Raw genomic sequence first — 57,671 nt, 5'->3', positions numbered from 1 at the left:
CTTCCATGTGGTGAACGCCCAACGCCGGGATATCCCAGGCGAATGCCAGCGCCTGAGCGCACGAGGCGCCGACCAGCAATGCACCTACCAGACCCGGTCCGGCCGTGTAGGCAATGGCGTCGATGTCAGTGGCCACGCAGTCCGCCTCGGCCAGTGTCTGGCGAATCAGCGGCAGCATGCGCTTGACGTGATCGCGCGAAGCCAGCTCCGGCACCACACCGCCATAGGCACGATGCAGGTCGATCTGGCTGAATAATGCGTCCGCGAGCAGACCGCGTTCGCTGTCGTACAACGCGACACCGGTTTCGTCGCAGGAGGTTTCTAATCCCAGTACTAGCATGGGGTTGCGCCTTGTAGGGGGCAGATTTGAAGGCGCGCATAATAGTCGTCGACCGAGGTGCCGACCAGCGGTTTTCGATCAGAGGCTTTGCATTCCTCTCAATGAGGGGTTAACATCCGCAACCCTTAAAAACCGACGTACTTTTGTGCAGTGTTTGCACTAAGCGTTGACCCCGGTAATGAATGAAGGTAGCTCTGGATGCCAGCCGTCAAAGTTAAAGAGAACGAACCCTTCGACGTAGCTCTGCGTCGTTTCAAGCGCTCCTGCGAAAAAGCCGGTGTTCTGGCTGAAGTTCGTAGCCGCGAATTTTACGAGAAGCCGACTTCGGAGCGTAAGCGCAAGGCAGCAGCTGCTGTCAAACGCCACGCCAAGAAAGTCCAGCGCGAACAGCGCCGCGCCGTTCGTCTGTATTAATTTACAGACCTTCGTCGCAAGCTTCTGCCTTGCCCGGCCAACCAGCCGGGCTGTCGGCAGTTCCAGCTTCGCTTTTTTGCGTTAACTGGATTGCGCGTTAGCTAGATTGATTGACCTCGTCCAGGCCGCCGATGCGACTCAGACATTCAATCAAGCACGTCCAGCCTGTTCACAGGCTACATCGGCCATGCCCACTCGGGCAGCAGACCGGTCGATGATAAGACGAGTATGCCTTGATGACTTCGCAAGAAGCTCAGCCAAGGCAGCGTCTTCCGTGCACCCAGGCTTATGTATCCGGGTTTTGTCACCCTCAGGTGGACACCCAGCGTGAAGCCTTATGACCTGCCCGCAGGCTCAAGTTTATTCCCCTTTCAGGCCCACACCGCCCATCGGATGCAAAGACGTGCCCGTTGATTGCCCACGTCTTCAAAAAGACGGCTGACAGGCTGACGGAACGCTCGTAGAGTCTCCCGATACTTTTGCACCACGCTTGAATGATGAGAACGCCATGGCCGGGCTGATTCCCCAGAGCTTTATCGACGACCTTCTGAACCGCACCGACATTGTCGATATAGTCAGTTCGCGCGTGCAGCTCAAGAAAGCCGGGAAGAACTACACCGCCTGCTGCCCGTTCCACAAAGAGAAAACACCCTCTTTCAGCGTCAGCCCGGACAAACAGTTCTATTACTGCTTCGGTTGCGGCGCTGGCGGCAACGCGCTCGGCTTCATCATGGATCACGACAATCTGGATTTCCCCCAGGCTGTCGAAGACCTCGCCAAAGCAGCAGGCATGGAAGTGCCTCGCGAACAGGGCGTAAAAGGCCAGAAGCCCCGCCAGCCAACCGATTCCCCGCTCTACCCGCTGCTGACCGCCGCCGCCGAGTTCTATCGCCAGGCGTTGAAAAGCCATCCATCGCGCAAGGCAGCGGTGGATTACCTCAAAGGCCGCGGGCTGTCCGGTGAAATCGCCAGAGACTTTGGCCTGGGCTTTGCTCCGCCAGGCTGGGACAACCTGTACAAGCACCTGAGCAGCGACTCACTGCAGCAAAAGGTCATGATCGATGCCGGTCTGCTGATCGAGAACGCTGAAACCGGCAAACGCTATGATCGCTTCCGTGACCGGGTGATGTTTCCGATACGCGACTCGCGCGGACGCGTCATCGCCTTTGGCGGGCGCGTGCTGGGTGATGACAAGCCCAAGTACCTGAACTCGCCGGAAACACCGGTTTTCCACAAGGGCCAGGAGCTGTACGGGCTGTTCGAAGCCCGCAAATTCAATCGCAACCTCGATGAAATAATCGTGGTTGAAGGCTACATGGACGTCATCGCCCTGGCGCAGCAAGGTTTGCGCAATGCCGTGGCCACGCTGGGTACCGCGACCAGCGAAGAGCATTTGAAACGCCTGTTCCGGGTCGTGCCCAACGTGCTGTTCTGCTTCGACGGCGATCAGGCCGGGCGCAATGCCGCGTGGCGGGCACTGGAAGCCACCCTGTCGAACCTGCAGGACGGGCGTCGGGCGCGCTTTTTGTTTCTTCCCGAAGGCGAAGACCCGGACACGCTGGTGCGCTCCGAAGGCACCGACGCGTTCAAGGCGCGCATCAATCAGCACGCCCAGCCACTGGCCGATTATTTTTTCGAGCAACTGACCAAAGAGTCTGACCCACGCTCGCTGGAAGGCAAGGCGCACATGGCCACCCTCGCGGCGCCACTCATCGATAAAGTGCCTGGGGCGAACCTGCGCATTCTGATGCGCCAACGCCTGACCGAAATTACCGGGCTTACCGGCGAGGCCGTCAGTCAGTTGGTACAGAGCGCGCCGGTGGATGCGCCACCGAGCTACGACCCCTATGTCGATTACGACGCCATGCCTGACTTTGCCGATTACCAGCCTCAAGGCGGTTATGAGCCACAGCAGGAATGGACGCCAAAGAAAACCGGCGGTCAGAATCAAAAAAAATGGGACAACAAATCCTGGGGCAAAAAAGGCAAGCGTCAGGACTTCGAACCTCGAACGCCGCGTGTACCGACCGCTGTCGAGCCACCCATGCAGGCCGCACTGAGAACATTGCTGCATCACCCTGAACTGGCCGAAAAGGTCGAAAATGCCAGTCATTTCGCTGCAGAAGACCAATCTAACGCGCAACTGCTGGTCGCCCTTATCGAAGCCAGGCAAAAGAATCCCAACCTGCGGTCGTTACAGTTGATAGCGAGGTGGCACGGGACTGAACAGGGCCGTTTGTTGCGCGCTCTGGCAGAAAAGGAATGGCTGATTGAGGCCGACAACCTTGAACAACAGTTTTTCGACACTATAACTAGCTTATCCGCTCGCCAACGCGAGCGCAGTCTGGAACATCTGATCAGCAAGGCTCGTCAAACCGAGTTGAGCGCAGAAGAGAAAATTCAGCTTAGGGAACTGCTAAATCGCAATGTTCCCGCACAAACCCCGACCTCAACTGGCGCGTGAGGTCATAGCTCGGGTATAATCCTCGGCTTGTTTTTTGCCCGCCAAGACCTTCAGTGGATAGGGTGTTATGTCCGGAAAAGCGCAACAGCAATCTCGTATCAAAGAGTTGATCACCCTGGGTCGTGAGCAGAAGTATCTGACTTACGCAGAGGTCAACGACCACTTGCCTGAGGATATTTCAGATCCCGAGCAGGTGGAAGACATCATCCGCATGATCAACGACATGGGGATCCCGGTACACGAGAGTGCTCCGGATGCGGACGCCTTGATGCTGGCCGACGCCGATACCGACGAGGCAGCCGCAGAAGAAGCGGCTGCAGCGTTGGCAGCGGTCGAGACCGACATCGGGCGTACCACCGATCCCGTTCGTATGTACATGCGTGAAATGGGCACCGTTGAACTTCTGACCCGTGAAGGCGAAATCGAAATCGCCAAACGTATCGAAGAAGGCATCCGTGAAGTGATGGGCGCAATTGCGCACTTCCCTGGCACGGTTGACCATATTCTTTCCGAATACACACGTGTCACCAGTGAAGGCGGCCGCCTCTCCGATGTTCTGAGCGGCTATATCGACCCGGACGACGGCATTGCGCCGCCTGCCGAAGTACCTCCGCCTGTCGACCCCAAAGCCGTCAAGGCCGAAGGCACCGATGACGACGAGGAAGAATCGGCAGACGCCAGCGACGACGAAGACGAAGTCGAAAGCGGTCCCGATCCGGTCATCGCCCAGCAGCGCTTCGGTGCGGTTTCCGATCAAATGGAAATCACCCGCAAGGCGCTGAAGAAATTCGGTCGCGACGACAAGCACGCCATTGCCGAAATGGTTGCACTTGCCGAACTGTTCATGCCGATCAAACTGGTTCCAAAGCAGTTTGAAGGTCTGGTAGAGCGTGTGCGGGGTGCTCTTGAGCGTCTTCGTGCTCAGGAACGCGCCATCATGCAGCTGTGTGTACGTGATGCACGTATGCCACGCGCCGACTTCCTGCGCCAGTTCCCGGGCAACGAAGTTGACGAAAGCTGGACTGACGCACTGGCCAAGGGCAAGAGCAAATACGCCGAAGCCATTGGTCGTCTGCAGCCTGACATTCAGCGTTGCCAGCAGAAGCTGTCGGCACTGGAAGAAGAGACCGGCCTGAAAATAGCCGAGATCAAGGACATCAACCGTCGCATGTCGATCGGTGAGGCCAAGGCCCGACGCGCGAAGAAAGAGATGGTTGAAGCGAACTTGCGTCTCGTGATCTCCATCGCCAAGAAGTACACCAACCGTGGTCTGCAATTCCTCGATCTGATCCAGGAAGGCAACATCGGCTTGATGAAGGCTGTGGACAAGTTCGAATACCGTCGTGGCTACAAGTTCTCGACCTATGCCACCTGGTGGATCCGTCAGGCGATCACTCGCTCGATTGCCGACCAGGCCCGCACCATCCGTATTCCGGTGCACATGATCGAGACGATCAACAAGCTCAACCGTATTTCCCGGCAGATGCTGCAGGAAATGGGTCGCGAACCGACCCCGGAAGAGCTGGGCGAACGCATGGAAATGCCTGAGGATAAAATCCGTAAGGTATTGAAGATCGCAAAAGAGCCGATCTCCATGGAAACCCCGATCGGCGACGACGAAGATTCGCATCTGGGTGACTTCATCGAAGACTCGACCATGCAGTCGCCAATCGATGTCGCCACTGTTGAAAGCCTGAAAGAAGCGACACGCGAAGTGCTGTCGGGCCTTACCGCCCGTGAAGCAAAAGTTCTGCGCATGCGTTTCGGCATCGACATGAATACCGATCACACGCTTGAAGAGGTCGGTAAGCAGTTTGACGTTACCCGCGAGCGGATTCGTCAGATAGAAGCCAAGGCACTGCGCAAGCTGCGTCACCCGACAAGAAGCGAGCACCTGCGCTCGTTCCTCGACGAGTAATCGCACCAGCGAGTCAACAAAACCCCCGGCCTGCCGGGGGTTTTGCGTTTCCGGGAAAAAGAAATCCGGATTTGCAGGTCCAGTCGTCAATTGATCAAATCAAACAGAGGTCAGACGTCGGTCTAATTGCAGGCCATGGCGAATTGACCTACAACTATGTATCACACAGGACACTAGCGCTTGCCAGTCGAGCCTTGGACAGTGATTGTTACAAATTCACGCCACAACAATATCAGCGATAGTCAGACACGGACGTAAGCCGCATATGCGTGAAGTAATAATCGACACCAGCGACCGGGAAGCGTCGTGCCTGTCCGAGGGAAAATTCGCCTCGGTCTTCGCTCAGTGCCCGGATGCCATGATTATCGCAAGCCTTGCCGACGGGCATATCATGGATGCCAACGCGGCGTTCGTTGAACGGACCGGCCTCACCCTTGACGAAGTGATTGGGAAAACGCCCACCCAACTGGATTTGTGGGCAGTGCCAGGTATAGGCCCAAAAGTTTTGCAGCAACTGCAGACAGGCAACATTCATAACCTGGAGATACCCTTTCGGCGCAAGAACGGCGAAACCTTTTCCGGGCTCATGTCCGCTCAGCCTTTTGACCAGAGCTCGACGCCAGCCGTACTGGTGATAGTGCGTGATATCACCCAGCGCAAGCAGGCCCAGCAGCAACTTCAACTTTCCGAAGAAAAATTCGCCAAGGCGTTTCATGCCTCGCCTGACGGGCTGGCTATCACCCGCCAACAGGACGGAATGCTTTTAGAGGTGAACGAAGGTTTCTGCCGCATCACGGGGTATAGCGAAGCGTACTGCCTTGAACACTCGACATTCGACCTGGGTGTCTGGGTGGATCTGGGCGACCGCTCCAGGCTCATTGAGCAACTGAAGCGGCACGGCTCCGTCAGGGACTTCAGGGCCCGGCTTCGTAATGTTGATGGCAGTATCAAACTGTGCGAACTGTCCTCGCACCCGATCGTCATCGCAGGCGACGACTGCCTGCTGACGATTGCACGGGATATAACCGAAAGCAGACAAATGCAGGAAAAACTGCACTTGGCTGCAACGGTGTTCGAGAGCACAGCCGAGGGCGTGCTCATTACCGACACCAACCAGCGCATCAATGCAGTAAACCGTGCCTTCACTGAGATCACCGGCTACAGCGAGAGCGAAGCCATCGGCCAGACTCCTCGCCTGCTCGCCTCAGGCCAGCATGACAGCGCGTTCTATGCCTCAATGTGGCATCAACTTGCAGCCGATGGCCACTGGCAGGGCGAGATCAGCAACCGACGCAAGAACGGCGAGCTCTACCCAAGCTGGCTGACGATCAATGCAGTGCGCAACAAAGCCAACCTCACCACCCATTTCGTCGCCGTCTTCGCTGACATCTCCAGCCTCAAACACGCCCAGGCGCGCCTCGACTACCAGGCCCACCACGACCCACTCACCGGCCTGCCCAACCGAACCCTGTTCGAGAGTCGCCTTCAATCGGCATTACTGCACAGCGAAGAATCCGGCAGCCTTGGCGCAGTGCTGTTCCTAGATCTGGACCGCTTCAAACACATCAACGACAGCCTGGGCCACCCGGTCGGCGATCTGCTGCTCAAGGGCATCGCACACCGGCTCAAGGAGACCCTGCGCGATGTAGACACGGTCGCGCGCCTTGGTGGTGACGAGTTCATCGTTCTGTTACCTGGCCTGCTGCAGCCCAGCGACGCACAAGCCATCGCCAACAAACTGCTGGCCTGCTTCAACACGCCTTTTGAAGCTGGCGAACATGAGCTCTACATCAGCCCGAGCATTGGCAGCTGTGTTTTCCCGACTGACGGCACCGACGTAGCGACACTGGTCAAAAACGCAGACGCCGCCATGTACCGCTCCAAGGCCAAGGGCCGCAATCGGGTCGAAAGCTACACCTGCGACCTGACCACACAGGCCAGCGAACGTATTGCCCTTGAACAGGAATTGAGAAGAGCGCTGGACCGCAATCAGCTGTCCCTGGCCTACCAGCCCAAAATCAGCCTTCTGACCCACACGCTGATAGGCGCAGAAGCGCTGATCCGCTGGAACCACCCGACCTTCGGCGACGTGCCACCCGAACACTTCATACCGCTGGCCGAAGAAAACGGCATGATCCTGCAAATCGGCGAATGGGTGCTGGAGCAGGCCTGCCAACAGATGGGCAAATGGCGCAAAACCTGTCAGCCGTTCGGCCCAGTGTCAGTCAACCTTGCAGGCGCTCAACTACGCCAGACGAACCTTGTCGAACACATCGAACAACTACTGGCCGACAACGGCCTGGAGCCAGGCTGCCTGCAACTGGAAATCACCGAAAACTTCATCATGAGCCAGACCCAGGAAGCGCTGGCAGTGCTGCACAAACTGAAGAAACTCGGTGTGCAACTGGCCATCGACGACTTCGGTACCGGCTACTCCTCCCTGAGCTACCTCAAACGCCTGCCGCTGGACATCCTCAAGATCGACCAGTCCTTCGTTCGCGGCCTACCCGAAGACACCCACGACGCCGCCATCGTCCGCGCCATCATCGCCCTTGGGCGCAGCATGCAACTGACCGTGATAGCAGAAGGCGTGGAGACCAGTGAACAGCAGCAATTCCTGACCCGCGAGGGCTGCGAACAGATCCAGGGCTACATCATCAGCCTGCCCCTTCAACCCGAAGAATTCAGCGCGAGATTTCTTCTTATGAATCTTTCGGACGTTTCGGATAGCACAGCCGCGAAACCGCCGTTATAATCCGCGGCCTACTGAGGGCCCATAGCTCAGTTGGTTAGAGCAGAGGACTCATAATCCTTTGGTCCACGGTTCGAGTCCGTGTGGGCCCACCATATCCAAAGCCGCGCGTTGCGCGGCTTTTGTGTTTCTGGCGGAACACGTCAGATACAGTCTTATGGTCCAAAGGTACGCCTTCACCGCTCAGCTTCCGGACAATTCGAGAGAACCGACCTTTTCAACAGAATCGGCCAAAAGCTGCCGTTCAGATCGCAGCTCAATTCTTCGCAGGCGCTGGCGCAGGGGGAAGTTGTTGCACCTCTGTGCAGTCGACCATCGCAACAGGCGCAGCGGCTGGCGGTGCGATGTTCAGCCTCGTTGGCAGTGCAGGCGTATTCGTAGAGACGGCCATCCTGATGCTGTGTTGGCCGCGCTGCTGGTTGCGCTGCGTGTCCGGATGCCTTCTGTTCATGGCAGTACCCGGACCAGGTCAGCGATGCATCGTTGATAAGATGCCCCGAGGCGCCGCAGCCGCTGCACAAACGCAGATCTGGAGGGCTGTCGAACAAGGGGTGTTGTCGTAGAATGCCCACCCTTGAACAACCTCAAAGGAATGAAATCTATGCCCGGCGAAAAAACCAGGAAGACGCTTGTGTATTCGGCGTGGGGGTTACTGTTTTTGAGCGTGGTGGGGGTTCTGGTCATACAGGCTTTCCAAGAAAAACCCCAGCCGAGCAAACCCACCTTTCTCAGCGACCTCATCATTGTGACCGCGCGAACGACGGCCCAGAATCGAATAATCGACGAAGATATAACCTTCGTTCGGGCGCAAGCGGCCAACAGTCACGCGCTCAAGTTCTATTACACGTTGACCCGTTATGACACTCATCCCAATAACGTTGACTTGGGCGTGATGAAATCAAACATCCTCAAGGCTAATTGCGCCGCGCAAATGCGCAGCGACCAATCGATACTTTCCTTGGGCGGCACCCTCATTTACATTTTTGGCAGCAAAAATGTAAAAGAGGTTGGACAGTTCGAAATTAACAAGCAGAGTTGTGAGGGCTGAGGCTATCCCTGATGTCGCCTGCATGACAGGGGCAGGCCAGTTTTTGCGCTCTTCCCCTATTCCGGCCGTTCCAGGTCCGATTCAGGTTCAACCCCGCTTGGGCAACTTCCAGTTCGGCCGGATGAAGTGGCAGGTATACCCGTTCGGTATCCGTTCCAGATAATCCTGATGCTCCGGCTCCGCCTCCCAGAACTCGCTGGCGGGCTCGATTTGCGTGACCACACGCCCCGGCCACAGCTTGGAGGCGTCCACGTCAGCCGCAGTATCTTCGGCAATATCCCTTTGCTGTTCGCTCAGGTAGTAAATTGCCGAACGATAGCTTGGCCCAAGATCATTGCCCTGCCGGTTAGGCGTGCTCGGGTCATGGATCTGGAAAAAGAACTCAAGAATCTGCCGGTAGCTGATCACCGCCGGGTCAAACACGATCTCAATCGCTTCGGCATGGTTGCCGTGGTTGCGGTAGGTGGCGTTCGGTACTTCGCCACCGGTGTAGCCGACTCGCGTATGCAGCACGCCGGGGTAGCGTCGCAACAAATCTTGCATGCCCCAGAAGCAGCCGCCGGCAAGGATGGCGGTTTCGGTTGAGTTGGTCATAGTCTGTCCTTGCGGTTCATAGAGACAGGGATAGTTATGGGGTGATGTCGGGCAATACCAAGCCGGATGAAGTAAAAAACCGGATCGTGTTGCGGAACGAGTACACGTCCTACAGAAGCCTCGGTGCCTTGCTCCGTTGCCTACAGTTGCCTACAGTTGCGTCAGAATCCGCTGGCTTGAGCGCTTGAGTCAGCGTTTCCAAGATGGCTCGGTCGCTGACAACTCAATGATCGGGTTTAGTTGACCCACTACAAACCTGCCAACCAAACAGCTGTAAGCCCAGTCATCGACCCTCTCAATCACCCGATCAAAACATCCGATTAGCCATCCTCCGAAACATTCCGTAACGTTGTTTCCCCGTGCGACAGATGCGCGCACCGCTTGAGCTTCTGTTCCCCACGCTCAGCCCACGACCACGCACGAGCCCACCATGTCTCTGAACACCCCGCAGCAAATCGCTGAAATTGCCGTCGAAAGCGGCGTCAAGAAGGCCCACCTGGGCCTGTCGTCGTTGATGATCCTGGGCTTTCTGGCAGGGGCTTTCATTGCCCTCGGGTTTCTTCTCGATATTCATGTCAGCACCATGATCCCTCACGAGTGGGCGTCGCTGGGCAATCTGCTTGGCGCTGTGGTGTTTCCGGTCGGGCTGATTCTGGTGGTGCTGGCCGGTGGCGAGTTGCTGACCGGCAACATGATGAGCCTGCCCATGGCGCTGTTCGCCGGGCGTATCGGCCTGGGTAAGTTGGTGCGCAACTGGGTACTGGTGACGCTGGCCAACCTTATCGGCGCGCTGTTCGTCGCCTATTGTTTCGGCCATGTGGTGGGGCTGACTGAAGGCCCATTCATGGCCAAGACTGTGGCCATCGCCAATGCCAAGGTGGGGGCCAGCTTCGAACAGGCATTCATCTCGGGTATTGGCTGCAATTGGCTGGTGTGCCTGGCGGTGTGGCTCAGCTACGCAAGCAAGGACGTGATCGGTAAAGTGGTCGGCATGTGGTTTCCGGTGATGGCATTCGTCGCGATCGGCTTTCAGCACATCGTCGCCAATATGTTCGTCATTCCTGCAGCGATCTTTGCCGGTGCCTTGAGCTGGGCGCAGTTCGGCGACAACTTCGTTCCGGTATTTTTGGGTAACGCGGTGGGCGGTGCGGTGTTCGTAGGCCTGGCCTATCACCTGGCCTTCTTCAATGCGGCAGCCCGACCTGCTGAGCTGTCCAGGGCCAGCGGCGCGCAAGCACCGGAATAATCTGACGCCATACAGGCTCTGCGGTGAAAAGAGATGACGACCGCAGAGCAAACCAGCAAGTTGAAGAGCAAAACTCACCTCACAAGCAAATAGTCGAGTTGGCTCGACAAGAGCCTTTGAATGAAGCCGACTCCTCGCGTACCCACCGCCAATCCAGGCCGCACGCGCTCAGACACTGTCCATAAAACCGATCCACGCCGCCAGCAGCAATAAAACCGCCAGCACTCGATTCATCCACTGCACTCGCCAAGGCGATGTGAGCCAGCGGGACGAGCCTGCGCCCATCAGAGCCCAGCTGCCTACACAGGGCAAGGAAATCAGAAAAAACACCAGCGCCAGGTAAGACACCGGGCTGCGCTGGCTGAATACACTGACTACCGCCAGCGCCATGACCCAGGTCTTGGGATTTACTAATTGCAGTGCTGCGCCACCGATAAAGCCCATCGGCAGACTGTTTTGCCGCTCGATTGAGTCGGTCGGGCCGGTACCTATTTTCCAGGCCAGCCAGGTTAGCCACAGCACGCCGACCCATGCCATGACGCGCTGAGCATTGGGGATCGCGAGCAATGAGTGGCCGACACCCATGCCGACGAGCAACACCAACAGTGCAGCGCCGGTGCAGGCTCCCAGAATCAACGGTACGACGGCGCGCCAGCCGAAGCGGGCACTGTTGCTTAATACCAGGATGTTGGTGGGGCCGGGGGTAATCGAGGCGACGAAGGCGTACAGAATGAAAGGCAGCATGATCGGCAATCCAGGGCTGAAAAAGCCCATGCTGCGACATACCACAGGATCAGTCTGGAAGGTTTGAGCAGCGCAAGCGATAGGCCGCCGGGCTAAGTCCGTAGGCGCGCATGAACCAGCGGCCCAGATGGCTTTGGTCAGCAAAGCCCAGATCGCTGGCCACCTGAGCGGGCCAGATTCCGGCTGCCAGCATTCGACGGGCCTTGGCCAGGCGCAGCTGTACCAGATATGCATGAGGCGGCAGGCCGAAGGCGGCCTTGAACGCCCGAGTCAGGCGAAAGCGGTCAACGCCACAAACAGTTGCCAACTCGTTCATGCCCACGTCCTGATGCAGATGCGCGTGCAGATAATCCCTAGCCCGCAAGGCCACCTGCGGCAAGCGCGGATCGGGATCGGTCATGCGTCGCCATTGCACCCGATCAATGAGCTGCGCCAGTAATTCATCCAACGCGCTTTGACGAACGATGCGTAGTTCTTTTTGATGCAGCGCCGTGAAAGCGAACGTGACCGCGTGAGCCAGCCGTGATTCGGTTTGCAGGGTGTTGGCGAAAGAAGGCAGATGCTGGTCGGGAGCCTGTTCGAACAACCCACTGAGCTCCCGGCTCAGCCAATGCGGGTCCAGGTACAGCATCTGATAGGTGAACCCTTCGGCGCACGGGGCATTGCCATCATGAATTTCCCCCGGTTCCAGTGTGAACACCTGCCCGGGCGTGCTGGCATGGCGCTGACGGCGACAATTGAACTGCTGCACACCTTGCCGGGTAACGCCCACCAGATAGCTGTCATGCCAATGGGGATCATAGGCATGCCCCTGAAAGTGCGCGTGCAGCGTCTCGATGCCTGTATCGAGGTCGCGAGCGAGGTCTATCCAGTGTGTGGAAGGCATAAAACACCTGAATCGATGAAAGCGATTGGTTATCGCTGACGTCAGAAGGTGAGTCTAGAACATTCGTGCATTCATCTTCGATTGGCAGCAGCGCATCAATCAAGGTGCCGTGCGCCGCTCAGCCTGATTCATGTACTCCATCAAAACCTGACTCAACGCCACCGCTCCAACCATCCCCTCCGCCAATTCAACCTCAACCTCCACACCCTGCAACCCTCCCTGTGCTGTCCATTCATCGAGCGCCAATCCATGCAACTTCAAAAACGCTTCGCGCCTGCACCATGCCTTGGCAAAGGCAACCGCACGCATCGACTCGGGCATGCCTGACAGCACACTGGCAACCTCAGCCCCCAGATAATCCAGCGCGACCGCATGCCAGTCCGGCACCGCCTGAACCTGCATCAAGTCCACGCCCACTGCGCCTTGGAGATTGACGGCAGCAAGAGAGAACCCGGCTTCGTGGCTGATGGAAAACCCGGGCTCCGGCAGCCCGTCGATAAGCAATCGCGGCGCGACACCTGGGGCGCTGATGAACGTGATCGCCCCGGATGGCAATTCGAGCCACTGTTCCAAGGCGATACGCACGCAAGCCCGAATGCGGTTTCTGGCCTCATCTCTTGCACAGCCTGGCCTGGTGACGCAGCTGACCAGCAATACATTCTGCCGAGGGAAGGACTCTGGAGGGGCGAGCCGGCCATCTTCATCGAATGCCCAGCTCGCCCCGCACTTCATGCCCTGTCAGGTGACGCGGGACAACCAGCCCAACGGCTGCCGACAGGGATATGTTCGCCCTTCATGACCAGGGTCAGTGCGCCAAGGTGCGCATCGTTGCCGACTACGGCGCTGTACAGCACGGCGCTGCGTGGCCCCATGTACACGCGTTCGCCGATGATGACGTGATCAATCTTCATGACCCGGTCTTCGAACAGGTGTGTTTGCGGGCAGGCACCGGCATTCAGCTCACTATCTGCACCGATGCTGACGCAGTCGAATTCGGTGATGTCGGTTGTGTCCATGTAAACCCCTCGGCCAATCTTGCAGCCGAACAGGTTGAAGGCCAGCGGCAACCACGGAGTACCGCGCAGGTAGCGCATGAAGTTTGGTGCGGCCATGCCTTCATAAAGGCTGGTGATACCTTCCGAAAGCCATACGAATGGCGTCCACATAGGGTCTGCGCGTTTGCGATAGCGCCCCATGACCAGCCACTTCAAGGCTGCGATCAGCAGAAAGTTACCCACGCTGTACGCCATGCCGATGACGGCAAGGTAAGCCAGCACGGCACCCCAGCGCTCTTGGTCGGCGAGTGGCATCAGATCAAGCATCACGGTGTAGCCAACCGCAATCACCACCGCGTGCGGGGTGACAATGCGCACGCCTTCGACCAGACCTCGGGCCAGACGACGCAATGGCGAGGGCTTGAAGGTCAGAGATTCCGGAGCACCACTTACCTGCTCGCGGGCTGGCAGGTGGATTGGTGGTGAGCCCAGCCAGGTATCGCCATCGGCCATCTTGCTGTTATGCGGTGCACAGGAATGGACGCCGATCAGGACGTTTTCCGGCAGCACCGTGCCATCTGAAATGTAACCGCCGTTGCCGACAAAGCTGCGATTGGATACGACCGTGGGCTGCATGGTCATCCAGCCGCCGTCGATACGCTCATCACCGAGCATCACCGCATCCGCAATAAAGGTTTCATCGCCCAGGGTCAGCATGTCCGGGATGACGCCCTGTGCGCTGGAAATCTCGGCGTCGCGCCCTACTTTCGCACCCAACAGTCGATACCAGAAGGGCGAGTACACCGTGGCGTAGATACCGGATAGCACATTGAGGCTGGCCTCTTGAATCTGACTGATGAGCCACTTGGCGCAGTAAGTATTGCTGTGTACCGCGTAGCGACCCGGCTTGAGACGTGGAAAGACGATCCAGCGCAATGCGGCAGAGGCCAGAACAGTCGCGACAATCAGCACCGCACTGGCCGGGAACGCGAGCAGGAAATAGCGCGCCAGTTGTCCCAATGGTCCGCTGCCCTCGAACCATGGCAAGACGTTCTGCGTGTCGAACCAGTCGATCAGGAAAAAGGTCGGGAAGACCGGGATGAAGAACAGCGTCGCGACCAGCAGAACGCCGAACACGAAGAACAGTTTTTCTGCCCGCAAACGCGCAGGGCTGGTCACAGGCCGCGCAGGTTGGCCGAGCGTATCGAACGCGCCGACATCACGCGCAGGTGAGCCCTGCCAGATACGCCCCGCCGGAACCTCCCGGCCGTCGGCCATGGCCGATTGCGCCTCAAGATGCCCCCACGGACCGATAGCGGTATTGCCTTCCATGATCACGTAAGAACCGACACAGGCATTGTCCTGCAATGCGATACGTCCCAGATGCAGCTGACCCCGCTCGACGCGTGCGTTCTCGAAGCTCACGCCGTTGCCGACGCTGACCCCGTCACCGATCTCCAGCAGGTCGTGGGCCCGCACCGTGGCCCCGCCGATAATCACTTCCTCACCGATCTTTGCTCCCAGAGCGCGTAGCCACAGGGGATAAAGCGAAGAACCACTCAACAGGTAAGTCGGTGCCGACTCGACCATACGGTCGGCGGCCCACCAGCGAAAGTAAGTGACGCCCCACAATGGGTATATTCCAGGCTTCAGGCGACCAACGATCAGCCACTTGGCCGCCCATGCGATGAAAAACTGCAGAACGGTGGCAATCAGAAACACCGAGATAGAAGCCAGAGTCGCCAAAGCCACAGCGTCGTCAGGCGAACCGGTAAGCAAGTGGTAGGTAAAGAACGGCGCGAGCCACTGGGTCATGCGCAGGCTGACCATTACCGGCAATGCCAGAGCCTGAGCCACGCCGCAACGCCAGCGACGCCACGCGGAAGGAGGCGTCCAGTCGACCGGGGCAGCCATCTCTTGCGGTGCTTGATCCAGCACTTCGGCAATCGCGCCGATACGGCGCTGCTGGTAAATGTCGCGCACGGTGATTTGTGCAAAGCGAGGGTTCGCACGCAAGGCCGAGGCCAAACGTGCTGCAAAGAAGGAGTGCCCGCCCAGATCGGTGAAAAAGTCCGCATCGCGGCGGATCGGCATGCCAGGAAAGAGTGAGGCCAACGCAGCAAACAGTGCGATTTCGCCTTCAGTTTCAGCCACGTCGGACTCTGCGCCAGCACCCGCGGCATCAACCGTCAACGGACGGGCCTTGAGTGTTTTGCGGTCGATTTTTCCGGACGTGAGGCGCGGCATGCTGTCGAGTAGCTCGAAATGCCCCGGCACCATGTACGACGGCAACCGGGCCTGCAAGACCTTGCGCAGCTGGCTGGTGAATGTGGAGTCCGTTGATGTATCGCAAACCAGATAAGCAATCAGCTGATCAACGCCACCCTCGTTGCGCAACAGGACGGCAACAGTACCTACGCCGGGCTGTTGCGCCAACAGCGCTTCAATCTCGCCCAGCTCGACGCGAAAGCCACGAATTTTCACCTGATCATCGGCACGTCCCAGGCATTGTACTTGTCCTTCATCGTCGATCCGCGCAAGGTCGCCGGTGCGGTACAGGCGCGCATCGTGGTAGCCAGTGGACCACGGGTTAGGCAGGAATTTTTCCTGGGTCAGATCCGGTCTGCCCAGATAACCTTCAGCCAGACCGGGGCCGATGATGCACAGTTCGCCGACTTCGCCACGGGGCAGCAGGCTGGGTGCCAGGCTGCTGCCGACCGCTGGGTCATTGGCGATTACCAACAGACCATAATTGGGGAGCGGCGTACCAATCGAGACCGGGCGACCACGCGACAACCGCGCCAGACTCGCCGATACAGTGGCTTCGGTGGGCCCATAGGTGTTGAACATTTGCCGGTTCGGCGTAGCCCAGCGGTCGACCAGCGACTCAGGGCACATCTCGCCGCCCAGATTGATCACCCGCAGGCCGGGGACGTCTTCGCTGAACAGCGCCAGCAAAGTAGGCACCGCGTGCAAAACGCTGATGCGCTGCTCGTTCAGCAGACGTGGCAGGGTTTCGGGGTCTCCGCTGGTTTCCTTTGGGCCTATCCACAACGTTGCGCCTACCAGATAGGCAATCCAGATTTCCTCGAACGACATGTCGAATGCCACGGAAAAGCCCTGGTAGACCCGGTCGCTGGCGCAGATACCGAGTACCGCGTTTTCGCTGCGCAGGAAATGGCAGATGCTGCGCTGGGAAATCAGGATGCCCTTGGGCTTGCCGGTGGAGCCGGAGGTGTAGATCACGTACGCAGGATGATCGGGAAGCACACCACTGCGGCGCACCAACGCTGCGTCGGTCTGTGTCAGCAGCGATTCGGCAGTCCACACGTTCAGACCGCTACCAGCCAGCAACGGGCTCAGCGCGTTGCAGGACACCAGCCCCACGGCGCTGGCATCTTCCAGGCATATCTGCAGACGCTCCATCGGAGTGTCCTGATCCAGAGGCAACCAGGCGGCACCCGCCTTGGCGATACCGGCCTGCATCACCAGAAGCTCAATGCCTCGCGGCAGCCACAGACCAACGATGTGCCCAGGCCTTACGCCAGCCTTGATCAGCGCAGAAGCCACCTGATCAGCCTGCCGGTCGAGCTCCCCATAACTGATCCGGTGCTCGCCGAAGATCAGCGCCACTTGCTGCGGATTGCGCCGGGCGCTGGCTTCCAGCAAATCGGCCAGCACTTCCTCGCGCAGCAGTTCAGGTTGAATCGGACCGTAAATCACGTCCGCCGATTGTTCGTTCTGGCAGGTCTGCAGCAGGTTCAGGTTATTCATGGCAGCAAATATTCGCTCGTCTGAAGGAGATGCCTGAGATTTCTGGTTATGGGGTCAGAGCCGGTCCATCAGCGAGTGGCGTGCATTTTGTGGTGACAAGGTGTCCGCAATATTTCTGTTTTGATACATTTTGGCTGGAGCGCTGCAGCTCTCACCGCGGTGAAAGAACAGGCTGGCAAGGCGAATATGGCAAAGACTGGCTGTACGAATCTTGAACAACAAAACGAAGGTGGCGGATAGCCAACAAGGCATTTATGTATCGACCTTGCAGCTCGATGAGGAAAGCGCAGTTCGCTACAGTGGATTGCATCCATGACTTGGCATGGGTTAAAGCAGACGCCACAGGGTCTCACGCGTCGCAGGATCGAAAGTCTGCGACTGACGCTTCATGACGCGCCTTAACCCATCGCCAATACAATCCGTCGGCATCGGACAGAACCCATGCTGACGAAACCATGGGCCATTCCAGGGTGGTTCGCGAAATGTTGTCAGGCTTACCGCATCAGCCCGACGCAAATGCGCGTATGCCACGACAGACGACAGCAGGCTTTTTCCAACGCCCTTGCCTGAAGCAAGAGGTTCTACCGAGATATTGTCCAGGTATAAGTAATCATCCAGTAGGCGCATGGCTACGAAACCGATGACTTCATCGCTATGCCTGTCTACAGCAACCATGACCCGGCAGGCTTCGAATCTGTCTGCGCCCAGCGGTGGGCTTTCGGCGACATGAGCCAAAGAGGGAATGATCGTATACCGCTGGCGAGCCCGCACAGAGAGACGCTGTAACTGCTCCAGATCGTTGTCATGCGACAACCGCAGATCAAATTCCATCTGGCTTTTCTCCTTGGCTGGTCAACACTGCAGGTGAGGACGGCAACACGCATCAGGTGCTGCCGCCGGCCTTGTGCTCTTCAGTCAGGCAGGGCTCAGCGCCCGACTGAAGAGCAGCTATTTGCCATAGCGGCTGATGAACAGCGCGGCGCGTTTGGTCACCACGGGCAGCGAACTCAGATCGATGGTTTCATTCTCGCTGTGGGCACCCTGCCCCCACGCGCCAAGCCCGTCCAGGCTCGCCGTTACATATTTGTTCACATAGGAAATATCGGCACCGCCTCTTTCCGCTGACGGAGCCGATTCCAGTGCAGGTCCATCAAGGTCCTGGCTGACCTTGCTGTAGGCTTGCAGAAGTTTGCGATTACTTTCGCGACCAACCATGACCGGCATGATTGCCTTGATCTTCAACTCGCTATGGGTCTGTGGCAGCGAGTGACTGGCTATTTCCTGCAGGCGGGCTTCGGCAGAGCTTCGCTGTTCTTCACTGCTGAACCGCAGGTCGCCATGCACGGACACTATTCTGGCGATTGTGGTTTTTCTTCCCGAGGCAGTGCCTTGCCCGCTTGGTACATCTTCCTGGGCTGTGGCACCGCCCAGAATGAGCCCAGGGTTGATGGTCAAGCCTTGCTCACCGGAGAGTTTGGAGCGAATTTCATCAAGCACCCGGGCCGACTCGTACACCGCACCGAAACCGGTTTCAGGCTGAAAAATAGTCGCTGAGTGTTTGTCTATGCCGGTACTGGTCAAAAACCATTCGCTCAATCCTCTGCGCTCGGTGATTAACTGATTGGGCGACAAGGCGAATTCAAAGCCCAGTGCTATGTCACTTCTTTTGGCTTCGGCAATCAGCCATTCTCTGGAAATTTCAGTCGGCTTGGCCGCCAGCTCTTCGTCACCAACCAGGACCACAGAGATATTCATGTCCTGCAATGCGCCGCTGTGTTTCAGCGCCTGCAAGGCGTAAAGAATGGTGACCAGGCCGCCCTTGTCGTCGATCACTCCGGGGCCTTTGGCTTTTTTGCCGCCATCTATCAATGAATACTCCTGAAACTTGCTGGTGGCCGGAAACACCGTATCCAGATGGCCTATCAGCAAGATTCGTTTCGCAGACTTGTTACCGTCATGCACCGCGACAAGGCTACCGGCATGGTTCATCCCTGCGGGCAGCTCGTGCCAACGGGTATCGAAGCCCAGCGCTTCCAACTCTGCCTTCATCAGATCACCGACCTTGACGACACCGTCCACGTTGTCCGTGCCGCTGTTGATGTTCACCAGTTTTTCAAGCAACGCGACCTGCTCGGCACTGTGACTGTCGACGTACGAAGTAATGCTCTGTTCATCGAGCATCGTTCCTGCCAATGCGCCATGGCAGAAAAACAAAGTCGTGAGCAGGGAAATACTTTTTTTCATGGAAGATAAACTCCGCTTGGCCATTAGTGATGACCGGGGCATTGCGCCCGGGATCTCATCAGATTGCCCACAAGGAGCGATGCTGTGCCGTCCTAAGTGTCGGGAAGGCTGATACGGTTCCATTGCGCCAGCAAGTGAACCACTATGAAGGCGGACGAACGGTAGTTGAAATTTTTGGGCCCGAAACAACGTCTGGACGATGAGCCGAATAGCCAGCACAATCGGCTCACCTTATGAGCCGATTAAACCCGTATTCGGCTCACCTCAAAGGCATATCCAATGTCCGAACATCTCTGGATCTGGCAGCAGCCGGACTGGCCCCACTTCAACTGGAGCGATGAACGCATCGCGCCCTTGATACGAGCGTGCGCTAAAGCTCAGGGTCGCCTGCTGGGAATGAGCGGCGTAGTGAGTGGCGATGCCGAAATGCGCGAGGGCGTGGACACCCTGTTGCAGAATATTGTTACCTCGTCTGCCATCGAAGGCGAGCGACTGAATGTGGGCTCTGTCAGGTCTTCGTTGGCGCGTCGTCTGGGTATTGCCAATAACGGTAAACAAAACCCCCGCAGCGAGGGGTTGGCAGAGCTGATGCTGGACGCCACACGCAGGCACGATCAACCGCTTGACCTGCAACGCCTGTACACCTGGCATCGCTGGCTGTTCCCGGCAGAAGACAGCTTTGTATCCGCTCGCATCCTGGCAGGCCAGTTGCGTAGCGACGAGCCCATGCAGGTGGTCTCCGGGAGACTTGATAGACCGGTCGTGCATTTCGAAGCACCACCGCGCGCGGTGCTTGCGCAACAACTGGACGACTTCCTCGACTGGTTTGCCGCCAGTCAAAATGATCCGGGGCTAGATCCATTCGTGCGTGCCGGCATCGCACATTTCTGGTTTGTGACGCTGCATCCATTTGACGACGGTAATGGTCGCCTGACGCGGGCGCTGACTGACCTGACGCTGACTCAGGGCGATCAACAAGCCATTCGGCTGTTTTCCATGTCTGCCAGCATCCTCGATGACCGCGCCGGGTATTACCATGTTCTGGAAACCAGCCAGAAACGTACAACCGATATCACCGAGTGGCTGGAATGGTTTTTGCGCACATTGCTGAACAGCATTGAGCATGCCCTGGTTCGTATCGAACGGGTGTTGGCCAAGACGCGATTCTGGCAGTTGCACAATGGTGACGGCTTGTCCGCCGAGCAGGTCAAGGTGTTGAGTCGACTGCTTGATGGCGGCGAGCGGGGCTTTGAAGAAGGTCTGAGCGCCGCGCAGTATCAAGCGGTAGCGAAAGTCTCCAAGGCCACGGCGACCCGGCATTTAAGTGATCTGCTTGGCAGAAACTGCCTGACTCGTCTGCCCGGCGGCGGCCGCAGCACTCACTACCAGATCAATCGGCCCTTGCCATAAGGGCTGCAGAATCTGAGGGGGCTACTGGCCCTTCAAGCGCGCGGCACTGGTAGCATCGACCGTAGCGTCCAACTCTGCACACAGGACACTCCATATAGATGTAGGCCTGAGCCATCAGAAGTCCTCCGGCTTGCTTCTGGGCAGGCGAACGCGCTTGCGGTCGGCCGCTTCAAGCTGTTCGACGCTAAACGACTCGTCGTCTCGCAGCCCCTGAAACAAGCGCTCTGACACACCCAGCCCCCAGACCACCAGCATAAAGTCGCGCAGCGATACGCCGTCTGCGCTGCCTGCTTCGATGCGTCGAAATGTACGCAGCGAAATGCTCAGCCGCTCGGCAAGATCCACTTGCCGAACGCCCTGTTGTAGCCGGGCCTGCTTTACCAGCAGGGCAATCCGCAACAGCGTGTCGCTGCATTGAACGGGGAAAAAAGCTTTCATGAGCAGTTACCAGCGAGCAGGCGCGGGGGTTCAAGGAATCACAAAGTAGTACGTTTGCAGGCTTGAACCTGTAGATAATAGATCATGAAAGTACACATTAATGACCATAAAGCCTCATATAAAGGCATCTTAAAAAGTGCTGGATTTCATCCTTACTGAATTCAGATCGTGATTCCTACCGCTTGAATCCACGATGTCATGTTCACTGATCGCCAACATACACCACCCATCTCCTCTCAAAATGTGGCTTACTGAGACCTGCCATCATCCAATCAGGGAATCTCTTCCCTACCCTCGCGGTCTCTTAACGCATGACGAATTCGCGCTCTGCTTTCATACCCTCCTGGCTTCGCCCTGTTCTGCGTCCGCTGCTGGACCCGTATCGCCGTTATCGGCATGCGCGGCTGATCCACGCGGCGCGGATTGCGGTGGGCTTGCTGGTAACGATTCTGTTGACCACGGGCCTCAATCTGCCTCATGGCGAGTGGGCGTCGGTGACGATGCTGATCGTCATCGGCGGTTTGCAGCACCACGGCAATATCGGCAAAAAGTCAGTCGAGCGCGCCTACGGAACGTTGATCGGAGCTGGTCTTGGCCTGATCGTGGTGGTCCAGCAGGGCTATCTGGAAATGCCGTTGCTGACCTACGCGATGATGTCGGTTATGTGCGGTTTTTTTGCTTATCACGCTATCGGCAAAGGCGGTTACACCGCGCTGCTGTCGGCGATAACGCTGTTTATCGTGGCCGGTCATGGCTACAACCCGATCAGTGACGGGTTGTGGCGCACCGTAGATATTTTGATCGGTATCGCGCTGGCGCTGGCCTTCTCCTTCGCCCTGCCACTGTATGCCGTGTTTTCCTGGCGCTACAACCTGGCCAGTGGCTTGCGTGACTGCGCCAAGGTCTATGGACGCATCGTGCAAGGCCAGCCGGTCACCGCTGACGAGCATCTCAAGCTGACTGCCAGGCTCAACGCCACGATGCTGCAATTGCGCTCGCTGCTGCCGTCGGTTTCCAAGGAAGTGAAGATGTCCATGGTCGAGCTGGACGCCATTCAAGGCCATTTCCGCATGTGCCTGAGCACCCTGGAGATTCTCGCCAATATTCGCCCTGCCGATCTGGATAAAGTGGCGGGCGAGTCGTTTAAAACTTCACTGGATAACGATTACCGGCAGATACGTCGTCAGTTGATCGGCATGGCTCGCGCGCTGCAAACCGGCGCAACCGAGCGTCTGGTGCGCACATCGGAAAGCGCTCCCGCGCAGCCGGTCATTCCAGCCGAGTTGATGGGCTATCACTTGATGACTCAGCAACTGGCACAGAATCTGGACGGGCTCCAGGCACGCCTGGCCAAGACCGCTAAACGCTGGAAGTTTTAAGGAAATACCCGTGCCCGATACCCGCCCGCCCGTGCTGGACGAAATTGATCGACAGTTGATCGCAGCGCTGCAAATCAATGCACGCGAAAGCGTCGCCATGCTCGCCCGTCAACTGGGCATCGCCCGTACCACCGTCACCTCCCGGCTGGCACGTCTGGAAAGCAGCAAGGTGATTACCGGCTATGGCGTGCGCCTTGGCCAGCGAGTGGTCAGTGGCGGATTGCAGGCGTATGTCGGCATCACCGTGCAACCTCGTTCGGGCAAGGAAGTGCTACGCCGACTCAGCGCCATGGCGCAGGTGCAGCAGTTATGTGCGGTCAGTGGCGAGTTCGATTACGTCGCGTGGCTGCGTACGGATTCTCCGGAGCAACTGGACCAGTTACTGGACCTGATCGGCAGCGTGGATGGCGTGGAAAAAACCACCACATCGATCATTCTCAGCAGCAAGATCGACCGTGGGCAACCGGTATGAGCAAGCAGTAGTCAGACGCAACCATGCAAAATGGCCGGCAGGTTCGTCATTTAGCACAAACAAACAGCATATCGACGACACTTTGCGTCTTATTTACGTGCCCGCGCTTCTCTAGACTGTTGTTTTTCGCCGTTGCCCATCAAGGTCCGTCATGAAGAACAACCGTCACCCCGCCAACGGCAAAAAGCCGATCACCATGTTCGGCCCCGACTTCCCCTTCGCCTTCGATGACTGGATCGAACACCCGAAAGGTCTGGGCAGTATCCCGGCTGAAAATCATGGCGCGGAAGTGGCGATTATCGGTGCTGGTATCGCCGGGCTGGTGGCGGCCTACGAGCTGATGAAGATGGGCCTCAAACCAGTGGTGTACGAAGCCTCCAAGATGGGTGGGCGGTTGCGTTCGCAAGAGTTTGAAGGTGCCAAAGGCATCGTTGCCGAACTGGGCGGCATGCGTTTTCCGGTGTCATCGACCGCATTCTTTCATTACGTCGACAAACTGGGCCTTGAGTCCAGGCCCTTTCCCAACCCGCTGACCGCCGCTTCCGGCAGCACCGTCATCGACCTGGAAGGCACCACCTATTACGCGCAAATGCTCTCGGATCTGCCGGCGCTGTTTCAGGAAGTGGCCGACGCCTGGGCCGACGCACTGGAAAGCGGCTCGCAGTTCGGTGACATCCAGCAGGCCATCCGTGACCGTGATGTGCCGCGCCTCAAAGAGCTGTGGAACAAGCTGGTGCCGCTGTGGGATGACCGCACCTTCTATGATTTCGTCGCGACGTCCAAGGCCTTCGCCAAACTGTCTTTCTATCATCGCGAGGTGTTTGGTCAGGTAGGCTTCGGCACGGGCGGCTGGGACTCGGACTTCCCCAACTCGATGCTGGAAATCTTCCGCGTGGTGATGACCAATTGCGATGAGCACCAGCACCTGATCGTGGGCGGCGTGCAGCAGGTGCCGGTCGGTTTGTGGAGCCATGTGCCCGAGCGTTGCGCACACTGGCCCAAGGGCACCAGCCTGTCTTCGCTGCACCGCGGCGCACCGCGTCCTGGCGTCAAACGCATTGCCCGCGCCGAGGACGGAAGCTTTTCCGTGACCGACAACTGGGGCGACACCCGGCAATACGCCGCCGTGCTGACCACCTGTCAGAGCTGGCTGCTGACCACGCAGATCGAGTGCGAAGAATCGTTGTTCTCGCAGAAGATGTGGATGGCCCTGGACCGCACGCGCTACATGCAATCCTCGAAGACTTTCGTGATGGTCGACCGTCCGTTCTGGAAGGACAAGGACCCGGAAACCGGTCGCGATCTGATGAGCATGACCCTCACCGACCGCCTGACCCGTGGCACTTACCTGTTCGATAACGGCGACGACAAGCCGGGCGTGATCTGCCTGTCTTACTCGTGGATGAGCGATGCGCTGAAGATGCTGCCGCAGCCTATCGAGAAGCGTGTGAAGCTGGCGCTTGATGCGCTGAAGAAGATCTATCCGAAAGTGGACATCGCGGCGCGCATCATCGGCGACCCGATCACCGTTTCGTGGGAGGCCGACCCGCACTTCCTGGGTGCCTTCAAAGGTGCGCTGCCGGGCCATTACCGCTATAACCAGCGCATGTACGCGCACTTCATGCAGCAGGACATGCCCAGCGAACAGCGCGGCATGTTCATCGCCGGTGACGATGTATCCTGGACACCGGCCTGGGTTGAAGGCGCAGTGCAGACATCGCTCAACGCCGTGTGGGGCATCATGAACCACTTCGGTGGCAAGACTCACGCCGAGAACCCAGGCCCCGGTGACGTGTTTCATGAAATCGGCCCGATTGCACTGGGCGACTGACAGAAGGAAACCCCCATGCGCATTGCGCTGTATCAATGCTCGCCGTTGCCGCTGGATATAAGCGGCAACCTGACGCGCCTGGAAAAACAGTCCCAGGCTGCCGCAGAGCAAGGGGCACAGCTGCTGATCTGCCCGGAAATGTTCCTGACTGGCTACAACATCGGAGCCCAGGCGGTCAGTGAACTGGCGCAAGCGCAGGACGGTCCGGCGGCGACACGCATTGCCGCCATCGCGCAAGCCAGCGGCATTGCGATTCTGTACGGCTACCCGGAGCGCGGGCCTGATCAGCAGATCTACAACGCCGTGCAGTTGATCGACAGCCAGGGCACACGTCTGTGCAACTACCGCAAGACCCATCTGTTCAGTGAGCTGGACAGGTCGATGTTCGCAGCAGGCGAGGATCATTACCCGGTGGTCGAATTGAACGACTGGCGTCTGGGCATACTGATTTGCTACGACGTGGAGTTCCCTGAAAACACCCGTCGGCTGGCGCTTGCAGGGGCCGAACTGATTCTGGTGCCGACCGCGAACATGCTGCCTTACGACTTTGTCTGTGAAGTGACCGTACGGGCGCGAGCGTTCGAGAACCACTGCTACGTGGTGTACGCCAACTATTGCGGCAGCGAAGGCGAGATTCGTTACTGCGGGCTCAGCAGCCTCTGCGCACCGGACGGCAGCCGCCCGCTGCTGGCAGGTCAGGACGAAGGCTTGCTGGTGGGGACGCTAGACAAGGCATTGCTGGCCCAGGCCAGGACGGTGAACGACTATTTCGTCGATCGTCGACCGGGGCTGTATACGTCGCTGACTTGATCCCGAGGCGTCACGCTGGGCGCTGCTGCACTGGAGTGACAATCTCGATTATCGTGCGACGCTCCGCGTCGGCATGCAATTCTGGACGCTCCGCGTCCTGCCTTGGTTCAGCCATGCTCGCGAACTTCGCCGGTTATCCGCTAGCATGATGCTTTGCATTCCCTGCTGCCGTGGACATCCTCATGCCTGCCCCGCCTTCCTCTGACATCAAACGCCTCACGCTGGCCAACGGCCTGAATGTGGTGCTATGTCACGAACCGCGCCTCAAGCGCTGCGCAGCTTCATTGCGCGTAGCGGCGGGCAGCCATGATGCGCCGCAGGCCTGGCCGGGGCTGGCGCATTTTCTGGAGCATCTGTTGTTCCTCGGCACCGAGCGCTTCCCTGCCAGCGAAAACCTGATGACGTTCGTGCAGCGCCATGGCGGTCAGGTCAATGCCAGCACACGCGAACGCACCACTGACTTCTTCTTTGAGCTGCCGCAGGCGGTCTTTGCCCAAGGGCTGGAGCGACTGTGCGACATGCTCGCCCGTCCGCGCATGACCATGGCCGATCAACTGCGCGAGCGCGAAGTGCTGCACGCCGAGTTCATCGCATGGGTCGGCGATAGCGCAGCACGCGATCAAGCGCGCCGGCTGGCATCGATCAATCCACAGCATCCGCTGCGCGGCTTTCATGCTGGCAATCGTTACAGCCTGTCAGTGCCCAACCCTGCCTTTCAACAGGCGTTGCAGGACTTTTATCGATGCTTCTATCAGGCAGGGCAGATGACCCTGTGCCTGAGTGGGCCGCTACCAATGGCCGAGTTGGAAACACTGGCAATCAACCATGGCGCAATGTTCGCCAGTGGTGTGAAGGCCATACAACAACCGCCCCCACCGCTGATTGCCAATCGACCAAAGGCTGACGAGCAAAACCACCTGCTGTTTGCCTTTGAGGACTTGCCGGACAAGTCTGACGAAGCGCTGGCGTTCTTCTGTCACTGGCTTAATGCAACTCAGCCGGGCGGACTGATTGCCGAGCTGGTCGACAGGGGCCTTGCCAGCTCACTGAAAGCCGCACCGCTGTACCAGTTCGGCGGGCAGCTCTTGCTTGATATCGAACTGAAAGATGCCCTCGCGAACACTCTCACCCTCAACAGCCTGTTTTTCAGCTGGCTCGATTTTTTCAAGGCTCACTGGCCGTTGCTGGTCGAGCAATACCAACGCCTCGAACAACGCCGCCTGCACATGCTCGGTGCGTTGGCGCTGGCACATCATTACTGTCGCGAGACGCCTGCGCAGTTAAGCGCGCAAGGCCAAGAGGCATTGCGCGCGCTGCTCGAACAGTTCACGCCCGACGCGCTGATCGGCTCCGCACTCGCCGATACCCACAGCATCGAGCAGGTCAATTGGCGTTTGCCAGCGCCGAATCCGTTTCTCGATACGGCACTCACCAACAGCGATGAAGCCGCGTTTTATCTGCGCTGGGAACTGCCCTCCCCGCAGCCAACCCTCTGGCGGATGCTCGATACAGGGCTCAAGCCATTGATCGAAGACGCACGTCAGGCTGGTGTGACCCTGACGTTCAGTGCTTACGGGCCTTATTGGCAGCTTCAACTGAACGGCCTGCGCGAGCCGATGGTTGCGGTTATCGAACACGCCCTGCATCGCCTGCAGCGCGCTGAGCCCGCATCGCTGGCAGGCGACGAACCTGAGCTGATTCCGATTCGTCAGTTGCTCAAACAGCTTGCCGATCATTACCTGAGCAGCGAACCGCAGCTGACGGTTGGCGATCTGCCAAGCGTATGGGCGGCTTCGCGCTGGATCAGCTTCGCCAGTGGCTTCTCTGCTGCCAGCCAGCCCTTGATAGACGCCACATTGAATGCAGCACCGGGCGTTCGGCAAACAGACTCGCCAAAGCCGCCCGCCACTTTCCCAGGCAAACGCTGGACGACTGAAGCATCGTCCTCGTTGGAAGACGCAGTGCTGGTGTTTTGCCCGGCCCCTACGGCCTCCATTGAAGATGAAGCTGCCTGGCGGTTGCTCGCGCACGTATCACAAGCGCTCTTCTACCAGCGGCTGCGGGTCGAGCTGCAACTGGGTTACGCCGTGTTCAGTGGCATCAGACAGATCAATGGAAGGACCGGATTACTGTTTGGTGCTCAATCGCCCTCCTGCGACGCAGGGCAGCTTTTTCAGCACATTGAGACGTTCATCGGCAGATTGCCCGAGCGGGTTCGCGACGCAGATGTGTCTGAGCAGATAAAAGCCCTTTCAGCCCAATTCGAGCCGTCGAGCATGCCGGACCAGCAGCAGACAGACATGCAGTGGCAAGCGCATCTTGCCGGCCATCAGGGTAGCCACTCGCAGGCGTTGCAACGCGCTCTGTCAAATCTGGATACACACTCGTTACTCACTGCTACGGAGCAGCTGACCAATGCCACTGGCGGCTGGCTGATCGTGGCCAATCGCCCTGCCAACGCGGCCATCCCGCTATCCTTACCTGAACGGTAATGGTATTTCCTGCAGATTCCAGTCCTGCGCAATTGTTAAATTGAGTAACATAGCTCCCTAACTATCTGAACGTATGCCTTCAGCGATGCACTAAGATGTAGTCACCAACCGCAGCACTTATCCGAGGAGATTTTTATGTCGTGGACTAAACCTGCTTACACTGATCTGCGTATCGGTTTTGAAGTCACCATGTACTTCGCAAGCCGTTGATTTCAGTGCGCTGTGAAGCCTCGGTTCGCCGGGGCTTTTTTTATGGTTGTGGCTGTTTTTTATTTCAGAACGTGTGCCAGGAGCTGTCATGTACATCCAGATTCTAGGTTCTGCTGCTGGTGGTGGATTCCCCCAGTGGAACTGCAACTGCGTCAACTGCGCAGGTTTTCGCGACGGCAGCCTGCGTGCTCACGCGCGGACCCAGTCGTCGATTGCGCTGTCCGACGACGGCATAAACTGGGTGCTGTGCAACGCCTCACCGGATATCCGTGCGCAACTGCAGAGCTTTGCGCCGATGCAGCCGGGGCGCGCATTGCGCGACACCGGCATCAGCGCCATTGTGCTGATGGACAGCCAGATCGACCACACCACCGGTTTGCTCAGCCTGCGCGAAGGCTGCCCGCACCAGGTCTGGTGTACAGACATGGTCCATGAAGACCTGAGCACCGGCTTCCCGCTGTTCGAAATGCTCAAGCACTGGAACGGCGGCCTGAACTGGAATCGTATCGAGCTGCAAGGCAGCTTCGTGATCCCCGCCTGCCCGAACCTGCGCTTCACGCCATTCCCGCTGCGCAGCGCCGCCCCGCCCTACTCGCCACACCGTTTCGACCCGCACCCGGGCGACAACATCGGCCTGCTGGTCGAAGACACCCGCACTGGCGGCAAGCTGTTCTATGCCCCGGGCCTGGGTAAGGTCGATGAAGCACTGGCCGAGAAAATGCGTGACGCCGACTGCCTGCTGGTCGACGGCACAATGTGGGATGACGACGAAATGCAGCGCCGTGGCGTGGGCACGCGTACCGGCCGGGAAATGGGCCATCTGGCGCAGAACGGCCCCGGCGGCATGCTGGAAGTCCTCGAAGGCTTTCCCGAGCAGCGCAAAGTGCTTATCCACATCAACAACACCAACCCGATTCTCGACGAAGACTCCCCGGAACGTGCGGAGCTGGTTCGTCGCAACGTCGAAGTGGCCTTCGATGGCATGAGCATCGAGCTTTAGGAGCTGACATGAGCGAAGCGACTGCACTGTCCCCCGCCGAATTCGAACAGGCCTTGCGCGCCAAGGGTGCCTATTACCACATCTATCACCCGTACCATGTGGCGATGTACGAGGGTCGTGCAACCCGCGAGCAGATTCAGGGCTGGGTCGCCAACCGTTTCTACTATCAGGTGAACATTCCACTCAAGGACGCGGCGATTCTGGCCAACTGCCCTGATCGCGAAATCCGTCGCGAGTGGATTCAGCGCCTGCTCGATCATGACGGCGCGCCCGGCGAAGACGGAGGCATCGAAGCCTGGCTGCGCCTCGGCCAGGCCGTCGGGCTCGACCCGGACCAACTGCGCTCGCAGGAACTGGTGCTGCCAGGCGTGCGTTTTGCCGTCGACGCCTACGTGAACTTCGCCCGCCGCGCCAACTGGCAGGAAGCGGCCAGCAGCTCGCTGACCGAACTGTTCGCGCCGCAGATCCACCAATCGCGCCTGGAAAGCTGGCCGCAGCATTACCCGTGGATCGACCCGGCCGGCTACGAGTATTTCCGCACTCGCCTGGGCCAGGCCCGACGCGACGTGGAACACGGCCTCGCCATCACGTTACAGCACTACACTACATATGAAGGCCAGCAGCGCATGCTGGAAATCCTGCAGTTCAAGCTCGATATCCTGTGGAGCATGCTCGATGCGATGTCCATGGCCTACGAGCTGAACCGCCCGCCGTATCACAGCGTTACAGACCAAAAGGTCTGGCATAAGGGGATTACGCTATGAAGCACGATCCGCAGTTCCGAGCGTTGACACCCAAATGGCATCAAGGCTATCGCTTTCAGTACGAGCCTGCGCAAAAGGCGCATGTGGTGCTCTACCCTGAAGGCATGATCAAACTTAACGAGAGCGCGGCCCTGATTGGCGGGCTGATCGATGGCAAGCGCACTATCACCGCCATCATTCATGAGCTTCAGCAGCAGTTCCCCAATGTTCCCGAACTGGGCATGGACGTCGACGAGTTCATGGAAGGCGCCAAAAAGAAAAACTGGATCGATCTTGTCTGACCTGGCCCCCGTCACCAACACCCCGTACATACCGCCCACTCCCGAGGTCGGGCTGCCATTGTGGCTGCTCGCCGAGCTGACCTATCGCTGCCCATTGCAATGCCCGTATTGCTCCAACCCGCTGGATTTTGCCAAACAGGGCCAGGAGCTGACCACCGAGCAGTGGTTCAAGGTCATGCAGGAAGCGCGGGAGATGGGTGCGGCGCAGATCGGCTTTTCCGGCGGCGAACCGCTGGTGCGCCAGGACCTTGCCGAGTTGATCGCCGAAGCCCGGCGCCTGGGTTTCTACACCAACCTGATCACCTCGGGCATCGGCCTGACAGAAGAAAAGATCATCGCCTTCAAGGAAGCAGGCCTGGACCACATCCAGATCAGCTTTCAGGCCAGCGACGAGCAGGTCAACAACATGCTCGCCGGCTCGAAAAAAGCCTTCGCGCAAAAACTGGAGATGGCCAAGGCGGTCAAAAAGCACGGCTACCCGATGGTGCTGAATTTCGTCACCCATCGGCACAATATCGACCGCATCGACAAGATAATCGAGCTGTGTCTGGCGCTTGAAGCGGACTTCGTCGAACTGGCCACCTGTCAGTTCTATGGCTGGGCGCACCTGAATCGCCTCGGCCTGCTGCCGACCAAGGATCAACTGGTCCGCGCTGAAGCCGTTACCAACGAATACCGCGCCCGGCTGGAGGCAGAGAATCATCCGTGCAAGCTGATTTTCGTCACGCCTGATTATTACGAAGAGCGTCCCAAGGCATGCATGAACGGCTGGGGCAATATCTTCCTGACCGTGACACCAGATGGCACAGCGTTGCCCTGCCACGGCGCACGGCAGATGCCGATCCAGTTCCCCAACGTGCGCGATCACAGCATGCAGCACATCTGGTACGACTCGTTCGGCTTCAATCGCTTCCGCGGTTACGACTGGATGCCCGAGCCGTGCCGCTCGTGTGACGAAAAGGAAAAGGACTTCGGCGGATGTCGCTGCCAGGCTTTCATGCTGACTGGCGATGCTGCCAATGCCGACCCGGTGTGCAGCAAGTCCTACCACCACGGGATCATCACTCAGGCTCGCGACGAGTCCGAAACCGCTACTCAAACCATTGAAGAGCTGGCCTTTCGCAATGACCGAAACTCACGACTCATCGCAAAATCCTCCTGAACGCCTGAGCGCCGCCCAAGCGGTCGCTGCAGGCGTCGACTTCGCCGAACTGGATGTCAGCTCGGCGGGCCTGTTCTGGAACGAATACCGCCCCGAAGACGGCGCCTGTCGTATCTGGCACTGGTACGCGAACAGCAAGCGCTGCCTGACGCCACAAGGCTTCAGCGTTCGCAGCCGGGTGTATGAATACGGTGGTGGTTCGTTCTGTCTGGCCGACGACGCGCTAGTGTTCGTCAATGAGCGCGACCAGCAATTGTACCGCCAGACGCTGGACGCCAGCGCGCCGGTTGCGCTGACGGAGGGCGACAAGCGTTATGGCGGCCTGTTCTTTAGCGGTGGTCAGATTCTCGCCGTTGAAGAAGACCACAACACCCATCGGCTGGTCGCTATCGATCTGGCTGACGGGCAGCGCCGATTGCTGGCAGAAGGCGCTGATTTCTACGCATCGCCGATCATCAGCGCCGACGGCAAGCGCCTGGCCTGGATCGAATGGCAACGCCCGCATCAGCCGTGGACCAGCACCCGCTTGATGTGTGCAGCGAGACAAGACGACGGCAGCTGGGGCACTGCGCAGTGTGTTGCAGGCGAAGGCGCACAAGAGTCGCTGCAACAGCCACGTTTTGACGCCCACGGTCGCCTGCATTGCCTGACTGATCGCGCTGGCTTCTGGCAGCCGTGGGGTGAATCTCCTTCCGGGTTTGCGCCGCTGCCCGCCAGCCCGGCCGATCACGCTTCTGCGCCTTGGCAACTGGGCAGCTGCACCTGGCTGCCAATCAACGATGGCTATCTGGCGAGCTGGATCGAAGACGGCTCCAGTGTTCTGGGGCTTTGTCAGGCTGACGGCAGCGTCGAGGATTTCAGCGTTGGTTACAGCCGCTTTCGCAGCCTCGCCATTGACGAAGAGTTCGTGTATTGCATCGCGGCATCCGCGGTGAGCACATCTGCCGTGCTGGCTATTTCTCGCCACGACGCCGGTGTTCAGGTGCTTGCCGGGGGAGGCTCGCCGCTGCCGCCCGAACTGATCAGCCGCCCTCAGCCGCTGCGTTATCCCAGCGGTGGAGCCGAGGCCTACGGCTATTTCTACCCGGCCATGACCGGCGCGCAAAAACCGCCATTGGTGGTGTTCATCCATGGCGGCCCGACTTCCGCCTGCTACCCGGTGCTGGACCCACGTATTCAGTACTGGACACACCGCGGCTTCGCCGTGGCAGACCTCAATTATCGCGGCAGCAGCGGCTACGGTCGCGCCTATCGGCAAGGCCTGCACCTGGCATGGGGCGTGGCGGACGTGGAAGATGCCTGTGCGGTTGTCACGCATCTGGCGGGACGTGGCCTGATTGACGAAGGACAGGCCTTCATTCGCGGCGGCAGTGCGGGCGGTTACACCACACTTTGTGCATTGGCCTTTAAGGATGTGTTTCGTGCAGGTGCCAGTCTGTATGGCGTCAGCGACCCGGTAGCACTGGCCAGGGCCACGCATAAATTCGAGGGCGATTACCTGGACTGGCTGATCGGCGACCCGGACAAGGACATCGAGCGTTATCAGGATCGAACGCCGCTGTTGCACGCAGACCGCATCAAGGTGCCGGTGATTTTCTTTCAAGGCGAGCTGGATGCCGTGGTAGTGCCCGAACAGACCCGGGCCATGCTCAAAGCCCTGCAAGACAACGGCATCAAGACTGAAGCGCACTTCTACGCAGACGAGCATCATGGATTCCGCAAGGCGGGTAACCTGGCAGATGCTCTGGAGAAAGAATGGCGTTTTTATCGGGATGTGCTTGATGCCTGATCAAGCCGTGTGATCGTTCCCGCAGCAGGGAACGATCAACGAGTGCTACTGCGTGGTCGGGCGACCTTGTTACTTGCGCGAGAGTTACTTGCGCGAGACGATGATGTAGATCGCGTGGATGATGCCCGGGATATAACCCAGCAGGGTCAGCAGGATATTCAGCCAAAAAGCGCCAGCAAAGCCTACTTGCATGAACACGCCTACCGGAGGCAGCAGAATGGCGAAAATGATACGAATGATGTCCATGAAAAGCTCCTGATTGAATTGGCTCTGATTGGCCATACAGCTAATCGACCCTTGCCGTCGGTGAGGGTTCAACCGGCTCTGGCACGACGCCATTATTCTTTCTCGGGAGATGACTGCCACAGGCATTGGTGGTGCGTGCGCAAGACAGAATACTGCGGGCAGGAAAAACCGAATCGTTAAAACGCAGACAAAGAAAACCCCGCCGAAGCGGGGCTTTCCAGACTGTTTCCCTGATTTCCCTTTCACCCCGCCATCCTGGCAGGCTTCCCTACGTGTCCCTGTTATGTCTTGTTGCGCGTCCTGCGCTACGTCCATGAACAAAGATTAACTTTGGATCCCTTTCTTGGGAAGAGGTCAATTGGCACCACGCAGTGTAAGCAAATGCTTACAAGGCTTTTACAGGTCAGAATTGTGACGCCTTCAACAGGTACAGCGAATCGCTGCCCGCGCGCACCGAGGCATCCAGCGAGTGAATACGCGGCAGCAGACGTGCGAAGTAGAAGCGTGCAGTACCCATTTTGCTTGCGTAGAACTCCTCCTGCTGCTCTTTACCGAGTGCTGCCTTGGCCATCATGGCCCACATGTAGGCATACGCCGTGTAACCGAACAGATGCAGATATTCCACAGAGGCTGCGCCGATTTCATTGGGATTACCGCGCGAGCGGTCCAGCACCCAGCCAGTCAGCTCATCCAGCATGTTCAAGGCTTTTGCCAGCGGCTGGGCGAACTCGTCAAGTGCGCCATCCGCGCCATTGATGAACTGGCGCACTTCATCCGAAAACAGCTGATAGAAAGCGCCGTTCGAACCAACGATCTTGCGCCCCACCAGGTCAAGCGCCTGAATGCCATTGGTGCCTTCGTAGATCTGCGTAATGCGCACGTCACGTACCAGCTGTTCCTGGCCCCACTCGCGGATATAACCGTGACCGCCGAAAACCTGCTGGCCATGAACAGTGGTTTCCAGACCGATATCACTCAGGAACGCCTTGGCGACCGGGGTCAGCAGCGCCACCAGATCATCGGCACGCTTGCGCGCGGCATCGTCTTCGCTGAACTTGGCGATATCCAGTTGCAGGGCGACGTAGCTGGAAAACGCCCGACCGCCTTCGTTGAACGCCTTCATGGTCAAGAGCATGCGACGCACGTCGGGGTGGACGATGATCGGGTCAGCAGCCTTGTCCTTGTTCTGCGCTCCGGTCGGGGCGCGGCTCTGTAAACGATCCAGCGCATACTCGACGGCGCTCTGGTAAGACCGCACGCCCGACGCCAGGCCCTGAATACCAACGCCCAGACGCTCGTAGTTCATCATCGTGAACATCGCCGCCAGCCCTTTGTTCGGTTCGCCGATCAGGTAGCCGGTAGCGTCGTCGAAGTTCATCACGCAGGTCGCCGAAGCCTGGATACCCATCTTGTGCTCGATCGAGCCACAGCTGACGGTGTTGCGCTCGCCAAGGCTGCCGTCGTCGCCGACCATGAACTTGGGCACCAGAAACAGCGAAATGCCTTTCGGCCCAGGAGGTGCATCCGGCAACTTGGCCAAGACCAGATGAATGATGTTTTCGGTCAGGTCGTGTTCGCCGCCGGTGATGAAAATCTTGCTGCCGGTGATCTTGTAGGCACCGTCAGCCTGCGGTTCGGCGCGGGTCCGAATGATGCCCAGATCCGTACCGGCGTGGGCCTCGGTCAGGCACATCGACCCGGCCCAGACGCCTGAATACATATTGGGCAGAAATTTGGTCTTGAGCGCTTCGCTGGCGTGGGTGTCTATCGATACGCAGGCGCCGGACGTGAGCATCGCGTACAGACCGAACGCCAGGCTGGCAGAGTTGAGCATCTCTTCGACCTGAGCCGACACCACCTTGGGCATGCCCATGCCGCCAAACTCGGGATTGCCGCCTACACCGACCCAGCCGCCCTCAGCGTAGGTCTTATAGGCCTCGGGAAAACCTGCAGGTGTGGTGACGACGGTGTCCTTCCAGTGGCAGCCCTCCTCGTCACCGTTACGGCTCAGCGGCGCAATGGTCTTGCTGGTCACTTTACCGGCTTCTTCGAGAATGGCTTCGACCGTTTCAGCATCGACTGTTTCGGCCAGCTCGGGCAGTTGAGCCCAGAGCTTTGAAACCTCGAAGACTTCATTGAGGACGAAGCGCATATCGCGCAGTGGCGCTTTGTAGTCAGCCATGGCAAACCTCGTGAACACGGAGCGAAATTCTGTTGGAGGCTGATCGATGCATGCAGAGACGCAGATCAGCAGTCGAGTTTCACGAGTCTACCCGAACAACATTTCAGAGACATAGGGTCGTGTCATGACTGAATAGTCACAGCAGGTCACGGGGAAAAATAGCAGGATTGGTTCAGGTGGCCGCTTCAGTTGTACGAACAGCGCCGCGCCGGTTCAACTGCCCGTAAGCGACCACACAGTTGCGCCCAGCCCCCTTGGCCGCATACAGCGCCTGGTCAGCACTCTTGAGCACCTCTTCCGGCGTGCGATGTTCCGGCTGGCGTTCGGCAACGCCGATACTGACCGTTACCGACACGCTGCCTGCCTGCGCTCCCCCGCGGCGTTGTCGGCCTTGCTGATCATCCTGAGGGCGACTGTCCTTGTTGCGCAACTGAATCTCGTAATTGGCGATGGTCTCGCGGATGGCTTCCAGATGCGGCATGCATTCATCAATGGTCTTGGCGGCAAACACGATGGCGAACTCTTCGCCCCCATAGCGATACGCCTTGCCACCACCGTTGGTGATTTTTGACAGCTTGCTGGCCACCAGACGCAGCACCTGATCGCCCACATCGTGGCCGTGGGTGTCGTTGAATTTCTTGAAGTGATCCACGTCGCTCATCGCCAGCACATAGTTGCGTCCCAGACGCTGCATGCGTTCATTGAGCGCCCGGCGACCAGGCAGTCCGGTCAGTTCATCCCGGAAGGCCATCTGATACGCCTCGTGAGCCACGGCGGCGGCAATCATCAGCATCACCTGACTGCAGAGGATATTCAGCGTGAACGGCAGGATGAAGGTTTTCGGCAGTGCCCAGAACAATCCCAGCAGGCCGACAATCTGCGCGGCGTGCAGCGGTCGCGGTTTTTCCAGGTATTGCCAGATCAACACCCCGAATGACACCAGGAACATGGCATAGGACAGCTGAATCAGACTCATCCAGGCACCGTGCAATGCAGGCCAGCGGATGTCGGCCAGCCAGAGTTGCAGTTCGACCGGATAACTCTGTTCAAGACCCAGCGCCACACTACCTACCGCCACCAATACCGCGAGCCGCGCGACCATGTCCTGAAACAGATGCGTACGTTCTTCCCACGCGGCATACAGCCCGAACAGCACCGGCAGCAGCAGGCAGACCAGGTGGAAAATCACCGCCGCATCCTCACGGACCTTGCCGTTATCGCGGTAAAAGTCGGTCTGGGTATCCAGCAGGTAGTAGGCGATATACACCGTGAGCATCAGAAACAGCTCGCGCTGACGCCGGTAAACACAGCAATACGCACCGCCCAACAGCAGGACCAGCGTGGGCAGCACATTGAATAGCGATGTGAAGAAGACGTTCAGGTCCTTTACGTACGCAGCCGCAAGCCCCGCCACCAGCAGACCCAGTGAAGGCAAAAAATGACTCAATCGCGCAGCTGATGGACGCAACAAAAGGGGTTATCTCCTACCCGGCATCTGAATGAATGGCTGGCCTGATGGCATTGTGCCCTCCGCCAGCGAACAATGCATCGGCAGGATCAATAAACGAGCTACTTTCTGTAACGGCAGGAGGTGGGAAATGTTTATTGCGGAAGTCGCGGGCGTTGGTGCTATCTGTATCTCGGACCGGATTGAATACTGCGCCATGGCTGCGATGTGACGCAGAGCTTCACGAAATGCATTACCACGCGCAGTGATGGGAACGAGAGTTATCCGGGGGGTCATTGCTCCCAAAGTCTCGTTGAGATTGGTGTTAACAATGAGCCCAAACGCACCCATAAAAAAACCGCCTGATCAGCGATCAGGCGGTTTTCATGACCGCAGCGAGGCTTAGTAAGCCAGGCCGAAGTCTTCCTCTTTCATGTCCATCAGGTTGGCAGCGCCCGACAGGATTGCGGCAACGTGCGTGCGAGTGCGCGGCAGGATGCGCTGGAAGTAGAAGCGCGCGGTCTGGATCTTGGCGCGGTAGAACGCCTCGTCCGACGTACCGGCAGCTAGCTTCTCGGCCGCAAGACGCGCCATGTCGGCCCAGAAGTACGCCAGGCAGGCATAACCGGAGAACATGATGTAATCCACCGAAGCGGCGCCGACTTCTTCGCGATCCTTCATGGCCGCCATGCCGACTTTCAGGGTCAGGTCGCCCCACTCCTTGTTCAGCGCGGCCAACGGCGTCACGAACTCCTGCACCGCTTCGTTACCCTCATTGCCCTGGCAGAACTTGTGGACGATCTTGGTGAAGCCCTTGAGCGCTTCGCCCTGAGTCATCAGCACTTTACGGCCCAGCAGGTCGAGAGCCTGAATGCCAGTGGTGCCTTCGTACAGCATTGAAATCCGGCTGTCGCGAACGTTCTGTTCCATGCCCCACTCGGCAATGAAACCGTGACCACCGTAGATCTGCACGCCGTGGTTGGCGGCTTCAAAGCCCACTTCGGTCATGAAAGCCTTGGCAATCGGCGTCATGAACGCCAGCAAGGCGTCGGCGGCTTTCTTTTGCTCCGGGTCTTCGCTGTACTTGACGATATCGACCTGTTTGGCCGTGAAGTACACCATGGCACGCGTGCCTTCGGCGAAAGCCTTCATGGTCAGCAGCATGCGGCGCACGTCTGGATGGACGATGATCGGGTCAGCGGCCTTGTCCGGTGCTTTAGGGCCGGTCAACGAACGCATCTGCAGACGGTCACGGGCATATTGCAGGCCGCCCTGGAAGGCCACTTCGGCATGCGCCAGACCTTGCAGCGCAGTGCCCAGACGCGCGGTGTTCATGAACGTGAACATGCAGTTCAGACCCTTGTTCGGCGGGCCGATCAGGTAGCCGGTAGCGCCGTCGAAGTTCATCACGCAGGTGGCGTTGCCGTGGATGCCCATCTTGTGTTCGATGGAGCCACAGTTAACCGCGTTGCGCTCACCGATGCTGCCATCGGCAGCCGAGAGGAACTTGGGCACAATGAACAGCGAAATGCCTTTGGTGCCAGCCGGTGCGTCCGGCAGACGCGCCAGCACGATGTGGACGATGTTATCGGCCATGTCGTGTTCGCCAGCGGAAATGAAAATCTTGGTGCCGGTAACCTTGTAGGTCCCGTCAGCCTGAGGTTCAGCCCTGGTGCGCAGCATGCCCAGGTCAGTGCCGCAGTGGGATTCGGTCAGGCACATGGTGCCGGTCCATTCGCCGGAGACCAGCTTGGTCAGGTAGGCGTCCTGCTGCTCGGGGGTGCCGTGCTCGGAGATGGTGTTCATCGCACCATGCGACAGGCCAGGGTACATGCCCCACGACCAGTTCGCTTCGCCGACCATCTCGCTCACCGCCAGACCCAGCGACTCGGGCAAGCCCTGGCCGCCATGCGCTACGTCATGCGCCAGACTCGGCCAACCGCCCTCGACAAATTGCTTGTAAGCCTGCTTGAAACCGGTCGGTGTCTTCACGCCCGACTCGCTCCAGGTGCAGCCCTCGGTATCGCCCACCCGGTTCAGCGGTGCCAGAACCTGCTCGCAGAACTTGGCACCCTCTTCGAGAATGGCGTCGACCATGTCCGGGGTGGCGTCATGACAGGCTGGCAGACTTTGATAGTGCGCTTCATAACCGAGCAGCTCATCACGGACGAAACGAATATCACGCAAGGGGGCCTTGTAGTCAGGCATAGCGATAAACCTCTGCTGATGAATCCTGGAACGAATGACCGGGCGGTCGCTGAAAGCATAGCCTCAAGCACCAGACAATCTCGTATGCCTTGCGGTCAAACAGGTGTTTGAAACATACGTTTACGCCTAAACCTTGTCAATAGCGAAGCGCGCACCATTCGTCCACCCTGCTCTACAGACCGCGCAAGCAAAGGGATCAGGCGCAGGAAAAACGTAAGCGCAAGTTTAGTAGAGGCGGAAGGTGTTACGGGGGCGATACAGGAGGGTGATGGCAGGCAATTCAGCAAACGACGCCGTGCAGGTGTGGCACGGCGTGGGCGTTACACGAAGCTTTAGAACACAGGATGTTAAGCGTAAGTGTCGATCAGAGTGCCAAGCGCTTCGTCGCTGGCCTTTTGAACCGCAACCCCGGCTTCGACCTGACTCTTGCCGGCGTTGAGCTCGACAATATTGGCAGACAGGTCAGAACGCTGGCTGCGGTCGACGGAACGCAGGTTTTCGAGCTGAAAGTCGGAAGACTGACTTCTGCCCGACACTTCGATATTGGAGCTGGCGATCTGGGTGGCCGCCTGATCCACACGACCTTGCCCGACCTGCATAGCGCTCAGGCCCGGATAAAGGGTGTTGTTCATGGTGATTTGCATAAGCCGATCCTCAGTTCAAAAAACGAACACGTGCCATTGAACCAGCATTTGCGCAGAAATACTCGACAAATAGACTAATGGCACTAGGCCGCATGATAGCCTGACTCTTGAAAAAACCAAAACAACGTTGCCTGTCAGCAAGATAGCGACGCTGTCAGCGCAGTTGCCCTAATTCAAGGTATTGCGCCACATTTCCGGCGCTCGCCTCGTTCAATCGTGGCACGCGTCCAAGACAGGGTGCAGGCAGACGCTCGACCAGCGTGGCGAGGTTTTCCTCCAGCCGCGAGGTGTTTGCGTCTATGACGTTGGCCACCCAGCCTGCCAGGTGCAGACCGTCCCGGGCGATGGCTTCGGCAGTCAGCAGCGCATGATTGATACAGCCCAGACGCACGCCCACCACCAGAATGATCGGCAGATCCAGCGCAATGGCCAGATCGGACAGGTTGCTCTGCCCGGCCAAGGGCACGCGCCAGCCGCCAGCGCCTTCGATCAAGGTGAAGTCGGCCTGTTTATCCAGAATATGCTGCATCGGCTTCAGCAACGAGTCGACCGTCAACACGACACCTGCCTCGCGCGCGGCCAGATGCGGCGCAATGGCCGGTTCGAAAGCCAGCGGATTGACTTCATCGTAATCCAGCTCGACAGAGCACTCGGCCTGTAACGCCAGCGCGTCGGAATTGCGCAGTCCCTGTGCAGTCACTACGCAGCCGGACGCCACAGGCTTGCCCGCCGCGGTGCTCAAGCCCTTCAAGCGGGCGGCATGCAGCAAACCGGCAGCTACCGTGGTCTTGCCAGCATCGGTATCGGTTCCGGTGATGAAATAAGCAGCGCTCATCTCGGTAATCTTCCTTATGACGTGGAGCCGTCAGGCTTTTTCAAGCACCGCGTACACCACTTGATAGGTAGCGGGCAGACCGGCTTCCTGACGGAAGGCTTCGTAGGCCTGAACCATGCCCTTGATCCGCTCGCGTCCGGTCAGGCCACTGGGCCGCCCAGGGTTGAGGTTGTGCGCCCCGAGCGCTTTCAGCTCATGCGTCAGGCTGCGCACATCGGGGTAATGCAACACCTGCGGGCACACATCCAGGCTGCGCACCTGTAAACCGCTGGCAGCGCACAACTGACGATAATCATCCTCGTGACGAAAGCGGTTTACATGAACCTGGCCGTCGACTGCCTGCCAGCTGTCGCGCAACTCGTACAACGTGCCGACGCACAGGCTGGCGAAGGCAAACACACCGCCTGGTTGCAATACCCGGTGAGCCTCACGGAGCACCGCGGCGAAATCCGCACACCACTGCACAGCGAGGCTGGAGAAAATCAGCCCGCAACTCTGATCACGCAGTGGCAGGTGCTCGGCATCACCTGCCACAAAGTGCTGTGCACCGCCCAATGGCTGCGCATGGCGCAACATGCCTTCGGCGATATCCAGCGCGATGCCTTCGCTGCTACTGAAAACCTGATCCAGTGCCCGGCTGAAATAGCCAGTGCCGCTCCCCAGATCCAGCCAGCGAACCGGACTGAACTGCGCAGGCAGACGCGACAGCAGCTCGCTGCCGACGCTGCGCTGTAGTTCGGCCACGCTGTCATAGCTGCCCGCGGCCCGGGAAAAAGACGCGGCGACCTGCCGTTTGTCCGGCAGGACAGAGGGCGGTTTGGGCATAGAAAGATCAGTCATCGTCCAACTCGTGCAGAAAGGCATGAATCGCAGCGGCTACTCCGTGGGGGTTTTCCACAAGGAATGCATGGCTGGCCTGTTCGATCAGACCGACCTCGACATCCGGCAACAAGGCCAGTAGATCACTTGCTGCTTCAGCCGGCACGAACGCATCAAGTCCGGCAAACAGGTGCAGTTGCGGGCCGCGATAGGTTTGCAGCGCGCTACGTGTATCGAGTTGCTGGAGTATCTTCAGCCCATCGACCAAAGCAGTTTTGGAGCTGTGCGGCGCGCCAGCCTTGAGTAACCGGGCGAGACCGCGTGAGTCTACTGCGCCTTGAGTGCATAACAGGCTGAAACGCTTGAGGGTCGCGTCATGGTCAGCGGAACAGCCGGCCAGAAACGCATCGAAATCCTGCGCGGGCATCGCATTCGGCCACGCGCCCTGGGTGACGAAACAGGCATTACTGGCCAGGGTCAGCAGCCCGCAGCAACCTTCGCCACGCCGTGCTGCCAGCTCGGCGGCGAGCATGCCGCCCAGCGACCAGCCGCCCAGCCAGGCGTTATCCGGCAGGTTGGCGTCCAGCTCGTCGAGCCAGTCAGGCAGGTCGCAGCTGTCGATATCCGGCAACGGTTCGATTTCGACCCGCAGGTGCTCGTCAAGCCCGCGCAACGCGGCGGCAAGCGGCTCCAGCGGCGAAACGCCCAGACCCCAGCCCGGCAGTAGAATCAAACGATCACGCATGGACGGGCTCCGTGGATTCACTTGCATCCAGCAGCGGGTAGCACTGCTCCAGAGCCTCTAATAATAGCTGTACGTCGGCCTTGCTGTGCGCGGCAGACAACGTTACGCGCAATCGGGCACTGCCAGCAGGCACGGTCGGCGGACGAATCGCCGTCACCAGCAAGCCACGCTCACGTAGCAACTGCGACAGACGCAGAGCCCGTCCGGCATCGCCGATCAGGATTGGCTGGATCGGCGTAAAGCTGTCCATCAATTGCAGGCCGATCTGCTCGGCCCCCTGACGAAACTGCTGGATCAGGCTCGCCAGATGCTCGCGACGCCAATGTTCGGTACGCAGCAATTGCAGGCTTTTCAAGGTCGCGCAGGCCAGCGCAGGTGGCTGGCTGGTGGTGTAAATGTAGGGCCGGGCGAACTGAATCAAGGTTTCGATCAGCTCTTCACTGCCGGCCACGAATGCTCCAGAGGTGCCGAACGATTTGCCGAGGGTGCCGACCAGTACCGGCACATCCTCCATGCTCAGGCCGAAGTGCTCGACGATTCCGGCACCGTTTGCACCCAGCGGCCCGAATCCGTGGGCGTCATCCACCATCAGCCAGGCACCCTTGGCCTTCGCAGCCTGCGCCAGCGCAGGCAAGTCAGCGATGTCACCATCCATGCTGAACACACCGTCAGTGACCACCAGCGTATCGCCCACGGATTTCTCCAGGCGGCTCGCCAGGCTGGTCACATCGTTGTGCAGATAGCGCGAGAACCGTGCGCCGCTGAGCAGACCGGCATCCAGCAGCGAGGCATGATTGAGGCGGTCTTCCAGCACCGTATCGCCCTGACCGACCAAGGCTGTCACCGCGCCGAGGTTGGCCATGTAGCCATTGGAGAACAACAGGGCACGAGGACGACCGGTCAGCTCGGCCAACGCTTCTTCCAGTTCGTGGTGCGGCGTGCTGTGGCCGATCACCAGATGCGACGCCCCGCCGCCCACGCCCCAACGCTCGGCACCTGCCTGCCAGGCGGCGATCACTTCCGGATGGTTGGCCAGGCCCATGTAATCGTTGTTGCAGAACGCCAGCAATGGCTGACCATCGACAACCACCTGCGGACCTTGCGGGCTTTGCAGCAATGGGCGCTGACGGTAGAGATGTTCGGCGCGACGGGCGTCGAGGCGCGTGCGGAGATCGAAAGACATGCAGGCCCCGGTCCGAAAGATGGCAGTTCAAAACGGGCCGGAGCAGGCCCGCCCGTTCAAGGGATCAGGCAGAGGCAGCGTCGTAGAACATCGAGCTGCTTTGCTGTTCGACCAGCGCCTGTTCGATGGCAGCCTGATGCACTTCATCAGCATGGCCTTCGCCCGCTTCGGGCTTGATGCCCAGACGCGAGAACAACAGCATGTCCTTGTCGGCTTGCGGGTTGGCGGTGGTCAGCAGCTTGTCGCCATAGAAAATCGAGTTGGCACCGGCGAAGAAGGCCAGCGCCTGCATTTGCTCGTTCATCGCTTCGCGCCCGGCAGACAACCGCACGTGGGATTGCGGCATGAGAATCCGTGCCACCGCGAGCATGCGGATGAAGTCGAACGGGTCGACGTCTTCGGCGTTTTCCAGCGGCGTACCGGCAACCTTGACCAGCATGTTGATCGGCACCGACTCCGGGTGCTCCGGCAGGTTTGCCAGCTGGATCAGCAGCCCGGCGCGGTCGTCGAGGGACTCGCCCATGCCCAGAATGCCGCCCGAGCAGATCTTCATCCCGGCATCGCGCACGTAGGCCAGGGTTTGCAGGCGCTCGCTGTAGGTCCGGGTGGTGATGATGCTGCCGTAGAACTCCGGCGAGGTGTCGAGGTTGTGGTTGTAGTAGTCCAGCCCGGCAGTGGCCAGCGCTTCGGTCTGCTCCTGATCGAGGCGGCCGAGGGTCATGCAGGTTTCCATGCCCATGGCTTTCACGCCTTTGACCATCTCCAGCACGTAAGGCATGTCCTTGGCGGAAGGATGCTTCCAGGCCGCGCCCATGCAGAAACGGGTCGAACCAATGGCTTTGGCACGCGCCGCTTCCTCAAGCACCTTCTGCACTTCCAGCAGTTTTTCTTTCTCAAGACCGGTGTTGTAGTGACCGGACTGCGGACAGTACTTGCAGTCTTCCGGGCAAGCGCCTGTCTTGATCGACAGCAGCGTGGAAACCTGCACACGGTTGGCGTCGAAATGAGCGCGGTGCACCGTTTGCGCCTGAAACAGCAGGTCATTGAATGGCTGTACGAACAGCGCCCTGACCTCGGCTAAAGTCCAGTCGTGACGCAAAGTGGCGGTGGTGCTGGCGCTCATCGGGCGGCTCCTTGGTGTTTCTGGGCAATGCGCGAGGGCGTAAAGGCACCATGCGCTACACGGATGTCGGGCATATTTAAGGAAGAGCCATGCGCTGTCAACCCAGCCGCCAATACGAGGTTTACATCTGGTTAAAAAACAAACAAAACTGTTTGTTATGCGATGAGCGCAGCGAGGTGCCAATGCCTGTCTGCGTGCCGTGCGAAGCCGAGCTGCCATGGCTGGGCAGCCAGTGCGACTGCTGTGCGCTGCCGTTACCCCTCTCCGGCATGAGCTGCGCGCAATGTTGCAAGCGCCCTCCCGGATTTGCGCAGGTCATCGCGCCGTGGCTGTACGACTTCCCGGTGGACAGCCTGATTACCCGATTCAAACATAACGGTAAATGGCCGATGGGGCGCCTGCTGGCCGAACTGTGCGGGCAGTTTCTACAACACCGTTTCGAGGAAGACCTGCCACGACCCGATTACCTGATTCCTGTTCCTCTCGCCAACAAACGCCTGCGCCAGCGCGGCTATAACCAGGCGGCGATGCTGGCCGGGTGGCTGGGTAAACAGTTGCAACTGCCCGTTGACGAACACCATGTGTTGCGCAGCCGGGAGACAGCAGCGCAACAAGGGCTGGACGCCAAGGCACGCAAACGCAACCTGCGCGACGCCTTCACCCTCGTTGATCCCGACTGGGTGCAGGGCAAGCACCTGGCGCTGGTGGACGACGTCCTGACCACCGGTTCGACGGCAGAGGTCATTGCGCGACTCCTGAACAAGGCCGGTGCGCGGCGGGTGGACGTGTATTGCCTGGCGCGCACGCCCAAGCCGGGTGACTAATGGCCCCTGCGCGTCTGGTTTAATATCGTTCCCACGCTCCAGCGTGGTAATGCCTTTCGGGACGCTCCGCGTCCGGTTTCGACGCCATGCGCGAGAGCGATCATACTGCCCTCTCCTACTCGACCATCGCAGATCGCCATGTCGCTACCCACCCCGCTGACGCAACACATGGTCCACCGCCCGCAACGTATCGCGTTGTTGCAGCACATTGCCGAACAGGGCTCGATCACCCGTGCCGCGAAAAGCGCAGGCCTGAGCTACAAGGCAGCATGGGACGCCATTGATGAGCTGAACAATCTGGCGCAAAAGCCGCTGGTAGAACGCAGTGTCGGCGGACGTGGCGGTGGCGGCGCTAAGCTGTCGCTAGAGGGCGAGCGAGTGCTGCGTCTTTATCAGCGGGTGCAGGCATTGCAGGCCCAAGTGCTGGAAGCGGCCGAAGACAGCAGCGACCTTGATCTGCTCAATCGCCTGACCTTGCGTACCAGCGCACGCAATCAGTTGCTGGGGCGGATCGTCAGCATCACCCGTCAGGGACACAACGATCAGATTCGCCTGCAATTGGCTGGCGAGGTGTTCATCGAAGCACAGGTTACCCATGACAGCACCCTGCGTCTGGAGCTGGAAAACGGCACGGAGGTGGTTGCACTGATCAAGGCCGGTTGGCTGGAACTGCATGCAGACAACAGCGAAGAAACAAATGGAAACAATTGCCTGATCGGGCGAATCGATAACGTGACCGACGCTGAAGATGGCCCAAGCGAAGTGCGAATCACACTCCCCGGCGGCCAGACGCTGTGCGCCCTGGCGACACCTGAGCACCTGCATGCACGACAGCTAAAAAGCGGTGCCACGGTGCAGGCAAGATTTGCCGCTTCACTGGTGTTGCTGGGTATACCGATGTAAGCGTCGGCAAGTCATTACCACGACACAATTCCGTCATATGCGCGCACTAAGGTGGCTGCCATATTCGAGGGAGCCGTGATGATGAAACTATTAGAAGAAAATCAAACCACCGATCTGGAAAATCTGGTCGGCACAGACAAGGTCGGACTCACCCGCCGGGGCTTCATCAGCGCAGGTGCCCTGTGCGGCGCAGCGATGTTTCTGGGTGGCAACCTGTTGAGCCGCACGGTTCTCGCGAACAGCGTCAGCGCAGCGTCCGGCACACTGCTGGGCTTCCAGAGCATCCCTGCCGCCACTGCCGACAGCATCAGCCTGCCGCAAGGCTATACCTCATCCGTTCTGATCAGTTGGGGCCACCCTTTACAGGCAGGCGGCCCGGCTTTCGACCCGAGCGGCAAGGGTACGGCCCAGGCTCAGGAAGTGCAGTTCGGCGACAACAACGACGGCATGTGCCTGTTCCCGATGCCAGGCCACAAGGATCGCGCACTGATGGCGATCAACAACGAATACACCAATTACCGCTACCTTTTCGATCACGGCAAAGAGCCGCAATCGGCTGAAGAAGTGCAAAAGGCACTGGCTGCAGAAGGCGTTTCCGTGATCGAAGTGCAACAGCACAATGGTAAGTGGCAGTTCGTTCAGGACTCGCGCTACAACCGTCGCATTCATGGCAACACGCCGATCAGCCTGAGTGGTCCGGCAGCCGGGCACGACTGGCTCAAAACGGATGCCGACAAGACCGGCACTCAGGCGCTCGGCACCTTTCAGAACTGCTCCAGCGGCCAGACGCCGTGGGGCACTTACCTGACCTGCGAAGAGAACTTCACTGATTGCTTCGGCAGCAGCAACGCCGAGCAGAAGTTCGACGCCGGCATGAAGCGTTATGGCGTGGTTGCTGCCAGCAAGGAGATCAACTGGCACCCGCACGACCCACGCTTCGACGTTGCGAAAAACCCCAATGAGGTCAATCGTCATGGCTGGGTGGTCGAGATCGATCCGTTCGACCCCAAGTCCACACCGGTCAAACGCACTGCACTCGGTCGCTTCAAGCATGAGAACGCGGCGTTCACCCAAACCAAGGGTGGCCGCGCCGTGGTGTACATGGGCGACGACGAGCGTGGCGAGTTCATCTACAAGTTCATCAGCCGCGACAAGATCGATCACCAGAACCCCAAAGCCAACCGTAACCTGCTCGACCACGGCACCTTGTACGTGGCGCAGTTCGATGCAGGCGACAGCAATCCGGATCATCCGAAAGGCAAGGGCCAGTGGGTCGAACTGACTCATGGCAAGAATGGCCTGGACGCGGCTGCCGGTTTCAACAATCAGGCAGAAGTGCTGATTCATGCGCGCCTGGCAGCCAGCGTTGTAAAAGCCACGCGCATGGACCGCCCGGAGTGGATCGTGGTCAGTCCCAAGGACGGTCAGGTCTATTGCACGTTGACCAATAACGTCAAACGCGGCGAAGAGGGTCAGCCTGTAGGCGGGCCGAATCCACGCGCCAAGAACCAGTACGGGCAGATCCTGCGCTGGAGCGAAGAAGGCAGCAATCCTTCAGCGATGACCTTCGACTGGGACCTGTTCGTGGTCGCGGGTAACCCGACTGTGCATGCCGGTACACCGCAGGCCGGGTCGAGCAATATCAACGCGCAGAACATGTTCAACAGCCCCGACGGCCTGAGCTTTGATGAAGCCGGCAGACTGTGGATTCAGACCGATGGCGACTCCAGCAACAAGGGTGACTTCGCGGGCATGGGCAACAACCAGATGCTCTGCGCCGATCCTGCCAGCGGCGAAATTCGTCGCTTTCTGGTCGGGCCGATTGGTTGCGAAATCACCGGCATCAGCTTTGCGCCGGACTATAAAACCATGTTCATCGGCATCCAGCATCCCGGTGAAAACGGTGGTTCCACGTTCCCCGAGCATTTGCCAAACGGCAAACCGCGCTCATCGGTGATGGTGATTACCCGCGAAGATGGCGGCGTTATCGGCGCCTGATCGGCAATCAGGAAGAGGACGCAGATCGCTCATCGTTATATAAAGGTCTGCTATTGATTCTGGCCGGAGGCCGTGGGAGCGAACTTGTTCGCGAAGAGGGCTGTATGATCGTCGAAAATGCATCGACTGAAACACCGTCTTCGTGAGCAAGCTCACTCCCACAATGATCTTTACTCCGCCTGATACTGCGCGTCGAGCCCCGCTTTCCGGGCTCATCAAGACTTGAGTATCACGCCGGGCGCAGAGCCTGGGAGCGATGAGCAATCAATCAATCAATCAATCAACCCGTTCACATCGTAGAACGGGTATGGCCCTTCATAGCCGCCGAACACGGCGTTATGACTGACAAACCCCTGTTCCGAATGCCAGCGGTGCAGCACGTAGCCTGCCGGTTCCAGGTTGAAATGGGCAGGCGCGGCTTCGTCGAGGTCCAGCACGATCTGGTGTGAGGTGCCAGGGCAGATGCTTGCCACGCTGCCACCAAAACGCCGCTGCATGGGGCGATGCAAATGCCCGCACAACAAACGCTCCACTTGCGGATGCTGGGCAATCACACGCTCCAGCGCCGACGCGTTGCCGAAGGGTTCGCGGTCCATGTGCCCTATGCCGGTAATGAACGGCGGATGGTGCAGGATGATCACCGTCGGTACATAAGGACGACGTGACAGCTGCGCGTGCAACCAGTCCAACTGACCGTAATCCAACCGCCCGCCATGCTCGCCGGGAATGGTCGTGTCCATGCCGATCAGACGTACCGGGTATTTCTCCACCACCCAGTCCAGAGGTCCGCTGGCCGACAATGGCAGGTACACCTGTTCGGCAAACGCCGCCAACAGGTTGTGCCGATCATCATGATTGCCGGGCACCAGATAGAACGGCATGTGCAGGCGTTCCAGCTCAGGCTTGAGCACGGCGTATTCGTCCTCACGCCCGAAGTCGACCAGATCACCACTGATCACCACAATGTCAGGACGCTGCTTGCTGGCGTTGATGTGTTCGACTGCGCGGCGCAATGCACTCAGTGTATCGACCACGCCATAGGTCAGACGGCCGTCGGCTTTGAGGTGCAAGTCACTGATCTGGGCAATAAGAAACGGACGATTCAAAATAAGCTCTCTACGGAAACGATGTTACGAATGCAGGGTGAACAGCGCCTGCGGCTCGACACTCAGGGCGATGGCAGCGTTGGCGGCGTGAATAACGTTGTCGGTGCTGTCCACCAACAGCGGCTGCGGACCTCCGACATCGACCAGCAAACGGCTTTGCGCACCCTGAAAAAACTGCCCGACCAAGCGACCCTGAAGGTGCCCGCGTTCCGGCATCAGGCGCAGATGTTCCGGGCGGCAATACACCGTGCCCGGCAGATCAGCGCCGTTCCATGGCAGCTCGCCGCCGCTCACCTTGAGGCCTGACGGGGTGCGCTCGACCACGCTGAACGCATTCAGATTGCCGACAAACCCGGCGACGAACGCATTGGCAGGTTGTTGATAGATTTCCCTCGGCGTCGCCAATTGCGAGACGCAGCCTTTTTCCATGACCAGAATCCGGTCGCCCAGGGCCATGGCTTCGCCCTGATCGTGGGTGACGAACACCGAGGTGATGCCCAACCCACGCAACAACTGATCGAGCTCGCTGCGCAAGCGCTCACGCAACTGCGCATCCAGTGCCGCCAGCGGCTCGTCGAGCAGCAGCACCCGCGGACGCGGTGCCAGAGCCCTGGCCAGCGCGACCCGTTGACGCTGACCACCAGAAAGCTCGTTGACACGACGATTACCGTGACCGGTCAGGCCAACCAGTTCCAGCAACTCATCGCAGCGCTTGCTTCGTTCGGCAGGCGACAGGCCGCGAATCTTCAGGCCGTAAACAATGTTCCCGGCGACGTCTAGATTCGGGAACAGCGCGTAGTTCTGAAACACCATCCCGACGTCACGCCGCTCGATAGGCAGGCGCGTAACGTCCTGATCATCGAACAACACCTGACCGACGTCCGGACGTTCAAGCCCGGCGATCAGACGCAAGGTGGTGGTCTTGCCGCAACCGGACGGACCGAGAATCGCCAGCGTTTCGCCAGGCTCGATGGTCAAGTGCAGATCCTGTACAGCAACGGTGCCGTCGGCAAAAGCCTTGCGGCAGCCTTTCAGGCGAATGGTAGTTCCGCTCATCGGCTCTCTCCACGGGCAAGACGCGCACTGATGGCCTGCAACGCAATCAGCAGCGGCACAATCAGCAACAGAAAAAGAAGGGTGTAGGCGCTGGCGACTTCCAGTCGGGCTGAGGCGTAGCTGTCGGCCAGACCGACCGGCAGGGTCTTGGTCATCGGCGTGTGCAGCATCCAGGTCAGGTTGAACTCACCCAGCGACAGGGTCACGACCATCAGCACACCGGCCAGAATTCCGGCGCGGCAATTGGGCACCACCACGCTGAAAAAGCGCTTGATCGGCCCGGCGCCCAGACTGGCGGCAGCCTCTTCAAGAACCGGCAGTTGCTGACGCTGCATGACCGCCATGACCGGGCGCACCAGAAACGGCAACGTGAACAACACATGGCCCACCAGAATGAACAGCCAACTGCTGCGAAAGCTGCCGAACTGGCCGTAGGTCAGCAGCAACGCCAGGGCGCTGGCCAGGCCGGGCATGGCGACGGGGAGGACCATCAGTTCTTCAAAGGCCCGGCTGAAGCGATTGTTCATGCGCACCAGCGCATACGCCGCCGGAACGCCGACCAGGCATACGCAGATCGCACAGGCCACAGCCAGTTGCAGCGACAACCAGACAGTCGGTGAATAGGCTTGCCAGACCTGCACCAGCCAGTCGAATGTCAAACCGCTCGACAGGCCCAGAAAATAATTGCGGGTCAGCCCGGCAAGCAGCGAAAGCACTACCGGGACCAGCATGAACGCACAAACCAGTAACGTGAATGCCAGTTGCGCAGCAAACAATGGAGAACGTTTCAAAGGGCAACCCCTGATGTCCCGACCATGCGACGGGCCAGCAACAGCACTGCCCATGTCACTAGCCCGAGGATCACCGACAGCGCGGCGGCTGCGGTGAAGTTGGCGTAATTGGTGAACACGTTGTAGATCGCCACCGGCGTGACGTTCAGGCGCGTACCAAGCGTAAATGCCGTACCGAATGCGCCCATCGACGTGGCGAAGCAAATCGCACCGCAGGACACCAGCGCGGGTGCCAGCCCCGAAACGATCACATCGCACACCACCCGCCAATGACCCGCACCCAGCGAATGCGCAGCTTCTTCAAGGCTGCGGTCCAGGCTTTCGCAAGCGGCCATGACAGTGAGGATCACGCGCGGAATCGAGAAATACAGGTAGCCAATGAACAAACCGGTCAGCGAATAGGCGAATATCCAGCGTTCGCCAGCCAGCTCCAGCCCGAGTGCCGCGAAGATGCCTTGGCGACCGGCCAGCAGAATCACCAGAAAGCCGACCACTACGCCAGGAAACGCCAGCGGAAAGGTCAGCAACGCCACCAGCGCAGAGCGTCCGAAAAACTGGTTACGGGCCAGAAACACACCGCTGATACCGCCGACCAGCAACGCCGCAAGCGTGACCACCAGTGCCAGCAGACAGGTCTGCGCCAGGCTGCCGAGGTATTGAGCACTGCTCAACACCTGCCAGTAACCGCTGCCGTTGCCGTCAGAACCTTGTGCGCCGAGCAGGATCAGGTGGGTCAGCGGCAGCAGCCAGAATGCCAGCAACACCGCCAGCGCCGGAGCAAGTGCCACCGCAGCGGTCGGGCGCAGCCGCAGCTTCATAAATCCGCCCTTGTGCAGAGCCAGCGCGTGTCCCGGCGAGGCTGACATTACTTCACCTCACGCAGATAACGGGCAGCAAAGGCTTCCTGCACGGCAGCCATGTGCTGGTAATCCACCACACCGGCACGAGCGTAATCGCTGTCGGGCAGGAACTGCGCGGCCACGTCGGCAGGCATCTTCGAGCGCACTGGACGCAAATAAGCCTTGGCCCACAGCGCCTGGCCCTCGTCAGACAGGACGAAATCCAGCACCTTCTCGGCATTGGCGCGGTGCGGTGCCTTGGCAACCATGCTCATCACGTACGGCACGCCAATGGTGCCTTCCTTGGGAATCACGAAAGCGACGTTGGCCTTGTCCTTGTAGCGAGCGCGATAGGCGTTGAAGTCGTAGTCGACCAGAATCGGCAGTTCACCGGACAGTACGCGTGCATAAGCGGTTTGCTTGGGCACGATGGGCGAGTTCTTCGCCAGCTTCTGGAAGTAGTCGATGGCCGGGCCGAAGTTGTCCAGTGTGCCGCCCATGGCCTGATTGATCGCAACGGCGGACACGTACCCGACGAATGCACTGGAGGGGTCGAGGTAGCCGACCATGCCCTTGTATTCGGGCTTGAGCAGATCCGCCCAGCTTTGCGGCACCGGCAGACCGCCCAGTGCGTCGACATTGACCATGATGCCCAGCGTGCCGGAATGAATGGCGAACCAGTGCCCTTCAGGGTCCTTCAGGCCTGCGGGAATGTCGTCCCAGTGCTTGGGTTTGTAGGTATCGACCACACCGGCCTTTTGCGCTTGCAGGCCGAAGGTCACGCCGTAATACACCACGTCTGCGACCGGCGCGGCCTGCTCGGCGACGATCTGCGCCAGCGCCTGCCCCGAGTTCTTGTTGTCCAGCGGCACTTGTACACCAGTGCTGTCGGCAATGGCCTTGAGCTGCGTGCCCCAGTCAGCCCACTCAGGCGGGCAGTTGTAGCAGATGGCGGTTTCGGCGGCCTGGGCGAGGCTGGCCGCACCACATAACAGCAGTGCCGCGAGGGTTTTACTGAGGCTGAGCATGAAGCATCTCCTGGTAGGGCTGGGTGCTTTCGCCGGGCCGGATATGGCACGGCAGACAATGAGAAACCGGTGCCGCGCCGGCAATCCGCGACAGCAACTGGTCGATGACGATGTGCGCCAGTTCGGTAATCGGCTGAACCACACTGCACAGCGTCGGGTGCATCTGCGTGCCCAACGTGATGCCGTCGAAGCCGATGACCGAAAGACGCTCGGGAACACCCCAACCATTGCGGCGTAATTCGGCGATCAGGCTGATAGCCAATAGATCGTTGGAACAGACCAGCGCGCTTGGCGCAGTCGGACCACGTAACAACGGTTCGAGCGCGGCGAAGTCGGCGTTGGTATGGGCAGGCATTTCAATCACCGGGCGCGCCTCAAGCCCACCCTCGTTCATGGCATCGCGATAGCCTTCGTAACGCAGGCGGGCGCGGTCGGACTGCATGACCGGGCCTGCGACCATCGCAATACGCCGATGGCCGGCGTTGATCAGATACCGCGTCGCCAGCGCCATGCCTGCGCGGTTATCCACAGACACAGCGCTGTACTCCTCATTGTCGGTCTGGTGATAGGCCAGCACGAACGGCGTGTCCTCGATGGCCAGGCTCTCCAGCACACGGTTGTGCTCGGCGTCGGTTACGGTCAGCACCAGCCCGTCGACCCGCTGGCGCAGCAGTTCCTCAACAACGGCGCTTTCACGCTCGGCGCTGTAGTCGGTGGTCGCCAACAACAGGTTGTAGCCCCGTGCCCGCGCCGCCCGTTCCATAGCCTGAAACTGCTCGGCGAACACCGGGTTGAGCAGGTTTGGCACGATGACGCCAATCAGATTGGTGGTTTGCAGACGTAACTGTCTGCCCAACCGATTGGGGCGAAAGCCCAGCTCACGAGCAGCGACGAATACTCGCTCGCGGGTCTCGGCGCGCACCACCTCAGGGCTTGCGAAGACGCGTGCAGCAGTCGCCCGGGAAACCCCGGCCAGTCGTGCAACTTCTTTCAAATCAGTCATGGTCGCTCGCTTGAGATCGATCTCATTGGCGGCAACTCTAAGTGGCGAACATGGCTAAACAGCGACCGGAGGATGACCGTTTGGTGACAACTCGACCCTTGGGCACTTTAAACAGAAGGGGTTTAGCGAACCGGGACCGGTCTGCGTTACCATCAGCGGTCCAACGCGGCAACCTGCTGCGCGCAGGAGTAGTCATGGCTCACCCGTTTGCAACACTCACTCCCGATCTGGTGCTCGATGCCGTTGAAAGCATCGGTTTTCTCAGCGATGCCCGCATCCTGGCACTCAACAGCTACGAAAACCGCGTGTATCAGGTCGGTATCGAAGACGGTCAGCCGCTGATCGCCAAGTTCTATCGGCCACAGCGCTGGACCAACGAAGCCATCCTTGAAGAACACAGCTTCACTTACGAGCTGGTCGAGGTCGAAGTGCCCGTTGTTGCGCCCATGGTGCATAACGGCGAAACCCTGTTCGAACATGCCGGCTTTCGCTTCACGCTATTCCCGCGCCGAGGCGGACGCGCGCCGGAGCCGGGCAATCTGGATCAGCTGTATCGCCTGGGTCAGTTACTGGGGCGTATCCATGCGGTCGGCTCGACCAAACCGTTCGCGCACCGCGAAGCACTGGGTGTGAATAACTTTGGCCATGCGTCGGTCAATTACCTGCTGGAAAACGACTGCATCCCGCGCAGCCTGCTTCCGGCTTACGAGTCGGTAGCCCGTGACCTGCTCAAGCGTGTCGAAGACGTTTACGCCGCCACGCCGCATACCAACATTCGCATGCACGGTGACTGCCACCCCGGCAACATGATGTGCCGCGACGAGATGTTCCACATCGTCGACCTGGACGACTGCCGCCTTGGTCCTGCCGTCCAGGATATCTGGATGATGCTGGCCGGCGACCGCCAGGAACGTCTGGGTCAGTTGTCGGAGCTGATGGACGGCTACAACGAATTTCATGATTTCGATCCACGCGAACTGGCCCTGATCGAACCACTGCGTGCCCTGCGCCTGATGCACTACAGCGCCTGGCTGGCCAGGCGCTGGGACGACCCTGCATTCCCGCACAGCTTTCCATGGTTCGGCACTGAGCATTACTGGGGCGACCATATCCTGGCCCTGCGCGAGCAGATGTCAGCGCTGAATGAAGAGCCGTTGAAACTGTTTTGACCTGATGAGCCCCAGATTATCGTGCGGCGCTCCGCGTCGCATGCAGTTCTGGACGCTCCGCATACGATCCTGAACAAGTGACGCGGCACAGATGTCGTGAATCAGCCGAACCTGTGTATAACATCCAGCGCTCCAGCGTGAGTACGATCAAAACCATCAACCGCATCACCCCACAATAAAACCGGAAATTTCTGTATTAAAGGGACGCTCCATGCAAGCTGCCAATCCACGCCGTGGATACATCCTGGGCCTGAGTGCTTACACCATCTGGGGCCTGTTCCCCATCTACTTCAAGGCCATCTCCGCCGTTCCGGCCATCGAGATCATCATCCATCGAGTGCTCTGGTCAGCCCTCTTCGGCTCGATTGTGCTGATGTTCTGGAAACATCCCGGCTGGTGGCGTGACCTGCGCAACAACCCACAGCGACTGGCCGTGCTGGCACTCAGCGGGACGCTGATCGCTGCGAACTGGATCGTCTACGTGTGGGCCGTTAACAACGGCCGCATGCTTGAAGCGAGTCTCGGGTATTACATCAACCCGCTGGTCAACGTGCTGCTGGGCATGCTGTTGCTGGGCGAGCGGCTCAGGCGTCTGCAAATGCTGGCGGTCGCTTTCGCCACCATTGGTGTCGCCCAGCAGGTCTGGAACGTCGGCAGCCTGCCGTGGGTGTCACTGGCCCTGGCGCTGACCTTTGCGTTCTACGGCCTGATCCGCAAAAAAGCCCCGGTTGCCGCCTTGCCTGGCCTGGTAGTGGAAACCTGGATGCTGGTGCCGCTGGCATTGATCTGGCTAACGCTCAACCCGACGGCCGTAAGCGCCCAGCCGGAATTCTGGACCACCACGCAAGCCATCTGGCTCGCCGCCGCAGGCCCGGTGACGCTTATCCCGCTGGTGTGCTTCAACGCCGCAGCCCGTCACCTGCCCTTCACCACCCTGGGTTTCCTGCAATACCTCGCGCCCACGCTGGTTCTGCTGCTGGCCGTGCTGCTGTATGGGGAGCACCTGACCACCAGCACCATCATCACCTTCGCCTTCATCTGGGCGGGGCTGGCAATCTACAGTGTGGATATCTGGCTGAAATCCCGCGGCCGAGGCTGATCAAAAAACACACAACACCTCGCAAGCCACGCCTCCCGTGGCCTGCAAGAGGTTCTCCAAGGGTTATCCACAGGCAGGCTAACCTTATCTGTGCACAAGCCCTTGAAACTGTTGGTTTTTTGATCAACTTTCGCCAGGCCACGGCGAACGTGGCGTGTAAGGCTATTCCCCCAGGTTATCCACAGGCAGGTGCACGGTTAACCTGGATAACCTGAAAGTGAATCTAGTCCTCAGCACCCAACACCAGCTCCACCATCAGATCATCAGCCAGGGTCTCAAGCCCTGCCTGCAGGTCATCCAGCGACAAGCCCAGCGGTACGCCCAGCACTGCATCGGCGTGGAACAGCAACTCGCTGCTCATGGGCGCAGGAGAAACGTCGGTGATCAAGTGTTCGACGTTAACGCCCTGCCCGGCCAGCAAGCGGGTGATGTCGCGCACAATGCCGGGGCGGTCGTTACCGACCAGTTGCATGCTGATCAACTGAGTCGGGGCGGTTGTCTCTATCACGCTTTCAGCCAACAGCATGCGAATGCCATGGGCCGACAGGGCGTTCAACGCTTTGATCAGGTCATCGTACTTTTCCGGCTCGACGCCCACCTTGAGGATCCCGGCAAATTGCCCGGCCATGCGCGACATGCGGCTTTCCAGCCAGTTACCGCCCTGCTCGGCAATGCATTGCGCGATACGTTCGACCTGACCCGGTTTGTCGGGAGCAACCAACGTTACGACGAGATGATCCACGGTCAATTCCTCTTTCTGTGCAGGTGATTTGAAAACGGCGTCGGTCGCACCAGTATAGACAGCCCCGAAGACAGCCCGCGCGCGGTAAATCGTGTACCGTTTGCCACGCTTTATGGAACAATCCCGAGCGCTTTTGGGAACACAATGAATATCATCGTGACCCGATATGAATATCCAGTCGTTTAATGACATATTCAGCGACGTTTTCACGCAACGGCGGCTCA

The 57,671-nt window shown here is 59.1% G+C and carries 49 protein-coding genes and 1 tRNA gene (1 of these 50 running past the window's edge); 24 read left to right on the top strand and 26 right to left on the bottom strand.

Annotation, left to right across the window (positions count from 1 at the left end; genetic code table 11):
- Positions 1–340, bottom strand: the 5' end (the start) of a protein-coding gene (gene tsaD / locus RYC18_RS14880; RefSeq protein WP_005757941.1) for a tRNA (adenosine(37)-N6)-threonylcarbamoyltransferase complex transferase subunit TsaD. The gene continues 686 nt to the left of window position 1, outside the view; only the first 340 of its 1,026 coding nucleotides appear in the window; its start codon is at positions 338–340; its stop codon lies off the left edge, out of view.
- Positions 341–538: 198 nt separating this feature from the next.
- On the opposite strand from tsaD, the gene rpsU reads away from it, so the two are divergent.
- The 6 genes from rpsU (at position 539) to RYC18_RS14850 (ending at position 8,936) form a co-directional block, all read left to right on the top strand.
- Positions 539–754, top strand: coding sequence for a 30S ribosomal protein S21 (gene rpsU, locus RYC18_RS14875; protein ID WP_002551877.1), 216 nt, complete (start codon positions 539–541; stop codon positions 752–754).
- A gap of 508 nt (positions 755–1,262) precedes the next feature.
- On the top strand, positions 1,263–3,218 hold the full coding sequence (gene dnaG, locus RYC18_RS14870; protein ID WP_057403173.1) for a DNA primase: 1,956 nt from the start codon (positions 1,263–1,265) through the stop codon (positions 3,216–3,218).
- A gap of 67 nt (positions 3,219–3,285) precedes the next feature.
- Entirely contained in the window at positions 3,286–5,136 is a 1,851-nt protein-coding gene (gene rpoD, locus RYC18_RS14865; RefSeq protein WP_002551876.1) for an RNA polymerase sigma factor RpoD, read from the top strand.
- 277 nt (positions 5,137–5,413) lie between these two features.
- Positions 5,414–7,891, top strand: a complete 2,478-nt coding sequence (locus RYC18_RS14860) for an EAL domain-containing protein (RefSeq protein ID WP_410478371.1) — start codon at positions 5,414–5,416, stop codon at positions 7,889–7,891.
- A gap of 15 nt (positions 7,892–7,906) precedes the next feature.
- Positions 7,907–7,983 (top strand) — tRNA-Ile (locus RYC18_RS14855).
- Between the two features lie 506 nt (positions 7,984–8,489).
- Complete coding sequence (locus tag RYC18_RS14850; RefSeq protein WP_316886424.1) at positions 8,490–8,936, top strand: hypothetical protein; 447 nt, start codon at positions 8,490–8,492, stop codon at positions 8,934–8,936.
- Positions 8,937–9,023: 87 nt separating this feature from the next.
- On the opposite strand, the gene msrA is transcribed toward RYC18_RS14850, so the two are convergent.
- A complete protein-coding gene (msrA, locus tag RYC18_RS14845) occupies positions 9,024–9,530 on the bottom strand; it encodes a peptide-methionine (S)-S-oxide reductase MsrA (protein ID WP_316886423.1) in 507 nt (168 codons plus the stop codon).
- Positions 9,531–9,960: 430 nt separating this feature from the next.
- Between msrA and RYC18_RS14840 the strand changes: the two genes are divergently transcribed.
- The gene (locus RYC18_RS14840) at positions 9,961–10,776 is read left to right on the top strand and encodes a formate/nitrite transporter family protein (protein ID WP_316886422.1); all 816 of its coding nucleotides are present in this window, start codon (positions 9,961–9,963) and stop codon (positions 10,774–10,776) included.
- A 168-nt stretch (positions 10,777–10,944) separates the two neighbouring features.
- Here RYC18_RS14840 and RYC18_RS14835 read toward each other — a convergent pair whose 3' ends face one another.
- From RYC18_RS14835 to RYC18_RS14810, 6 genes are all read right to left on the bottom strand, one after another.
- Positions 10,945–11,520, bottom strand: a complete 576-nt coding sequence (locus RYC18_RS14835; protein ID WP_316886421.1) for a LysE family translocator — start codon at positions 11,518–11,520, stop codon at positions 10,945–10,947.
- Between the two features lie 49 nt (positions 11,521–11,569).
- On the bottom strand, positions 11,570–12,406 hold the full coding sequence (locus RYC18_RS14830) for an AraC family transcriptional regulator (protein WP_316886420.1): 837 nt from the start codon (positions 12,404–12,406) through the stop codon (positions 11,570–11,572).
- Positions 12,407–12,505: 99 nt separating this feature from the next.
- Complete coding sequence (locus tag RYC18_RS14825) at positions 12,506–13,138, bottom strand: 4'-phosphopantetheinyl transferase family protein (protein ID WP_005744021.1); 633 nt, start codon at positions 13,136–13,138, stop codon at positions 12,506–12,508.
- On the bottom strand, positions 13,135–17,175 hold the full coding sequence (locus tag RYC18_RS14820) for a Pls/PosA family non-ribosomal peptide synthetase (protein ID WP_316886419.1): 4,041 nt from the start codon (positions 17,173–17,175) through the stop codon (positions 13,135–13,137). The genes RYC18_RS14825 and RYC18_RS14820 overlap by 4 nt, the downstream gene beginning before the upstream one ends.
- A gap of 327 nt (positions 17,176–17,502) precedes the next feature.
- The gene (locus tag RYC18_RS14815) at positions 17,503–18,006 is read right to left on the bottom strand and encodes a GNAT family N-acetyltransferase (RefSeq protein WP_057403184.1); all 504 of its coding nucleotides are present in this window, start codon (positions 18,004–18,006) and stop codon (positions 17,503–17,505) included.
- 117 nt (positions 18,007–18,123) lie between these two features.
- The gene (locus RYC18_RS14810) at positions 18,124–19,419 is read right to left on the bottom strand and encodes a M20 family metallopeptidase (RefSeq protein WP_316886418.1); all 1,296 of its coding nucleotides are present in this window, start codon (positions 19,417–19,419) and stop codon (positions 18,124–18,126) included.
- Positions 19,420–19,698: 279 nt separating this feature from the next.
- Between RYC18_RS14810 and RYC18_RS14805 the strand changes: the two genes are divergently transcribed.
- Positions 19,699–20,829 carry a Fic family protein gene (locus tag RYC18_RS14805; RefSeq protein ID WP_316886417.1) on the top strand — a complete coding sequence of 377 codons (1,131 nt, stop codon included), beginning with the start codon at positions 19,699–19,701 and terminating at the stop codon, positions 20,827–20,829.
- A 114-nt stretch (positions 20,830–20,943) separates the two neighbouring features.
- Here the strand turns inward: RYC18_RS14805 and RYC18_RS14800 are convergent, their stop codons facing one another.
- Positions 20,944–21,267, bottom strand: coding sequence for a helix-turn-helix domain-containing protein (locus RYC18_RS14800; RefSeq protein WP_016982674.1), 324 nt, complete (start codon positions 21,265–21,267; stop codon positions 20,944–20,946).
- Between the two features lie 311 nt (positions 21,268–21,578).
- Here RYC18_RS14800 and RYC18_RS14795 point away from each other — a divergent pair, with 311 nt between their 5' ends.
- From RYC18_RS14795 to RYC18_RS14745, 11 genes are all read left to right on the top strand, one after another.
- Positions 21,579–22,646, top strand: coding sequence for an FUSC family protein (locus tag RYC18_RS14795; protein WP_004654731.1), 1,068 nt, complete (start codon positions 21,579–21,581; stop codon positions 22,644–22,646).
- Positions 22,647–22,656: 10 nt separating this feature from the next.
- Positions 22,657–23,118 carry an Lrp/AsnC family transcriptional regulator gene (locus RYC18_RS14790; RefSeq protein ID WP_002555556.1) on the top strand — a complete coding sequence of 154 codons (462 nt, stop codon included), beginning with the start codon at positions 22,657–22,659 and terminating at the stop codon, positions 23,116–23,118.
- Positions 23,119–23,269: 151 nt separating this feature from the next.
- Complete coding sequence (locus RYC18_RS14785; protein WP_005735082.1) at positions 23,270–24,949, top strand: flavin monoamine oxidase family protein; 1,680 nt, start codon at positions 23,270–23,272, stop codon at positions 24,947–24,949.
- 15 nt (positions 24,950–24,964) lie between these two features.
- Positions 24,965–25,759: a carbon-nitrogen hydrolase family protein gene (locus RYC18_RS14780; protein ID WP_016982673.1), complete on the top strand. Its 795-nt coding sequence runs from the start codon at positions 24,965–24,967 to the stop codon at positions 25,757–25,759.
- A gap of 182 nt (positions 25,760–25,941) precedes the next feature.
- On the top strand, positions 25,942–28,251 hold the full coding sequence (gene pqqF, locus RYC18_RS14775) for a pyrroloquinoline quinone biosynthesis protein PqqF (RefSeq protein WP_016982672.1): 2,310 nt from the start codon (positions 25,942–25,944) through the stop codon (positions 28,249–28,251).
- Between the two features lie 135 nt (positions 28,252–28,386).
- Positions 28,387–28,461: a pyrroloquinoline quinone precursor peptide PqqA gene (gene pqqA / locus RYC18_RS14770; RefSeq protein WP_003422658.1), complete on the top strand. Its 75-nt coding sequence runs from the start codon at positions 28,387–28,389 to the stop codon at positions 28,459–28,461.
- A gap of 88 nt (positions 28,462–28,549) precedes the next feature.
- Entirely contained in the window at positions 28,550–29,461 is a 912-nt protein-coding gene (gene pqqB, locus RYC18_RS14765) for a pyrroloquinoline quinone biosynthesis protein PqqB (RefSeq protein WP_002555560.1), read from the top strand.
- An 8-nt stretch (positions 29,462–29,469) separates the two neighbouring features.
- The gene (pqqC, locus tag RYC18_RS14760) at positions 29,470–30,225 is read left to right on the top strand and encodes a pyrroloquinoline-quinone synthase PqqC (RefSeq protein WP_057404989.1); all 756 of its coding nucleotides are present in this window, start codon (positions 29,470–29,472) and stop codon (positions 30,223–30,225) included.
- Positions 30,222–30,506: a pyrroloquinoline quinone biosynthesis peptide chaperone PqqD gene (gene pqqD, locus RYC18_RS14755; protein WP_005744034.1), complete on the top strand. Its 285-nt coding sequence runs from the start codon at positions 30,222–30,224 to the stop codon at positions 30,504–30,506. Before pqqC ends, pqqD begins: the two co-directional genes overlap by 4 nt.
- The gene (gene pqqE, locus RYC18_RS14750) at positions 30,499–31,668 is read left to right on the top strand and encodes a pyrroloquinoline quinone biosynthesis protein PqqE (protein WP_005744035.1); all 1,170 of its coding nucleotides are present in this window, start codon (positions 30,499–30,501) and stop codon (positions 31,666–31,668) included. Before pqqD ends, pqqE begins: the two co-directional genes overlap by 8 nt.
- Positions 31,631–33,457 carry a S9 family peptidase gene (locus RYC18_RS14745; protein WP_005744036.1) on the top strand — a complete coding sequence of 609 codons (1,827 nt, stop codon included), beginning with the start codon at positions 31,631–31,633 and terminating at the stop codon, positions 33,455–33,457. The genes pqqE and RYC18_RS14745 overlap by 38 nt, the downstream gene beginning before the upstream one ends.
- 84 nt (positions 33,458–33,541) lie before the next feature.
- Here RYC18_RS14745 and RYC18_RS14740 read toward each other — a convergent pair whose 3' ends face one another.
- From RYC18_RS14740 to bioB, 10 genes are all read right to left on the bottom strand, one after another.
- Positions 33,542–33,703, bottom strand: a complete 162-nt coding sequence (locus RYC18_RS14740) for a YqaE/Pmp3 family membrane protein (RefSeq protein ID WP_002555565.1) — start codon at positions 33,701–33,703, stop codon at positions 33,542–33,544.
- A 403-nt stretch (positions 33,704–34,106) separates the two neighbouring features.
- Positions 34,107–35,885 (bottom strand): acyl-CoA dehydrogenase C-terminal domain-containing protein, encoded by a 1,779-nt coding sequence (locus RYC18_RS14735; protein WP_057423907.1) that lies wholly within the window; start codon positions 35,883–35,885, stop codon positions 34,107–34,109.
- A gap of 172 nt (positions 35,886–36,057) precedes the next feature.
- Positions 36,058–37,356: a sensor domain-containing diguanylate cyclase gene (locus RYC18_RS14730; protein ID WP_016982669.1), complete on the bottom strand. Its 1,299-nt coding sequence runs from the start codon at positions 37,354–37,356 to the stop codon at positions 36,058–36,060.
- Positions 37,357–37,734: 378 nt separating this feature from the next.
- On the bottom strand, positions 37,735–39,540 hold the full coding sequence (locus RYC18_RS14725; protein ID WP_002555568.1) for a phenylacyl-CoA dehydrogenase: 1,806 nt from the start codon (positions 39,538–39,540) through the stop codon (positions 37,735–37,737).
- Between the two features lie 347 nt (positions 39,541–39,887).
- Positions 39,888–40,184, bottom strand: coding sequence for a hypothetical protein (locus RYC18_RS14720; protein ID WP_004654758.1), 297 nt, complete (start codon positions 40,182–40,184; stop codon positions 39,888–39,890).
- A gap of 154 nt (positions 40,185–40,338) precedes the next feature.
- Complete coding sequence (gene bioD, locus RYC18_RS14715; RefSeq protein ID WP_005744043.1) at positions 40,339–41,019, bottom strand: dethiobiotin synthase; 681 nt, start codon at positions 41,017–41,019, stop codon at positions 40,339–40,341.
- Positions 41,020–41,049: 30 nt separating this feature from the next.
- Positions 41,050–41,859 carry a malonyl-ACP O-methyltransferase BioC gene (bioC, locus tag RYC18_RS14710; RefSeq protein WP_046835287.1) on the bottom strand — a complete coding sequence of 270 codons (810 nt, stop codon included), beginning with the start codon at positions 41,857–41,859 and terminating at the stop codon, positions 41,050–41,052.
- The gene (locus tag RYC18_RS14705) at positions 41,852–42,583 is read right to left on the bottom strand and encodes an alpha/beta fold hydrolase (protein ID WP_005735068.1); all 732 of its coding nucleotides are present in this window, start codon (positions 42,581–42,583) and stop codon (positions 41,852–41,854) included. Before RYC18_RS14705 ends, bioC begins: the two co-directional genes overlap by 8 nt.
- Positions 42,576–43,766 (bottom strand): 8-amino-7-oxononanoate synthase, encoded by a 1,191-nt coding sequence (gene bioF / locus RYC18_RS14700; RefSeq protein ID WP_004663402.1) that lies wholly within the window; start codon positions 43,764–43,766, stop codon positions 42,576–42,578. Before bioF ends, RYC18_RS14705 begins: the two co-directional genes overlap by 8 nt.
- 64 nt (positions 43,767–43,830) lie before the next feature.
- A complete protein-coding gene (gene bioB / locus RYC18_RS14695; protein ID WP_002555574.1) occupies positions 43,831–44,889 on the bottom strand; it encodes a biotin synthase BioB in 1,059 nt (352 codons plus the stop codon).
- 89 nt (positions 44,890–44,978) lie between these two features.
- Between bioB and RYC18_RS14690 the strand changes: the two genes are divergently transcribed.
- The 3 genes from RYC18_RS14690 to RYC18_RS14680 all read left to right on the top strand — a co-directional run bounded on the left by RYC18_RS14690 (position 44,979) and on the right by RYC18_RS14680 (position 48,614).
- Positions 44,979–45,713 (top strand): ComF family protein, encoded by a 735-nt coding sequence (locus tag RYC18_RS14690; RefSeq protein ID WP_005744046.1) that lies wholly within the window; start codon positions 44,979–44,981, stop codon positions 45,711–45,713.
- A gap of 138 nt (positions 45,714–45,851) precedes the next feature.
- Entirely contained in the window at positions 45,852–46,616 is a 765-nt protein-coding gene (locus RYC18_RS14685; protein ID WP_005744047.1) for a TOBE domain-containing protein, read from the top strand.
- Between the two features lie 81 nt (positions 46,617–46,697).
- Positions 46,698–48,614 carry a PhoX family protein gene (locus RYC18_RS14680; protein WP_005735064.1) on the top strand — a complete coding sequence of 639 codons (1,917 nt, stop codon included), beginning with the start codon at positions 46,698–46,700 and terminating at the stop codon, positions 48,612–48,614.
- 272 nt (positions 48,615–48,886) lie between these two features.
- Here the strand turns inward: RYC18_RS14680 and RYC18_RS14675 are convergent, their stop codons facing one another.
- The 6 genes from RYC18_RS14675 to RYC18_RS14650 are packed head-to-tail and all read right to left on the bottom strand — an operon-like array spanning position 48,887 to position 54,437.
- The gene (locus RYC18_RS14675) at positions 48,887–49,720 is read right to left on the bottom strand and encodes a phosphodiesterase (protein ID WP_005744049.1); all 834 of its coding nucleotides are present in this window, start codon (positions 49,718–49,720) and stop codon (positions 48,887–48,889) included.
- A 24-nt stretch (positions 49,721–49,744) separates the two neighbouring features.
- The gene (locus RYC18_RS14670; protein WP_057413048.1) at positions 49,745–50,776 is read right to left on the bottom strand and encodes an ABC transporter ATP-binding protein; all 1,032 of its coding nucleotides are present in this window, start codon (positions 50,774–50,776) and stop codon (positions 49,745–49,747) included.
- Positions 50,773–51,567 (bottom strand): ABC transporter permease, encoded by a 795-nt coding sequence (locus RYC18_RS14665; protein WP_002555581.1) that lies wholly within the window; start codon positions 51,565–51,567, stop codon positions 50,773–50,775. The genes RYC18_RS14670 and RYC18_RS14665 overlap by 4 nt, the downstream gene beginning before the upstream one ends.
- Positions 51,564–52,433 carry an ABC transporter permease gene (locus RYC18_RS14660; RefSeq protein WP_316886405.1) on the bottom strand — a complete coding sequence of 290 codons (870 nt, stop codon included), beginning with the start codon at positions 52,431–52,433 and terminating at the stop codon, positions 51,564–51,566. Before RYC18_RS14660 ends, RYC18_RS14665 begins: the two co-directional genes overlap by 4 nt.
- Positions 52,433–53,434 carry an ABC transporter substrate-binding protein gene (locus tag RYC18_RS14655; RefSeq protein ID WP_005735060.1) on the bottom strand — a complete coding sequence of 334 codons (1,002 nt, stop codon included), beginning with the start codon at positions 53,432–53,434 and terminating at the stop codon, positions 52,433–52,435. Before RYC18_RS14655 ends, RYC18_RS14660 begins: the two co-directional genes overlap by 1 nt.
- Positions 53,418–54,437 carry a substrate-binding domain-containing protein gene (locus RYC18_RS14650; protein ID WP_005744054.1) on the bottom strand — a complete coding sequence of 340 codons (1,020 nt, stop codon included), beginning with the start codon at positions 54,435–54,437 and terminating at the stop codon, positions 53,418–53,420. Before RYC18_RS14650 ends, RYC18_RS14655 begins: the two co-directional genes overlap by 17 nt.
- Positions 54,438–54,631: 194 nt before the next feature.
- Here RYC18_RS14650 and RYC18_RS14645 point away from each other — a divergent pair, with 194 nt between their 5' ends.
- Together RYC18_RS14645 and rarD are read left to right on the top strand one after the other, a co-directional pair.
- The gene (locus tag RYC18_RS14645; protein WP_316886400.1) at positions 54,632–55,606 is read left to right on the top strand and encodes a serine/threonine protein kinase; all 975 of its coding nucleotides are present in this window, start codon (positions 54,632–54,634) and stop codon (positions 55,604–55,606) included.
- A gap of 211 nt (positions 55,607–55,817) precedes the next feature.
- Complete coding sequence (gene rarD, locus RYC18_RS14640) at positions 55,818–56,705, top strand: EamA family transporter RarD (protein WP_004663394.1); 888 nt, start codon at positions 55,818–55,820, stop codon at positions 56,703–56,705.
- 223 nt (positions 56,706–56,928) lie between these two features.
- Here the strand turns inward: rarD and RYC18_RS14635 are convergent, their stop codons facing one another.
- Positions 56,929–57,447 carry a glycine cleavage system protein R gene (locus tag RYC18_RS14635; RefSeq protein WP_316886397.1) on the bottom strand — a complete coding sequence of 173 codons (519 nt, stop codon included), beginning with the start codon at positions 57,445–57,447 and terminating at the stop codon, positions 56,929–56,931.
- Positions 57,448–57,671: the final 224 nt, after the last annotated feature.

Source organism: Pseudomonas syringae group sp. 247E2 (assembly GCF_032587795.1).
GTDB classification, from domain to species: Bacteria; Pseudomonadota; Gammaproteobacteria; order Pseudomonadales; family Pseudomonadaceae; genus Aquipseudomonas; species Aquipseudomonas amygdali.
Note: the sequence above shows the minus strand (reverse complement) of the source record. Positions and strands in the feature narration are given on the sequence as shown.

Bases quoted from the DNA above. Each gene is read 5' to 3' on its own strand.
- rpsU (WP_002551877.1), top strand. From the start codon at position 539: ATGCCAGCCGTCAAAGTTAAAGAGAACGAACCCTTCGACGTAGCTCTG.
- dnaG (WP_057403173.1), top strand. From the start codon at position 1,263: ATGGCCGGGCTGATTCCCCAGAGCTTTATCGACGACCTTCTGAACCGC.
- rpoD (WP_002551876.1), top strand. From the start codon at position 3,286: ATGTCCGGAAAAGCGCAACAGCAATCTCGTATCAAAGAGTTGATCACC.
- RYC18_RS14850 (WP_316886424.1), top strand. From the start codon at position 8,490: ATGCCCGGCGAAAAAACCAGGAAGACGCTTGTGTATTCGGCGTGGGGG.
- msrA (WP_316886423.1), bottom strand. From the start codon at position 9,530: ATGACCAACTCAACCGAAACCGCCATCCTTGCCGGCGGCTGCTTCTGG.
- RYC18_RS14840 (WP_316886422.1), top strand. From the start codon at position 9,961: ATGTCTCTGAACACCCCGCAGCAAATCGCTGAAATTGCCGTCGAAAGC.
- RYC18_RS14835 (WP_316886421.1), bottom strand. From the start codon at position 11,520: ATGCTGCCTTTCATTCTGTACGCCTTCGTCGCCTCGATTACCCCCGGC.
- RYC18_RS14830 (WP_316886420.1), bottom strand. From the start codon at position 12,406: ATGCCTTCCACACACTGGATAGACCTCGCTCGCGACCTCGATACAGGC.
- RYC18_RS14825 (WP_005744021.1), bottom strand. From the start codon at position 13,138: ATGAAGTGCGGGGCGAGCTGGGCATTCGATGAAGATGGCCGGCTCGCC.
- RYC18_RS14820 (WP_316886419.1), bottom strand. From the start codon at position 17,175: ATGAATAACCTGAACCTGCTGCAGACCTGCCAGAACGAACAATCGGCG.
- RYC18_RS14815 (WP_057403184.1), bottom strand. From the start codon at position 18,006: ATGGAATTTGATCTGCGGTTGTCGCATGACAACGATCTGGAGCAGTTA.
- RYC18_RS14810 (WP_316886418.1), bottom strand. From the start codon at position 19,419: ATGAAAAAAAGTATTTCCCTGCTCACGACTTTGTTTTTCTGCCATGGC.
- RYC18_RS14805 (WP_316886417.1), top strand. From the start codon at position 19,699: ATGTCCGAACATCTCTGGATCTGGCAGCAGCCGGACTGGCCCCACTTC.
- RYC18_RS14800 (WP_016982674.1), bottom strand. From the start codon at position 21,267: ATGAAAGCTTTTTTCCCCGTTCAATGCAGCGACACGCTGTTGCGGATT.
- RYC18_RS14795 (WP_004654731.1), top strand. From the start codon at position 21,579: ATGACGAATTCGCGCTCTGCTTTCATACCCTCCTGGCTTCGCCCTGTT.
- RYC18_RS14785 (WP_005735082.1), top strand. From the start codon at position 23,270: ATGAAGAACAACCGTCACCCCGCCAACGGCAAAAAGCCGATCACCATG.
- RYC18_RS14780 (WP_016982673.1), top strand. From the start codon at position 24,965: ATGCGCATTGCGCTGTATCAATGCTCGCCGTTGCCGCTGGATATAAGC.
- pqqF (WP_016982672.1), top strand. From the start codon at position 25,942: ATGCCTGCCCCGCCTTCCTCTGACATCAAACGCCTCACGCTGGCCAAC.
- pqqB (WP_002555560.1), top strand. From the start codon at position 28,550: ATGTACATCCAGATTCTAGGTTCTGCTGCTGGTGGTGGATTCCCCCAG.
- pqqC (WP_057404989.1), top strand. From the start codon at position 29,470: ATGAGCGAAGCGACTGCACTGTCCCCCGCCGAATTCGAACAGGCCTTG.
- pqqD (WP_005744034.1), top strand. From the start codon at position 30,222: ATGAAGCACGATCCGCAGTTCCGAGCGTTGACACCCAAATGGCATCAA.
- RYC18_RS14745 (WP_005744036.1), top strand. From the start codon at position 31,631: ATGACCGAAACTCACGACTCATCGCAAAATCCTCCTGAACGCCTGAGC.
- RYC18_RS14740 (WP_002555565.1), bottom strand. From the start codon at position 33,703: ATGGACATCATTCGTATCATTTTCGCCATTCTGCTGCCTCCGGTAGGC.
- RYC18_RS14735 (WP_057423907.1), bottom strand. From the start codon at position 35,885: ATGGCTGACTACAAAGCGCCACTGCGCGATATGCGCTTCGTCCTCAAT.
- RYC18_RS14725 (WP_002555568.1), bottom strand. From the start codon at position 39,540: ATGCCTGACTACAAGGCCCCCTTGCGTGATATTCGTTTCGTCCGTGAT.
- RYC18_RS14720 (WP_004654758.1), bottom strand. From the start codon at position 40,184: ATGCAAATCACCATGAACAACACCCTTTATCCGGGCCTGAGCGCTATG.
- bioD (WP_005744043.1), bottom strand. From the start codon at position 41,019: ATGAGCGCTGCTTATTTCATCACCGGAACCGATACCGATGCTGGCAAG.
- bioC (WP_046835287.1), bottom strand. From the start codon at position 41,859: ATGACTGATCTTTCTATGCCCAAACCGCCCTCTGTCCTGCCGGACAAA.
- RYC18_RS14705 (WP_005735068.1), bottom strand. From the start codon at position 42,583: ATGCGTGATCGTTTGATTCTACTGCCGGGCTGGGGTCTGGGCGTTTCG.
- bioF (WP_004663402.1), bottom strand. From the start codon at position 43,766: ATGTCTTTCGATCTCCGCACGCGCCTCGACGCCCGTCGCGCCGAACAT.
- bioB (WP_002555574.1), bottom strand. From the start codon at position 44,889: ATGAGCGCCAGCACCACCGCCACTTTGCGTCACGACTGGACTTTAGCC.
- RYC18_RS14690 (WP_005744046.1), top strand. From the start codon at position 44,979: ATGCGCTGTCAACCCAGCCGCCAATACGAGGTTTACATCTGGTTAAAA.
- RYC18_RS14685 (WP_005744047.1), top strand. From the start codon at position 45,852: ATGTCGCTACCCACCCCGCTGACGCAACACATGGTCCACCGCCCGCAA.
- RYC18_RS14680 (WP_005735064.1), top strand. From the start codon at position 46,698: ATGAAACTATTAGAAGAAAATCAAACCACCGATCTGGAAAATCTGGTC.
- RYC18_RS14670 (WP_057413048.1), bottom strand. From the start codon at position 50,776: ATGAGCGGAACTACCATTCGCCTGAAAGGCTGCCGCAAGGCTTTTGCC.
- RYC18_RS14660 (WP_316886405.1), bottom strand. From the start codon at position 52,433: ATGTCAGCCTCGCCGGGACACGCGCTGGCTCTGCACAAGGGCGGATTT.
- RYC18_RS14655 (WP_005735060.1), bottom strand. From the start codon at position 53,434: ATGCTCAGCCTCAGTAAAACCCTCGCGGCACTGCTGTTATGTGGTGCG.
- RYC18_RS14650 (WP_005744054.1), bottom strand. From the start codon at position 54,437: ATGACTGATTTGAAAGAAGTTGCACGACTGGCCGGGGTTTCCCGGGCG.
- RYC18_RS14645 (WP_316886400.1), top strand. From the start codon at position 54,632: ATGGCTCACCCGTTTGCAACACTCACTCCCGATCTGGTGCTCGATGCC.
- rarD (WP_004663394.1), top strand. From the start codon at position 55,818: ATGCAAGCTGCCAATCCACGCCGTGGATACATCCTGGGCCTGAGTGCT.